The following is a 45658-nucleotide window of genomic DNA, read 5'->3' as shown; positions in this document are numbered from 1 at the left end:
TTTTACTTCGATGCTTTTGCGCACTCTTCTCCCCGCTGTCGTTGCCTCGCTAATCTGTCACACTGCCTTCGCCGATTCGGCCATCGAGCCGCTGGTCGGATTCGAGATGGGGCCGAACCCAAATGGCGCGACAGCGCCCGTGAGGCCCGCCTTGTATTTGCATTCAAATGGGAATTTCTATGGCACGACTCCGGGCGGTGGTGCTTTCGGCTTTGGCACGTTGTTTCAAATGTCCAAAAGCGGCGTGTTCGGTCACCTGTCCTTCACAGATCTGAACGCAGGGTCCGTGCCTCTGGGCCGCCAGCCCGGCAGCGTTCCGACAAGCACGCCGGTGCTCAGTTCAGATGGCTGGCTCTGGGGTACCACCTCTGCCGGTGGCGTCAACGGCACCTACGGCACCATCTTCCGCATCCGCCCGGAAACAGGGGAGTTTCAGACGATGCACAATTTTGCCAGTGGCTTTGAGGGCAATTCACCGGTCTGCGGGCTGGTGTCGGATGGTCAGGGCTATCTGTGGGGTGTCACTCGTTATACAAACAATGGAACATTGACGAATGGCATCCTTTACCGAATCCACGAGCTGACGGGTGTCTTCGAGCGAAAGCTGACGTTTGGCGACACGGTCGCTCCCAACAAAGGGCGTGTGCCGCTGGGTGCTCTTTATTATGATGGGGCGGGCAATTTGTGGGGCAGCACGAGCGCGGGCAGCAGCAATGGCCATGGCAATCTTTTCAAATACACCATCGCCACGAGCACCTTCACCATCGTCACCGAGTTCAGTGATCGGGGGGTTGCAGCTGGGGCCATCAAGGGTAGTGGTGCTGCTTCAGCCTTGGTGCCTGATGGCAATGGCTTTCTCTGGGGGGTGACTCCCTATGGCGGCGACAGCGTGGGCAACGGCACCGTCTTTAAAGTGGACATGAACACCGGCGCGGCCACCAGCGTGATCGAATTCAGTAACAATGGCACCAGCAACAAAGGTTCGACTCCGGTCGGCCCTCTCGTGAATGATGGAGCGGGCAATCTCTGGGGTGTGACCAGTGCCGGAGCTACCTCTGGTGAGGGCGCGGTCTTCAAGATCGCTGCCAGCACGGGTGTACTGACCACGGTGCTTCAGTTCAGCACACTGACCGGAGCCAATGCGACGGTGAGCAATCCCCAGAATGGCCTGACCAACGACGGCCAGGGCTATCTCTGGGGCATCGCCAGCGTCGGCGGCGGTGCCTCTACCTGGACTGTTTACAAGATCAAGATAAGTGACGGCAGCTTCACGAAGGTGGTGGATCAGGCTCCAGGTGGAGTCTCCTACCTCGGTCGCACTCCGCTGGCCGGCCTCTCAGGCAATGCTACCAGCCCCTGGCTCTGGGGCACCACCTCCGCCGGTGGCGCGAACAATCTAGGCACGCTCTACCGCTATGATCCGAGCACGGGCCAGACTGAGGTGGTGAAGAGCTTCACCGGCACTACCGGCACGGCTTTGGGCTCAAAACCCAATGGCAAAGTGCATGTCGATGCCGATGACGTGGTCTGGGGCACAACCGAAGAGGGCGGCACCTCCAACTTTGGAACGATCTTCAAGTATGATCCGGCAACGAGCACCTTCACGACGGTGCAGTCATTCAGCTCAGGTGGTGGCTACCGCCCCAAAGGTGCGCTGGTCGCCATGAGTGACGGCTTCATCTGGGGCACCACCAGCAGCGGCTCCAGCGCCAGCTACGGCAGCGTTTTTAAAATCAATCCAGCCACGAATGCGGTGTCTGTTGTGCACACCTTTGCTTCAAGCACACCGGCCAATGGTTATCAGCTCGCCTGTGGTCTGGTGGAGGACAGCAATGGCTTCGTCTGGGGCACCACTCAGCTCGGGGGCGCAAACTCCAGCGGCACCTTGTTCAAAATCGCCATCGCCAACGGCACTCTGACCGTTGCGCACTCTTTTGCCAATGGGTCTAGCAATCACGCAGGTGATCTGGTGATAGATGCCGCCGACAACATCTACGGGACGAACCCACTCAGGGTCTTCAAATTCAATCCCAACACCTCTGTCCTGACTGCGGTCTTCACGAATGAAGAGATCACACCTCCGCTCAAAAGCGTGACGGTCGGCACCCTTTATAAAACAGCGGCGGGAGACATCCGCTTTCTGGGGACGGAGGGCACCAAGGACCTGACAGGCATGTCGCCACCCTACAACAACTACGCCAGCTATCGGGCAGTGATCTACGAGATCAACACGACCACCAATGCCGTCACCAAAATACACAGCCTGATGGAGAGCGTCGTCGGGACCTCCGTGCCAGCGGCACTGACACCTGCGGGCAGCCTTTATGAACACACCGACGGAAGCGTTTACGGCGTCACTCAAAACGGCGGCACCAATGAAGATCTCGAACCCGCAGGTGGTGGCATGATCTACCGCGTCGGCACGGGGCCAGCCGCCATCGCGCAGCCTTACAGCACGCTGGTATCACAGACCTACTCCCAGTATTCATCGGTCACGGGCAATACCACGCTGCGTGGTTTTGTGAACCCGAATGGCAACTCGATCCTCTGTGAGTTCGAGTGGGGACCGACCACCAATTTGGGAAATACCATCACCGCCTCCGCCACGCCCGGCACCGGCCTTACCGGCAATCTTTGTGAAGTGGTGCTGCCCGGTTTGCCGGCCAAAACGACCTACTTTTTCCGTCTCCGTGCCAACACGAACGGCGGCCCCACCGAGCCATCCTTTGGCCCGATCCAATCCATCGTGACTGGCACGCCTGCGGGACCCACGAATGCGGAAATCTCAGTGGAGTCACCGATTGGTCAGCCACTGACCGATAATGTCGGCACGCTGGATCTCGGTTCGCTGCTCGTGGGGCAAACCAACAAGCACGCCGTCGCCGTGCGCAACATCAGCCTTTCAAACTCCCTCACCGGAGTGAGTGCCAGCATCAGTGGTGCAGATGCCAGCGACTTCGTCATCACCACACCGCTCACTCTTACCAGTTTCGGACCTGGTAGCAGCGATGGCCTGCTCATCACCTTCACCCCCAGCGACAGCGGTGCCCGTGTGGCAACGCTCACCATCGTGAGCAACGATAGCGATGAAGCCAGCTTTGAAGTCCAGCTCACGGGCGAAGGCCTGATCCAGCCGGAGATCGAGGTGGACACCTCCGTCGCAACCAATGTCCAAAGCCACGAAACCACCTACGACTTTGGCACTGGCTCCGTCGGCGCAGGCATCGCCCGCACCTTCACGATCCGTAATGTCGGCAACGCCACACTCGGCGCCTTGGATGTCACGATCGACGGAGCCAACAGTAGCGAGTTCGTCGTCACCACGCAGCCAGACCCCAGCATTGCCCAGGGCGGAAGCGACACCTTTGTCGTCACTTTCACACCCTCCGCAGGTGGCACACGAACTGCCCGACTCCAGATCGTCAGCGATGATTCGGATGAGAATCCTTTTAACATCAACCTGAGCGGCAGCGGCATCATCGCGCCGGAGATCGAGGTGCTGGATGACAGCGTCGAGCTGACGGACAACGTATCGACGATCGCCTTTGGCAGCCTGAACACGGGCGGACTTTCCACCCGAGTCATCACCATCCGCAACGCGGGCAGCGCAGCTCTCACCGGCATCAGCCTTTCCTTCTTCAGCGGTGATACCGCACACTTCCAATTCAACACCCTGGCCTCCAGCGTGGCTGCCGGGCAGCAGATCACGTTTAACCTCAGCTTCTTCCCCCAGAGTGCCGGGGCCAAATCGACGATCCTCCGCATCGCCAGCAATGACAGCAATGAAAACCCCTTCGACATCATCCTCACCGGCACAGGCACCTCGGCTTCTGAGATCGGCGTCGAGTCACCGCTGAACACGCCTTTGACCGATGGCATCTCATCGCTGGACTTTGGCAGTGTGAATACCGGAACAACCGGATCGAAGCCCATCATCATACGCAACACTGGCACCTCCGATCTGACCGGGCTTTCCGTGAGTTTCGTGGGCACCCACGCGAGCGACTTCAGCGCCACAGCTCCAGGTTCCACCACCGTCGTTCCAAATGATGCGACAGGCTTCACGCTCAGCTTCAATCCCACCGGAAGCGGCACACGCACCGCGACCATGCGCATCGCCAGCAACGATGGCGATGAAAACCCCTTCGACATCTCACTCACCGGCACAGGCCATGTGCCGCAGGGGCCTGTCTTCACCGTCCAGCCGCAGAGCCAGCTCGTGCTTCTCGGACAGCCGGTAAATTTCACGCCAACTGTCACTGGCGATCCCGTCATCACCTACAAATGGAAGAAGGGCACAGCCTTCATCGCCAATGCCGTCTCCAGCAGTTACGGCATCGCCATCACGAAGGCGGCGGATGCAGGTGCTTACAGTGTGATCGCCGACAATCCCGTCGGTGCCGAAGTGCCATCACAGACGGCTTACCTCGGACTCGTGACGCCGAATCAGGGCACGCAGATCCTGAAAGTCGGCAGCACACTCAGCCTGAAAAGTACCGTCGCTAAACCGACCTCTCCGCGCGTCAGCATCAGCTACACCTGGAGCCGCGTGGGTGATTCCATGCCCGTCTCCGGTGGCACCACAGTCGTCAGCAACAGCTCCACCACCGGGAATCTGAGCATCACCAAAATCCGCACCGGGGACACTGGCACCTACACCTGCCTCGTCACTCTCGATGACCTCGACACCCCCGGCATTGACGCCACCCTCAGCCATGGCGACACCGTCGTCAGCGTCGTCGATGCCGTGCCGGATGTGGATGCCATCCCGGCAGAGTCCGTTTCCGTCAGCGAGCCCATCGACATCACCATCACCGCCACGAACTTCCCCACCAGCTTCTCCGCCACCACCCTGCCTGCGGGGTTGAAATTCGATACTAAGACCGGCCGCCTCACGGGCAAACCCACCACGCCGAGCAAGAACATCCTCGGGGACAAGATCAGCTTCAAAGCCACCAACGCCTTTGGCACCAGCGTGGCAGAGGATTTCTATCTCACCATCGAGCCGCTCGTGCCCGGTGTCGTCGGTACATTCAATGGCATCGTCGAGCGCTCTGGTCACACGAACTTTGGCATGGGCGGTCATGTGAAGATCACCGTCGCCAGCACTGGTGTCGTCTCGGGTGATGTCACCCTCGCCGGGCAAAAGCACAGCGTCGTCGGCTCGATCGATGTCTCTCTCGGCAACAACCCAACCTTTGACCTCATCGTCAAACGCGCCCCTGCAACCCTCGGCGATCTCCGGCTCACCGGCGGCATATCTCCGGACGATGACCTCCTCTCGGGCGACATCAGCGATCCGCGCTTTGAGATGCTAACAGGCACGCAGGATCTCGGAGATCCCGCTGAGCCCGGCCTCGTCGATGGCACGATGGAGGAGGCGCGCTTCAACCACCCCAGCGGCCTCGCTCTTCTCGCCAATGGTTCCGGTTACATCTCCGACAGCGGTGATCACGTCATCCGCTTTGTCGATGGCGATGGAGGCACCGTGTCCACCTTCGCAGGCAATACCAATTCAGGCTCGAACGACGGCACCGGCACAGCTGCCAGTTTCGCCGGGCCTGAAGGTCTGGCGCTCGACATCGCGGGCAATCTCTTCGTCGCCGACACCCTCAACTCGACCATCCGCAAAATCACCCCGGCGGGAGTCGTCACCACCTTTGCAGGCACGGCGGGCCAGGTCGGCAACGTGAACGGCACCGGAGCTGCCGCACGCTTCAACCTGCCATGTGCGCTCTGCTTTGATCCAGCAGGCAATCTTTATGTCGCCGATCGTGGCAATCACACCATCCGCAAAATCACCCCCGCTGGTGTCGTCACCACACTCGCAGGCAAAGCAGACCAGTCCGGGCACAAGGACGGCAGTGGCACAGGTGCCCTCTTCAACACTCCACGCGGCATTGTCTATGAGCCCGTGCTCAAAGCGCTCTTCGTCACCGACTCCGCCAACGTCGTCATCCGCAAAGTTACGCTCGCCGGAGCCACCACGACCTATGCCGGATCACCCGGTGCGGGCGGCATCGCGGATGGTCTCTTTGCCAATGCGCGCTTGATCGATCCACGCGGCATCACCACGCTGGGAGACGGCACACTCATCGTGACCGACACCCTGCTCGTGCAACTCAACCCCAATGGCACACTCGGCACCGTCAGTGATTTCTTGGATACCGTCGGCAAACTCGATCACCCCGTCGCCGTGGCCTACAACCCAACGGATGAAAGCCTCGTCACCGTGGACCCGGTTTTCCATGGAGCCATCAGCTACGAGCCCAGCGGCGTGAATCAGGAGGCCCACTTCGCCGCACAACGCAACCCATGGACGACCACGAACCTCGTCCCGTTAGCCGAACAAGGTCTCTACAACGCCGCCATCGAAACCACCGTCCTGCCCACAAACGCCAGCTTCCCGCATGGCGATGGCTATGCTCAGGTCGCCATCAGCAAGAGCGGCGTCGCTGCATGGACCGGCAAAGCGGCGGACGGCAGCAGCTTCACCTTCAGCACCTTCATCGCCGATGATCGCAGCATCCCGCTGCACGCCATGCTGTACAAAAACACCGGCAGCCTTCAGGGCGAGACCTTCATCAACCCAGCCGCCACGCCCAACAAATACGACCTCATCGGTGACAACACACCTGCCCTCGATTGGTATAAACTCAACCAGCCACTCGCCAGCACCGACCGCAGCTACAAAGATGGATTCCCCGTGCATGACCTCACCCTCACCGGCGGCAAATATGTACCCAACGACCTCCACCTTTACCTTGGCTTCGCCCCATCCACCACGCCTGCGAACCTGCAACTCAGCTTCACCGAGTCACTGATCGATTCCTTCACCCAAGCCTTCACTCTCACTAAACCCAACACCGTTTCAGTGGCAGCACCTGTGAAATCAACCACCCTGAAGATCGACTCGAAGACCGGCATCTTCACCGGCAGCTTCAAGGAAGGCACCCCAGCCGCGACTGTGCCCTTCGCCGGCATCCTCATCGACTACGATGCGGGATCTGACCGCAGCGGCCACGGCCACTACCTCATCCCCGAATCCGCCAGCGCCACCTCCCTGATCCACTCTGCTCGCGTGACTCTGGAGGCAGACTGAGTCACGAACGATCTTGCTTGCCTCTGCTTCGAGCTTCTGGCCTATGATCGGCCATGCTCGAAGCACGCAACATCGGACTGGAAATTGATGCCCCGCCGGGATCGGAACAGGAAAGCCTGCACCTCCTCCGTGAGGTGGCCTTCAGCGTGCCGCAGGGTCATCTCATGGCCATCGTGGGACCATCAGGCTGTGGCAAAACCACGCTGCTGAAAGTCATCGCCGGAATCACCGAGCAGACCGATGGCGAGCTGAAGTGGGAAGGGCGTGATCTCAAAGAAGAAGAGGACCTACATCCTGGCGAACTCGGCTATGTGCCGCAGTTCAGTGTGGCGCATGATCTGCTGACCGTGGAAGAATGCATCGCCAACAGCATGGCGCTGCGCACGCAGCTCCCTGGCACCGATGACTTCGAGCCGAAGCTGGACAAGATCCTCGAACTCACCGGCCTCACCGACTTGGCGGATCGCCGCATCAAAGTGCTCTCCGGCGGTCAAAAGCGCCGCCTCGGTTTGGCGCTGGAGCTTGTCACGAATCCCTGCCTGCTGCTCTGCGATGAAGTCACCAGCGGGCTCGATCCAAAATCCGAGGGTGAAATCACCGAGCTGCTGCGCGTGCTCTCCCGCGAGAATCCGCGCCGCCTCGTCGTCAACGTCACCCACAGTCTCGCCAGCTTGGAGGCCTTCGACAGCGTGCTCGTCATGTATCAGGGCCGCCTCGTTTATCACGGCCCGCCGAAGATGCTCACGCACTACTTCACCGTCGAGCATCCTGAAGAGGTCTATCTCCGACTTACTCAGCGTGAGGCCCAAGGCTGGCATGAATCCTGGCAGAAGAAGCGCGAGCATTATGAAAAGATGCTGATCGAAAACGCACCGCCGCAGCCAAAGGAAGACGATCACGAGCACGAAGTCGTGGCTCCCGAAGAGCTTCCCAGCCTGATGAGCCAAGTCTTCACCCTGCTGCAACGCCGATGGACCATCTTCCGCCGTGATTCCGGCCAGGTCTGGCTGCATCTCGCCATGCTTTTCGGCTTCCCGCTGCTCGTCGTCATCTTTGCTCTCGATGGCATCAAGCCACTCAAGCAGCTCAGTCAGCGCCAGGACAGCGACATGCTTTTCGAGATTCAGCAAAAGTCCGAGCATCTCGTGGATCAGCTCAATGCTGGTGGACTCGTCAGCGGCCTCATCATGCTGCAGGTCGTGCTCGTCACCCTCATGGCCAGCAACAATGCCGCGCGTGAAATCGCCGGTGAGCGGCTCATCCTGGAGCGCGAGAAACTCGGTGGCCTCAGCACGATGGCTTATGTCATTAGCAAGGTGCTTTTCCTCGGCGTTTTCGTTTTAGCGCAGAGCATCTGGATGGGCATCTTTGTGGACATGATCACTGGCGGTCTGCCCGGAGATTTGATCACTCAACTCGGCCTTCTCGTGCTCGTCTCCGCCGCCATGACCAGCGTCTGTCTCGGTATCAGCGCCATGTGCCGCACACCGGAAAAGGCCACGATCCTGAGCATCTACCTCGTCGGCTTCCAGCTCCCGCTTTCCGGTGCTGTACTTAGCCTGCCAGACTGGATCGAAGGCGCGGTGAATCCCTTCATCGCAGCGTTCTGGTCATGGTCAGGTAGTCTCCGCAGCATGAGCGATACCGCCTTTTACGATGCCGTGAAAAAGGTCACCGAGACCAGCCTCGTCACGCCCGAACTCGCAGGCTTTGTCCTGCTCGCTCACGTGATCATCGGCCTCAGCATGGCCTATGTGGGCAGCAAAGGCAGCCAGTGGGAGTAAAGACTGCGCAAGCAGCGCTCGATGATCACGTTTGATTTCGATCATGCGACTCCTCCTCACCTGCCTTTTCATCTGTGGCTCGCTTCAGGCTCAAAATCTCCGCCCCTGGAATGACTACCGCGTCATCCTCTGGATGGGTGAGAAAGGCCAGAAGTCACTCGCGAACCCGAAGCTGCCGGAGCGCTTCCGCGAACTCGGCATCAACAGCGGCATGATCGGTGTGGGTGGCGATGCTTCCTTCTACAAACAGCAAGGCTTCGGGCACTACGTCGAAAACATCGTCAATGAAGGACTCTGCCTGAAGTTCCGATCAAAGGTCACGAACTGGGATCAGTTCATCAAAGGCTGGATGGATCCGCGTGATCCGCAGGCGCTCGTGCGCGACTACGCGCTCGAAGATCCCGCGTGGCTTCATCGCATGAGTGATCGCGTGACCAAAACCGCCCGCGATGCCTCGCCACTCGCGCCTTTGCTCTACGATCTGCGTGACGAGCTCTCGACGACCATCTCGGCGAATCCGTTCGACTATGACTTCTCCGCCACCTCTCTCGCGGCGTTCCGCGAATGGCTGAAAACTCGTTACGCCAGTCTCGAAACCTTGAATCAACAGTGGGAGACCAGCTTCCCGAGCTGGGAGGCGGTGATGCCCTTCACCACAGATCAGATCAAGCAGCGCATGGCCTCTGGAAAAGCTGGCCCTGAAGCCAAAGTGGACTGGGCCGAAGTGCGTGCCGTGAAGCTCGATCTCACCAAGGCGAAGAACGAGCGCACACGCTGGAACTTCGCCCCATGGGCCGATCATCGGAGCTACATGGATCATGCGTTGTCACAGGCGCTGGCACACTTCCGCAAGGCATCTCATGCCGCCGATCCTGCCACGCCCGTCGGCATCGAAGGCACGCAGATGCCGAGCACGTTTGGTGGTTACGATCTCTGGCGCATGAGCCAGGTGCTTGATTGGGTGGAGCCTTACGACATCTGCAACTCACGCGAGATCTTCGGTTCCTTCATGCCGGGCAAGCCGATGCTCGCCACCGTCTTCGAAAAGGAAACCAACCCCGCCATGCGCCGCCTCTGGCATCTGCTGCTGGAGGGTGACAAAGGCTGCATCATCTGGTGGAGCGAGGACTGCGTCGATTGGTCGAAGCCCGACCTGCCGCTCACGGCGAAGGGCCAGGCTCTCGCGCCCGTACTTAAGTCACTGCAAAGCCAGCTCGCGAAGCTCTTCATGCTCGCCGAGCGCGAGCGTGATCCCATCCTCATTCATTACTCGCAGCCGAGCATCCAGGCAGCCTGGCTCATGGAATCCACCGCCGATGGCAAAACATGGGTGCGCCGCTTCAGCAGCTTCGAGTCCGATCACAACCGCCACGCCGTCGTCCGCAATGCCTGGCTAAAAGCGCTGCAAGACCTCGGCTTCAGCCCCACCTTCACCGCCAGCGAGCAGCTCGAAAAAGGTCTGCCCACCACACCTCGCCTGCTCATCCTCCCGCAGAGCTGGGCCATGAGCGATGCCGAACTCGCCGCCGCGCGTGCCTTTTCCAAACGCGAGCAGCGCCTCGTCATCGCCGATGGTCCCCATGGCATCTTCGATGAGCACGGAACTCTGCGAGCGAACCCCGAATGGCCCACGAGCGACAAACCCGAGTCCATACGTCTCACTTTCGGCACCAATACTGACGAGCAACCCTTCTCCGAAACCAGCACCTCACTGAGCGACTACCCCGTGCACCGCCTCAAAGCCGACTTTGATGCGTCTTCCATCGACAGCCTGCGCACGCTCCTCGCTGATCGTGGCATGCGTGCCCCTGTCTCCGTGCCTGCAGAATCTCGCGTGCGCGTGCATCGCTTTAAAGTCGGTGACACAGCCCGCCTGATCGCCTTTGAGCGAAACGTGGAATACAAGATCCGCGAGGAGCTGGCCCAGGTCGGCGGCAATGAGCAGCTCGAAAAGCCCGTGACCTTCAAAGCCAAACTCCAGCAGCCCGGCCATGTCGTGAACCTCCGCACCGGCGAGCATCTGGGCGAGGTGAGCGAGTTCAGCGTCACCCTCGATCCCTGGCAGCCCGCGCTGTTTGCGCTGATGTCTGCCAAGCCCACGGGTGATGCGGTGGAGGCACTGTTGGGGCAGATGCCGTCGCCCTGAGCTTGTGCCGCATCGCTTGCCACATCGCCCCAGCGGCCTAGTTTGAAGTAAGATGCTACTGCCACGCCCCATCATTCATGCCTTCATGCTGCTCGCCAGCGCCGTCTCTACGGTGCAAGCGGTCGATCTGGAGGAGATGCCGGAATACCGCGCCGTGCGTCAGGCTCTGCTCGATGGACTGCCCGCCGTGGCAGCCCTGAAGGCCACTCGTCTCATGGAGGCTGCTGCGCCACGCTCCACCGAGCGGCAGACCCTGGCCTCCCTGGCTGTGGAAGCCTGGGTGCGTGCCAGCGATGGCCGGGCTGCACTGAAAATCCTCCAAAGCGAAAAGGTGCCGAATGCCGATTTCTGGATCGCCCAAGCACGGGTGCAGGCAGGTGAGCTTGATACCGCTGAGAAGCTGCTGATCGGTCGTGTGCGTGAAAATAGCGCGACAAGCCAGGAGCGATTTCTCCTGGCACAGGTGAGTCTGGCGACAGGGAATCTCGCCCAGGCCCGCGAGATCTTGGAGCCGTTGCGAGAGAGCCCTGACAAGATCATCTCGATGCGCGCGAGCCGCATGTGGGATGAAGTGGAGCTGCGAGCCGGACGTGTGGAGCAGGCGCTGGCAGATCTCACCCACCCCGCCCAGCCATTGGATGACAAAGCACGTCTGCTTCTTGCACAAGGCCTCGTTGAGGCAGGCAGGCAGACAGAGGCACAGACGCAGCTCCGCGAACTCGTGAGCGGCACTCAGGGCGGAGAGCGGGTGCATCACGCCGCCTCTATTCTGCTCGCAGATTCCTTCCTTCGTGAAAACAATCGCGCCCAGGCTGTCGAGGTGCTGGTGCAGTTCCTCGACAACACGGCGGAGAGTGAACTGTGGACCAGTGCCTTTGATCTCCTGGCCCGGTGTTTGAGTGAAAAGGCCACGCTGCTCCCGCCCGATGCCACGCTGCGCTGGCTGGCCGAGGGTAATGCCGCTCAACGTGCCGCCCTGACCGCGCCTGCCACGACTTCCTTGTTTCAAGGTCATGCCATGCTGCTGCTGGCTCGCTGGCTGGCCGCACAGGAGCGGAACTTCGAAGCTCTCGGGCTGCTCGAAGCGCAGCTCCAGATCCATGTCGGTCATCCACAGAATGAAGATGCCATGCAGCTGGCTCTGGAGACTTACAGCGCTGGAAAAGCAGACGCTCGAGTGGCTGCACTGACAGAGATGTGGCGTCGCCGATTCGGTGCCAATGGCTCGTCCATGATTGAATTCGTCACCGCAGGCACAGCTTACACACGCGGCGACTACCCACGTGCGGCAGAGCTTTTTCAAACCGCCGCCAATCTGGCCACCACCCTGGCTGAGCGCCGGTCCGCTCTCTACAATGCGGGTGTTTCCGCGCTGCGTGCTGGTGAGATCGCGCTGTATCAATCTCTCCTCGCCCAGCTCCAGGTCGTGAGCGGCGATGCATCTGCGGATCTGGAGCTCGACCGCGCCCTCGAACTTGCGGCCAAGGCAACAAACGAGGCCGAGACAGAGCTGCGCGGGTTTATCCAAAGACACGCGCAGCACGCTCGACTTTTCGACGCCCATCTGGCCCTCGCTGAAGTACTTCTGATGCGCGTGCCCACGGACTTCGCAGAGGTGGATCGCGCGCTGAAAGCTGCTGAGAACCTGCCCAAGATCACTGACAGGCAACGCGAGCGTGCTCTACTCACAAAACTATGGCGGCTGGATCGTCAGGGGCGGCTAAAGGAACTCACCGAAGCAGGCACCGCTTTTCTCAAAGCCTGGCCTGAGACCAGTCAAGCAGCGCTCGTGCGCATGAAAGTGGCTGATGCCTACTTCCGCCTGGAGAACTTCGCCGCAGCGGGCACCGAATTTGAACTGGTGGCGAAGGAGACCGCCGCATCCCCCTATGCAGATACCGCACTCTACTTTGCCGGCATGTCGGCGCTCTCCATGATGAGTGACGAGGGGCGCGAAACAGCGATCAGCCTCTGGCAGGAACTCGCCGAACGCGGCGGCCCGCTGAGCATCCCTGCACGCCAGCAGCAGGCCATGGCCAAACGACGTGCCGGCCAGGAAGCTGAGGCGCTGACGCTGCTCGACTCCCTGCTCACGGAGAAAAACCTTTCGAAAGAACTGCGGCGCTCTCTCACCTGCGAAAAAGTCGAAATCCTCATGGTGCTCGGCAAAGGAGATGTCGGCTCACTCACCAGTGCCATCACGGTGTTGCAGGCCTTTTTGCGTGAGGATGATCTGACGTTCCAATGGCGCGCGCGTGGCGGCTACACGCTCGCCGTGGCACTGCACTCTGCCGGACGGGATGCTGAAGCACTGGAAGCCAGCTACGATGTCGTCCAGGCCACCGGCTTCACCGGCCCATCCGACCCAGCGGAGTTCCGCTGGTACTACCGCGCCGGATTCTTCGGCATCGACCTCCTCGAAGGTGGCAAACAGTGGGAAGCCGCCGCCCGCCTCGCCGAAAAACTCGCCACCACTTCTGGAGATCGAGCGCTTGAGGCCAAGGAGCGCGCCACGAAGATCCGACTGGAACACTTCCTCTGGGATGGGAAATAAACCCCCGCTCAGGAATCCTTCAGCATCGAGATAGAAGCATTGACATCACCGGGGCTGTTTTTACACTCAGCAGGTCTAATTTAGCATACCAACAGCAAACGGAACCGTGGAGGTCATCAGAGAATGAGGAACGACGACTTTGAAGAACAACCCAGGCGCGGCAGCCCGCCGCTCCATTCTGAAAAGATCATGACAGATCGGAAGATCTTCTTTTTAGATCTGAAGGAGAACGAGCGCGGACGCGTGATCAAAATCACCGAAGACGTGCGCGGACGCCGGGACACCATCATGCTGCCAGTAGAGGCGGCGGACGAATTCCTCGATGCCCTCCAGCGCATCCTCGAACTCGAACGCGATCTCCCAGAGCTTGCTCAGGCGGAGTAATTCTCTCACGCGAGGATGCCCTTCACCACCTCGCCCGCGAGGTCGGTGAGGCGGTAATCACGTCCTTGGAAGCGATAGGTGAGCTTCAAATGATCCACGCCGAAGAGGCGGAGGATGGTGGCATTCAGATCATGCACATGCACCGGATCACGGGTGACGCTGTAGCTGTAGTCGTCGGTTTCACCGTGAGTGATGCCGGGCTTCACGCCACCACCGGCCATCCACATGCTGAAGCATCGGCCATGATGATCGCGGCCAAAGTTCGTGCCTGTGAGCCGACCCTGGCTGTAAGTCGTGCGGCCAAACTCGCCACCCCAAACGACAAGCGTGTCCTCCAGCAGCCCGCGTTGCTTCAGATCAGCGACGAGCGCGGCTCCCGCCTGATCCACGTCATGCGCCTGAAGTGCGAGGTTCGTCGGCAGATTGTAATGCTGGTCCCAGCCGCGATGGTAGAGCTGGATGAAACGACAACCGCGCTCCGCGAGACGACGGGCGAGCAGGCAGTTCGCGGCAAATGTGCCCGGACGTCGCGCGTCCTCGCCGTAGCGCTTAAAAGTATCGTCCGGCTCGCCGCTGAGATCGGTCAAATCGGGCACGCTGGTCTGCATGCGAAACGCCATTTCATATTGAGCGATGCGCGTGTTGATCTCGGGATCGAGCGTCTCCGCGTGCTGCATGGCATTAAGTTTGCCCAGCGTGGTCAACATGCGTCGACGGCCCTCGCGGCTCACGCCTTCGGGGTTCGACAGATAGAGCACAGGATCACCGCTGGAGCGGAAACTCACGCCCTGATGGCTCGACGGCAAAAAGCCGGAGCCCCAAAGCCGCGCATAAAGTGGGTCCGCAGGCGACACGGCGCTGCCACGTGAAATGAGCACGACAAAGGAAGGCAAATCCTTGTTCTCGGTGCCGAGTCCATAACTCAGCCAACTGCCAAAACTCGGCCTGCCGGGCTGTTGGTGCCCGGTTTGCAAAAAGGTGATCGCTGGATCGTGATTGATCGCCTCCGAGTTCATCGAGCGGATGATGCACAGCTCATCCGCCATCTTCGCTGTGTGCGGCAGCAGTTCGCTGATCCACGCGCCGCTCTGCCCATGCTGCGCAAACTGGAACGGCGAAGGTGCCACCGGCAGCGAAGCTTGCTTCGAGGTCATCGTGGTGAGCCGCTGGCCTTTGCGGATTGATTCCGGCAGTTTCTCACTGTGTCGCTTTGCCAATCCCGGCTTCGGATCAAAGAGATCGAGCTGCGACGGGCCGCCCTGCATGAAGAGATAAATGATGCGCTTTGCCTTCGGGGCGAAATGCAGAGGCGTCTCCCCATTGAGCATCGACGACAACGCGAGCGATCCAATGCCCGACGCTGTGCGCCCGAAGAACTGGCGGCGTGTGCTGAGCGAATGAAGGTCGTGAGGATGATTCATGGCATCAGTGCTGGGTTTGAACTTCATCCAGATTCAGCAACAGGCTCGCGAGCATCGTCCAGGCAGTGAGTTCGGAGCTGTGAGCTAGTTGGGCGTCGAGGAAAGCTTTCAGTTCGGCCAGCTCGGTAGGTTTCGGAGCACGTCCAGTCGCCATGCGGAAGGCTTTGGCGAGGCGGTCGGTCTTTTCGGCCAGCACACGCTTCGCTAAGGCCTGGGCGGCTTCCTGGTAATTGGCGTCGTTGAGCAGCAGCAGGGCTTGCAGCGGTGTGTTGGTGCGTGGACGCCGAATCTTGCACACTTCACGCGTGGGGCCATCCAGCGTGAGCATGTCTGGCGGTGGCGACTGACGTTTCCAGAAGGTGTAGAGGCCACGACGATGCGTGGCTTCGCCGCTGTCGGCCTGATAGACGGCCTCGCCATTGTAGCTGACGGCTTCCCAGAGGCCGGGTGGCTGTGGTGGCTTCACACTCGGTCCACCGATCTTCGGCACGAGCAGATCGCTGATGGCGAGCGCTTGATCGCGGATGATTTCCGCTGGCAGGCGAAAACGCGGGCCACGGGCGAGCAGGCGATTGTCCGGGTCCCGTGCGAGAAGCTCCGGCGTGAAGCTCGATGATTGCCGGAAGGTCTCGCTCATGACGATGAGTTTGAGCAAGGCTTTGATGTCCCAGGGTTTAGTCGTGGCATCGCCATCGCGGAAGTGCACGGCGAGGAAGTCGAGCAGCTCGGGATTCGTCGGTGCTTCGCCTTGCAGGCCGAAGTCATTCGGCGTGCGCACCAGGCCGTCGCCGAAGCACTGCGCCCAGAGGCGGTTCACCGCCACACGAGCCGTAAGCGGATTGTCTGTGCTCACCAGCCACTGTGCGAGGCCGAGACGATTCGGCGGCGACTTCGCGGGCAGTTCGCCGAGCGAGGAGGGCACGTCGAAGCTCACTTTTTCGCCGGGCTGATCGTATTGGCCGCGTGTGAGGATGTGCGTGTCGCGTGGCTTTGCCATCTCCTGCATCACGGCGATGGAGAGGATCTGCTTCTTCGTCTCGGCTTCCGCGCTGCGTGTTGCCATGAGTTGCTGGGAGAGCTTCACCAGCTCCGGCGTGCCGTGGTGCTCGATGTAATAGGCCTCCAGCTTGTCACTCGTACTGCGGATGCGTTTGTCGCGGGCGGTGGCCAGCGTGCCTTCCAAAAACTCGCGCCAATGCAGCGCAGCCACCTCATCGCCGCTGATTGCCCGGTCAAACAGCCGAAACTCATCCACGCTGCCCTCAAAGCCGATGCCGGTGCCTTTCCAACCGATGCGCCAGGGTTCCTTGGAAGCGATTGAGCCGCTCAGCGAGTCACGCCGCACATCCACCGAGCTCAGCTTGCCATCGACATAAACTTTGAGTCCTGCGGCCTTTGACGAGCCGTCATAGGTGATCACCAGGTGCCGCCACTGACCTCCCCCGAACTTGTCCTTCGCCACCACCTCAATGCCGTCATTACCGTAACGATGCGCGAGGTTGATGCGCGGCTGCGATTTATACCAGAGGATCTCAAAGCCACGCGCATTCGCATCGGAGTCCTGCTTCGAGGCCACGCAGCCCTGCGGCGAGCTGCCGGGGTTGATCCACACCGATAACGTGAATGCTTGATCCCGCTCCATCGGCTGTGGGTCGGCGAAGTCGATGTATTGCGTGGCATCCAGCACGGTGGCTCCACCTTTCACGCCAGGGCCACTGACGAGTTTGCCGGTCGTTTTCGACTTCACGCGCCTCGGGCCGTGGTCGAGTGCATCGGCATCGAAATCAAAGTGAACGAGGCTGCCCTTCGTCGAAGCGGCAGGCAATGCTTGCAGCGCTGTTTTCTCCCAAAGTTCGATCTCGTGGCTCAGCGCAGGTTTTTTGGCGGCGTAAGCGGCATTGAGCCGCTTCAGCTCGGTGCTGAGTTTTGCCAAATGCTGTTCTTGTTCCTTCGTCGGCAGCGCAATCGTTGGCTCGGCCTGATCTTTGATGATGCCTTTCTCGTCGATGTTGTTGAAGGCGGCGAAGAGGCTGTAGTAGTCGCGCTGCGTCAGCGGATCGAATTTATGGTCGTGGCACTTCGCGCAGCCCATCGTCAGGCCCAGCCACGTCGCCGTCGTGGTCTCCACGCGGTCGCTGACGTAGCCCAGGCGGTATTCGTCCTCGATGACGCCGGTTTCATTCGTGACCGTGTGGTTGCGGTTGAAGGCGGTGGCGATCTTTTGATCAAGTGTGGCATTCGGCAGCAGATCACCCGCGATTTGTTCGATGGTGAACTGATCAAACGGCATGTTCGCATTGAAAGCGCGGATCACCCAGTCCCGCCACGGCCAGGCCTGTCGCTCCGCGTCCGTGTAATAGCCGTGCGTATCCGCGTAGCGTGCCGCATCCAGCCAGTCGAGTGCGAGACGTTCGCCGAAGTGTGGCGAGGCGAGGAGAGAATCGACGAGCTGCTCATAGGACTGATGGGAGTCATGCGATGTATGGGGCAGGCCGGTGAGTGCGAGCGAGACGCGTCTTCGCAAAGTGGCCTCATCTGCTTTTGGCGAAGGTTTGAGTCCCTGCTTTGTGAGCGATGCTTTCACGATCTCGTCGATGGAGCTAGTCGCGGATGCTTTCGGAGATACAAAGGCCCAATGCGCCTGATACTCGGCTCCTTCGGCGATCCATTGCTTCAAGATCGTGATCTCGGCGGCTTTGAGCGGTTCATGATCCTTGGATGGCGGCATGATTTCCTCCGAATCCGTTGTGGTGATGCGTTCGATGAACTCACCGGACTCGATGACCTTCCGGGCCTCCTCCGCCACATCCAGCCGCAGTTTGGCTTTCCGGGTCGCTGCATCGAATCCATGACACTTGAAGCACTTGTCCGAGAGGATCGGGCGCACCTCCCGATTAAACTCAGCCGCCGCGTGTGCTGCCGGGGTGAGCAGGACAAGCGCCGGGAGCAGGGCAATGAGCACAAGTTTCATTCGGAAGTCAGGTTATTACGGGCCGATGGATGCTGCCTCTTGCGTCCGACGCTCCTTCCGCTAAACCCTCGGAACCATGTCCCTCGAATCCGACCGCGCCGAACTCGCCCAGATCCTCCGTTCCAAGTCCGTGAAGACGGGCAAATTTACTTTGGCCTCCGGCAAGGAGAGTGATCTCTACGTCGATTGCCGCGTGACGACGCTGGACGCACGCGGTGCGGTGCTCGTCGGACGCGTGCTGCATGATCTCTTCCGCAAAGAAGAGCTGGCTCGTGGGCTCAAGATCGGCTCGCTCGGCGGACTGACGATGGGAGCGGACCCGATCACGCTCGCCGTGGCGATGACCTCTAGCATGGCAGGCGATGCAAAGCCGGTTCAGGCATTCGTGGTGCGCAAGGAGGCAAAGGACCACGGTCGCGGCAAACGCATCGAGGGGAACTTCACACCGGATGAGCCTGTGGTCGTCGTGGATGACGTGATCACCACGGGTGACTCCACGTTGAAAGCCATCCAGGCCATCGAAGCCGAAGGCGGAAAGGTCGCCTTCGCCCTCATCCTCGTGGATCGTGAAGAAGGCGGGCGGCAAAACATCGAGAGCAAAGGCTTCCCCGTCGTGGCCGCCTTTACCCGCAAGGAACTCGTCGGCTGATCACAGCCGCTTTTCCATGCGGTAGTCATCCATGACAAAGCCGCTGCCGATGTCCGTGCAGATCTCTTCGAGAAAGACAAAACCTGCACGCTGATAGGCGCGGATGGCCTGCGTGTTGGCCCGGTTCACGCGCAGTTGCAGCTTCGTGCAACCAAGCTCGCGGGCACGCTCACTGGCCCAGGTCAGCGCTGCTGCACCGAGCCCGCGCCCATGCATTTCCGGCAGGAGGTAGAGCTTGTTGATGAAGCAGACGTCCGTGCCAGCGTAGTTTTCAAAGGAAACATAGCCCACCGGCCCGTGCCCTGCGGCCTCGATCAGGGCAAACCAGGTGCCGCGCAGTTCCATCTCCCGCGCCATGGCGCTGGGCTGATACCAGATCGAGAGCATGTAGTCGATCTGCGCATCGGTGATGATACCGGGATAAATCGCAGGCCAGATGCGATGCGCGAGCTTCTGCACCACAGGCAGCTCCTCCACACCGATACGGCGCACTCGCATCACCAGAGGTGCATGAGCTGCTTTGCCAAGCTCGGCCCGCGTCCAGGCAAGGGCAACCTCCCAGCGCGTGAGATCATCCGCAGGAGAGAGCATTTGGAGCTTCTCAGCGATCATCGCATGTGTCGGCTCACTCACGCCTTCCTCGATGATCTGCTTCAGATCCGGCGGAAACTGTAACTCGGGCAGGATCTCCTTCGCCAGATACCAGCAGGCCCAGGCGCGCCAGGAGCGCAGCTCTTTATTCGGCTCGACCATGCGCGTGGCCAGGTGCTGCCAGTGTCGTTTTGGATTGCCCATGAACTGCTCCTCGCCAGGACGATGAATCATGAGCCAGGCCAGCGCCTGATAAGGCAGAGGCAGGCGCGCCATCACGGGGTCATCCGCTGACAGCACGCAGCTCAGCGCACGATTCAGCGCCAGAATACACTTCGCCGGAAAGCCCTGCTGCCAGAGCGTCTGCGCATAGAGATGACAGGTTTCGTAAAACACAGCACCGCGATCTTTGCCGAGCGCATTCACCTCCGCCGCGCCATGCTCGCGATCAATCGCGGGCAGCAGTGGATGCGGCGCATTGACAGCAATCATGGCATCAGGCCTCGTCGTCCTCGGTCCACTCTTCCATCAGGCGAGACAACTTGCGCTTCAGCGTCACCTTGGCCGTGGCTGACATGCGGTCGATGAAAAGCACGCCGTTGAGGTGATCGGTCTCGTGCTGGAAGGCACGGGAGAGCAATCCGTCGGTCTCCCAGGTCTGCGTTTCGCCATCGAGCGTCTGGAAGGTTACCTTCACATCGAGACTGCGGCGGATATCGCCACGCAAGCGGGGGAAGCTGAGGCAGCCTTCTTCGTCGATGTCCTTCTCTTTGCCGAGTTCCAGCACCGGGTTCAAAAAGATGACGGGCATGTGCTTCACCATGTCCACCGGTTCGCCATTGATGCGCAGGTAACTGATGCACTTTGGATTGTGGGACACGTCGATTACCGCGAGCTGTAGATCCTTTGCCACCTGCGGTGCCGCCAGCCCCACGCCATTGGCTGCGCGCATGGTTTCGATCATGTTCGCCGCGAGTTCACGGATCTCCGGCGTCGCTTGAGCGATCGTTCGGCATTTGGCACGGAGGACAGGTTCGGGGTAGCGGACGATGGGCAGGACCATGGGAGAGCCTTTGCGAATACACAGCTTTCCAGTCCCCGCCAGCCGAAATCAGGGATCGGAGACATCCCCTTCCCTGCCCACCGACTTCGCCATGGGCAGGCTTGATCGCTCTCGAATACTCAGCCAAGGAACGTGATGCCCTCCCCCCAAGCCTACATCTTCGACCTCGACGGAACCCTCATCGACTCGCTCGCGGACATCGCGGAGTCGATCAACCGGATGCTCGATGATCGTGGGTATCCGCGCTGCAAGCCCGGGGACTTCAAGCAGATGGTCGGCGATGGCATGGAGAAGCTCGTCGAGCGCGCCCTGCCGGAGTCGGTGCGTGAGGAGAAGCTCATCCTCACCTGCGTGGAGGAGTATCGAGCCCACTACGACACGCTCTGGAATGCACAGACGCGACCTTATGAAGGCATCGACGAAATGTTGGCCGCGCTAAAGGCACGCGGCGTTAAGCTTGGCGTGATCTCGAACAAGGCGCATCGCTTCACCGTGCCGATGACGGAGCATTTCTTCGGCAGGGAGATCTTTGATCACATTCTCGGCCAACGCGCCGAAGTGCCGCGCAAACCCGACGCCGCTGGCGCACACGAGATGGCTGCTGTGCTCGGCGTGGATGTCACCGCCTGCGCTTATGTCGGCGACTCGGGCATCGACATGGCCTTTGCGCAAAACGCCGGGATGCTCGGCATCGGCGTGAGCTGGGGTTTTCGTTCCGTCGATGAGCTGCGTGAAAACGGCGCGCAGAGGATCGTGGATGATCCTCGCGAGTTGCTGACGCTGGAATGAGCGGGAGATGATTTGGGTCGTCGGTGAGTATTTGCGCAAGTTTTGCCGGGGTCACGCATCCGTCGTGGAACCCAAATGACACCGGTGAATTTCCCGCAGACCGAATGGATCCTCCTTGCCAAGGCCACACTGAATGGAGATGACGATGGCTACGAAGCTGTGGCGAAGATGTGCGAGATCTATCGCCAGCCGGTGGCGATCTTCATCGCCGCGCGGGGCTATCTCGATCAGGAGCGGGAGGACTTGGTGCAGGAGTTTTTCCTGAGCTGGCTGCGCTCACAGTCCTGGAAGCGGGCACAGCAGAGCCGGGGGAGATTCCGCAATTTCCTGCTGGGCAGTGTGTGCCACATGCTGGCGCATCATCAGGCGCGACAAAACACCCTCAAGCGCGGCAGCGGTGATGCACCTGAGAGCCTGGAGGCGGCGTTGGAACGCGGCTTTGAGCCGACGGATGAGACTCCGCTGGACAGCCCGGATTTTGATCGAGAATGGGCGGTCACGCTGGTAATGAATGCTCTCCAAACTCTCTCGCAAGAGTATGCGACACGCGGCAGTGCAGCCGACTTCGATATCCTTCAGCGTTTCCTGCCCGCAGGCGGGGAAACGATGACGCTGGAGGCAGCTGCTGAGCGGCTGGACACGAATGTCGGCGCAGTGAAATCAGCCGTGCATCGGTTGCGGATGAAATTTCGCGAGACACTGCGCTCCGCAGTGGCCTGCACGGTGTGCGCGCCGCACGAGGTGGACGAGGAACTGCGGTATCTGCACGCTCTTCTGCTCCGCACACGGGGAAACATTATAGCCTGCGGAGAAGGCGGGGGCTGTCACTAGGCGAGGTAACAAAAGCGGGCCGATTTTAAAATAATCCATTATCCGCGAAACTTTGGGCCACAAAAGTGGAATAGCCCTAGTGATGAAATCTGTCTTCCACCTTTTGCGCACAGGCCGCAGCGCCTCGCGGGCCACTCTTTTCGCCTTTCGTCGCAAGTTCGTCCGTGGGCTGCATCTGCTCTGCAGGGGGCTTCATGCCCAGTTCATCCCTCTTCATGCCATGAAAACTCTCCTCCTCTTCCTCCTGCTCAGCACCACGGCGGGCGCACAGACGATCAATCCCAGCGCCATCACGGTGACACCGCCGACGGGTACGCCATCGAGTCCACACTTCGTGATCGACCAGGACTCAGGCACGGCCCCGGAGACGCGGAACAAGCTGCCTGTCACCGTGCGTGTCACCTTTCCCCTCGGCGCGGCGGTGAAGCAGAGCTTCCGTGTCAGCGCGCTGCTCCTGGACAGTGCCGCAGGCAATGCGCCGGTGGCGCTCGTGGCTGCCAGCGCGCTGTCATCGGCGCAGAGCATCAATTTCGCGGGCTCGGGCACGACATTCCGTGACTTCACGCTGAATCTGGACCCGAATGCCGATCTCGGTGCCGGGCGGAGTTACGTCGTGCGGGCGCAAATCCAGGTGCAGGGCTCGGGCAGCACCTTCTCGAACGTCGGCAGCCCACGAGATAGCACGAGCTTCACGGTGGTGCATTTCACTCAGACGGGTGCGGCGAATTCGAAGCTGAATGTCGAAGCCCACCTCACTGCCCCGGCGACGCTGAGCAAATCCTTCGCCCTCGTCACGAACACGACTCAGCGGAGCTTCACCGTGAGCCTGCCTATGCTGATCTGCCGCTATGACCTGGGGGATGTGGCGCGCGATGTCCGCCTCCGTACCACGACCACCCTGACAGATGATTTGGGGAATGTGATCCCTCTGAGCACTGACAGCACCGCTGATAACACGATCCCTTCGACCGTGCTCGGCGCCTTCATCAGCGGCACACCGAACAGCCCCAGCACGCGGGCGCAGACTCTGACGGCCAGCATCCGCCCGCTCGCGCAGCTCGACTCCGTAAACCGCACCTACCGTGTGCAGGTAAGGGTGGAGGTGCAGGATGACGTGAACCCAGCACTGGCACTGCGTACGCTCGGTAATCTGGCGGACCTGACCAGCCAGCGGCTCATGCACTTCAGCGGCACGCTGCGCTTCACGGGTGGTGCGCAGACGAGCATGGACTCCATCAAAAACACGCCCGTGCCCGGCACGCTGGCGCTGAATGCAGCCAAGCCCACTGATAGCACGCTCGCCACCGTGCTGAGCATCGGCGGTGGCAACATCATCGGACAGACTGGCCTGAACTTCACGACCATCAACAATCTGTCTGTCCGCCTGCTGCCCAGCGGCGTGGCGGAGGTCGTCAGCCTGCAGCCGACCAATGTCACCGTGGCAGCGAACAGCCCGCCGCTGGAGAGAACCACGGGCAATGTGCGCATCAGCTACACCAACCTGCGCCTCAGAAACAACGGCGTGCTGGCAGATGCAAAAGTGAATCTGCCACAGGGGCTGGGCTTCACAGTCGCGCGAGCCACATCGGGAGGGAAGTTCAAGGCCAGCCTCACCGTGCTGGACGTTGTGCTTCAGTCGAATCTGTCTCACGCGGGGCTGCTCAGCATCAGCAGTCTTGGCGCTGATGCTTGGGTCTTCGATGAAGCCCGCCCCGTGCTATACCAGGTCACCAGATTCAGCCTGAGCACGGAGGGGAAATTCATCTTCGATGCAGAAAACGCCGAATGGGTGCATAAAGCCGCCTTTACTCAACTGGCCGATCAACAGAGGGATGGACAGCATGAAACCTCGGACATGCAGACACGTCTGAGCAATGATGGCTATCTCCGCTTCGCCAGAGCCGGCAGCAAAAGTCTAGTCTTTATCCAGGCAGAAGATGGCAGTGCTCGCACCGAGGAGGCGTCCATCGAACTGAGCCCGGGTGATTTCCGCACCCACATGCCGCTTGATACGCTCGTCAGCAGTTCTGGCAGTGAGAACCGGGTGGAGATCCGTGATGGGGCCGTCGATCCAGATTTGAGCAGGCTGCAAGTCACCGGCAGTGTGGGAGTGACGTATCTGACGGAATGCACGCAGGGCGACTGCCCAAAGTCGGGTGCCAGCAAGAGCGCCTCATTCACTCCCGCAGGCGGCGTGCTGGGCTTCACGCCAGACGGCGGCTTGTTTGCGGTTGGCACGGTCACGTCGCACGCTCTGCAGTGGGATCGACGGGATGATGGTTTCTTCTCCCACGAGACGGGAGCCTTCACGGCGGCATCACTCTTCATCCCTGGACATCAGCTCTATGCAGGCGCGTCACCGGAGGCAGAGTTACGCGCGCCAGGAGCAGTGCTGTATGCCGGGTTTGACCCACAGGTGCCCGGCATGGTCTATCCTAACACGGACGAGTACCTGCTGGGGGCAGGAGCTTATGCAGGGTTGAACTTCACTGTCGCCAACACAACCAATCAGGATGGTAAGGTACGCATCGCTGACATGGATACCAGCCTGGACCTCGGACTCAGGCCGGGCGTGTCCAAATACTATGTCCGCCGCAGCGGTGTCTCCGGGCGGCATGTGGCGGTGACCTTTCCCCCTGAGCTGCGGCTCTATGATTACGACTTCGACTTCACGAAGTGGGAGATGGCCTTCCTCTCCAATGGCAGCGAGCCCGTGGCCGAGCCCTCCCGGATCAATGGGCAGGTCAGTGTGCCCAAGGTGAAAAACATCGCCGAAACGGAGTTCACCCAGCGCTTCAAAGCGCTCCAGATCGGCTGCAAGGGGGCGCTGGGAGATGGCGAGATCGACTCCAGCGAGGCAGGTGTGAAGCCGTTGAGCTACTGGGATGGCAGCTTCAAGCCGCTGGACATCCGCTTTGTCGGAGCTGGCGGTGACTGTGCTGGCGGCAGGCGTGATCTGACGATGATGGTGGAAAGCGGAGCCGCCAATATCTCCACACCGCTTTATGGCTCGCTCATCTTCCTGCCGAACGGAAACCTCGGCACGCTGGCCAGAGAACTGCCCGGCGTGGATGGCCGCCTGGGGCTGCCTGCTGTGGTGGAAATGAAGGGGCCGGGCACGGGAGATGACCAGGAGATCTACAAGATGAACCCCGTCTCCAAGCTCTACTTCAACAATCCCGAGGCACCGGGGGCTCCGAGCACGGGTTTTGTCGGCTTCGGCGCGCGCTGCCCCGTGCCCTACTTCCTGGACCTGGAGGTGCATGTGATGACCAGCGCGAACAGAAACCTCGCCGGGGCGCTCGTCTCCCTCACCTCAGGCTGGGCGGAGGGCGGAGTCGCCACGGACACGTTCTTTAAAAATGTGCTTTTTGACCGCGATCACCGTGGCTTTCCGGACAGCAGCCACAGCATCACCGCAGACGCCTACCGCTTCCCTCTCCAGCCAGACGCCTTCACGGTAAAGGCACGTCAGTCCATCTTTGGACTCGTGCCGCTGGAGTATCCTCTGAAGTGGAACCGCAGCACTCGGGACTTCGTCGGCGAGGCACCGCAAAAAGTGGACATCGTCATCATGAACTTCAAACATCAGGTCGATTACCTCAGTGCGGAGAACCTGGAGATCACCTTCGGCGGCCAGTTTGCAGACCTGAAGCGGCTGAACCTCTCCAATGCCGTCTCTCAGGGGCTGGACAGACTGCACGATGCCGCCCACACGCAGGTCAATCGTGGTGCCGCCTCCCTGATCAATGGAGTGAACCAACTGGATGATCTGGTCAGCGATAACATCGACAAACTCATCAATAAGGTGACGGAGGACCTCACCGCCCAGGTGTTCGACACCTTCTACACCAATCTCGAAAACTCATACAACCAGCATGTCCTCAACGGTGGCCCGCTGGACAACCGCGAGTGGATGGACGATGCCGAGAAGGGGTTGTTGAAACAGATCCATGACTATGTGGGAAGTGAGCAGGCTGGAACATCAATCTTGAGGCAAAAGATCGGCGAGATCGTCTCCGGCGTGAACACCACCGCGAGCATCGTGAATCAGGTGGCTGAGTCCCTGGATCAGAGCATCCTCGCTATCGACATCGTCTGCGGCGACTTCAAGGTGGACGTCAACAATATCCCCGTCGCGACGATCTATGAAAAAGTGAACGGGCTCCTCACACCCTTCGCCGGTGAGATTCCCGCCGAGCTACTTCGCCGGGGCATCATCCGCGAAGTGCCGATCTCCAACATTCCCGGCAGTCCCACCGAGCGCCAGATCGTGCAAAGCCTGGTCAATGGGCTGGTACGTGCCTCCGTCCCGGAAAACGTGGCCCCCGTTTTGGAGGCTCTGTTGGCGGGCAACGCCAATTACATCAACGACGAGCTGAACGGCATGATTGGGGACTTTGACCCGACGCTCGACCGCCTCACTGAGGCACTCCAGGAGCTCAAGGGCGTGCTGGCGGAGGTGCGCGCCAAAGTGAAGTCCGTCCAGAATGACATCGGCTCGGCTCAAAGCATCGCCGGCGAGCTGCAAAGGGTGGTGGATGAGAAGGCAGATGAACTCGACAAGCTCGTCAAGGACGCTGCGAAAGACCTGAAGAAATTCGTCGAGGACGCGGCCACCGCCGCCTCGGCGGACACACCGCTCGCCGTCGCCAACGACGGGCTGAACCTGCTCCAGGAGTTCACGCGGGATGAGATGCGCGCTTTCCTGCGCGCTTATTTGCGGGACAAGCTGATGGAGTCCGGCCTCATCCAAAACATCCAGCATGTGCTGCGCCAGCATATCGCGGAGGTGCGCATGGCGGTTCACTCTGCCATCGACACCGTGTATGCCCAGCTCAATGAGATGTGCCTGAGGGTGATCAAGGAAGTGCTGGCTCCGCTGGATGAAGAGATCAACAAAGCCATCGGCCCCATCGCCGATGTGCTTGGCGCGGGGAAGGTGGACGGCTACGCCCACATCGAGGGAGACACGCTGCGGCGGCTGCGCATCGATGCTCAGGTGGAGCTGAGTCTGCCGGAGAAGATGAACCTCAAAGCCTACTTTGAGATGATGTGCTTTGACTCATCCACGGAGAACAAAGGCTGCGGTCCAGCCGAACCTGGACAGCAAACCGTGGAGATCCGCATCGGCGCACTGGACGTGCCGCTGGACTGGAGCCCCGCCCCCGCGCCACCTGCGGAGGAGGTCGTCGAGGCCGTTCCAGGTGTCGAGCCGCCGGACACCCAGCGCCGGGCAGACATCGGCGTACTCTTCACCATCGGGCGCGCAAATGCTGACTCACCCTACCTGCCCACCGGCATCGGCGGCTCCTTCCAGATGACCAATGGCGAGTTCGACTTCGAGGGTGTGACCGTCTCCGAACTCTCCGCCGCCGTCGGCATCGGGGCAAAGCCGGACTTCTCCGGCCTCAACTTCGCCTACATCGCCGCCACGGCGCGCGTCGTCGTGACCTCGTATGAAGGCGCGGGCGGCATCTTCTTTGGCAAGACCTGCTCCCTCGACCCGCTCATGATCGTGGACCCGGACACCGCCAGCGTGCTGGGTCAGCCCCCCTTCACCGGAGCTTATGTCTATGGGGAAGTCTGGCTGCCGCTCACCGAGGTACTGCTCGGCGTTCCCGCCACCTGCATGTTTAAAATCTCCGCCGGGGTGGGAGCGGGTGCCTTTTACTTCGTCGAAGGCCCGACCTTTGGCGGACGCATCACGCTCGGCCTCTCGGGTGAGGCACTCTGCGCGGTCAGTGTACGCGGCACGGTGAAGCTGCTCGGCGTCGTCACGGATGGGGACCTCATTTTCAAAGGCAAGGGCAACATCGTCGGCACCGCCGGCTCCTGCCCACTCTGCCTCGAATTCGACCAGACCCTGGGCGTCACCTACCGGCAGGGAGCCTGGAGCGTGGACGAATGATGAACCTCTGAACCCTCTTCCTGAACTCACGTCATGAACTTTCCCCGCACCCTCATCACCGCCCTGCTGCTCGGGCTTAGCGCCAGCCTCTGCGCGCAGGATCTGCTCACCACCATCGGCACCACCGTCACCGTCGCCGGGCAGCCGCAGGCCTACCTGATCTGGCAGCCACAGAGCACCACCGCCACACTCGTCCGCCGCATCGGCATCTATTCCAAACCCGGCGCGGCAGACAGCAACGGCGTCTTCGTCCGTGAAGGCATCCAGACTCTGCAATCCAGCCCGCGCACCATCCGCGCCATGCTGGACCTGGGGTCAAAGCTGGACCGCGATCCCCGAGGTGCTGCCACGCGCATCGACGGCATGTATCGTGACATCACCCTGCGCCAGGGGCAGGCTCCGGCGAACCCAGCGGACCCGAACTTCGATGCGGCGGAGAAGCTCGCCTTCATCATCCAGTCTGCTGCCACAGAGCCGAAACTGCTCGCCCGCCTCTTTTTCCTCGGTCGTGCCCATGCCGGTGTCATGCTCGCCCTCGGTCATGCTTTCACAAAGCCGCTCATCGGCCTGCGCACCTATGAAGTGCGTGAGCTGAGTGATGCCGATGCCGACCTGCGCGTGCTCGGTCGTGTGACGCTGGACCCCGCCGCACCGCTCGTGCTGCCGCCGCCCGGCCCGCCCGTGGCTGTGCCAAATCCCGTAAAGCAGGCTACCACGACTCCGCCGCCGGGAACGCCTCAAAGGCGTTCGCAGTTCCCTGTCAGCTCCATGGATCACCTCAATGTCCGGCTGCGCTGGTCCATGGATGCTGCTTTGAAGCAGCGGCTGGCGCATACCTTCGGGTTCGATGTCTTCCGCGTGAAGAAGGCCGTGGCGGAGACCCTCGGCTGGCATCTCACCCCGCCTCCAGCTTTGGACATGCTAAACCTCCTGGCAGCAGTGAACCCCGCTGACACCAACCCAGACCTCGCCCTGGCGAACGAATTGCCCATCATCAGCACTCAAGAACTCACGCCAGACCAAGCCGCGCCAAACACCGCCACTGCCGCCGACTTGAACATCGTTTTCATCGCCGATGACGGTGTGCGCCACACCGTAGCCGATGGCAGCCGCGCCCTGCGGCCCTACACGGACGGGGAGGCTTTCTACTACTTCGTCGCCGCGCGCAGCATCGCCGGGCAGCCGGGGCAGCTTTCACGCGGCACACTCGTCACCATCTGCGACCGCCTGCCGCCGAATCCTCCCACCATCGAGTCCGTGCTCAGCACCTTCGTCGCCCCGAAGGACAAGGCTGAGATCGTGAATCAGGGAGGCAGCCAGTTCCTCCGCCTGAAGTTCCGCCAACTGCCCGACACCGCCGAAGAAGGAGCCACCAAGTACTTCATCTATCGCTGGAGCAATCCGCAGGAGTACCTGGAGCATCTCGGTGATCCCGGCTTCAACAGGATTGGCGAGGTGAAGCAGATCGGACCGCAAAAGACCGATGAGGGCGTTCTGGTTGATGCGCCCAAATTCGCTTTTTTTGACGACAACGGTCCGGGTGCCCCCACGACTGCGACCCACCTCGACAAGAGCGTCTGGTACACCATGCGCGCTGTGGGCCGCACCGCCTGCGGAGATGACAAGACCCTTAGCGGCCACAGCTCCCCCGTGCCTGGAGTCCTGCGTGACTTCAAAGCTCCAGATGCGCCCAACGGCTTCTTTACCGTCACCCGCCACATACCCACCGTGAGCTTCACGGGTGCTGAGCGCCCGAAGCTGGCCGCAGATATTAAAGTGCTGCGCGCTCAAAACGGCGTCTCCAGCAACTTCAAAGGCATCACCATCAAAGCTGTCCGCACCAGCACAAACGTCAGCGCTGCCCACATCGAGCTGGCGCAGCGGCAGGCGGACGGCAGCTTCCTCACGCTCTACGGCAAGCAGCACCTCTACAAAACGGGTGACACCCTGCTGGTCTCTCTGCCCTATGAAGAGCCCACGGATGCCGCGAAGAGCCTGCGCATTCGTGTCAGCGCTATCTCCGCCAACGGACTCATCAGCGTCCCCGCCAGCCGTGAGACGAGTGATGTCTCGAACATCGACTACGTCGTCTTTACCTTCAGCCTAAAGACCACCAAGCAGACCACCGTGGCGCAGGAGGATGCCCAGCCTGTGCATGAATCCTTCAACGCTGACGGCAGCGTGAACATCATCAGCGGCGAGCTTTTTTACGCTCCCCAGGAAAACATCCGCGAATGGCGTGTGTACCGCCGTGTTGGCACCGACGGAGAACTTTCCCTCATCGCCAAAGGAGAGGGCGACCCCACAGAGAAAGGCGGGAAGTTCAAGATCAGCGAAGCCAAGTGGGAAGACACGGCTATGCCCGCCGCCGTGGGCACCCGCCTCTGCTACTACGGCCAGATCCTGGATCAAAATGCCAATGCCAGCCCGCTGAACCTGCTCGGCTGCACGCAACTCGTGAGCCCCCATCTGCCCACGCCCATGCTCACCCAGCCAAAGACCGTGGCGAAGAAAGGTGGCAAGCCTCAACTGCAACTCGAATGGTTCTGCGATCCCGTGGGCGTGGAGCGCTTCGAGGTGCTCATCGCCCAAGATGGCGGCGACATCGCGGATGTCACGGGGCTCACGCGGGTGATTTTGGTGAACACGAACTTCGAAGGTGACCCCACCACGATGCAGTTGCCTGACGCTCCCGGCCTTTCATTCCCAGCTTTCCAAACCTCACGCGTGGGAGCTTCCGGCATCGGCAACGGCCCACGTTTCACCGTGACGATCGGGGTGAATCAGACCGAGCCAAAGCCGCTCCACATCGCCGTGCGTGCAGTCGGCCCAGGCACCTTCCCGCGCGCTGCCGGCTCCGCCAGCAATGTCGTCATCACCGCTCTGCAAACGACCCTGGAACCAGGCACCGATCCCGCAGGTAACTTCATCCCCTGGCCCGCCCGCCCGCTGCCGCCGGTCTATGTGAATGACCTCGACAATAACGCTTACGCTATCGGCGAAGGACCCTTCAATGCCGTCCCCACCAGCGCCTTTGGTGGCACCTCGGCCATCCTCATCGGCCTGACACGCCAGTCCATCGTCAGCAACTCAGCAGGCACCGAAGCCGCATTGGACGAGTCCGTCACTGACCCCACCCAGCTTTTGTTTAAGCTGCGCACCGTCAAGGATGATCCCAGCACAGCGGAAGACCTCATGCCGTTCATGATCTACCGGCATCAGCTCCCGAGTGCCGAGTTCCCGAATGCCCGGCCGAACCTCGTGCAGTGCTCTCCTCTGCTAGACCGCATTTCTTCGGTCGAGGAGCCGCTGAATGGCAAACAAGTCCGCTTTGTCCGTGACCCGTACTTCTCCTTCATCGCAAAACCGACGGGAGGTTTTCTTGCCGTCTTCCCATCACAGCAGACGACGACCGCGCCTTCTGGCGGGCAGCAATCCGCCACCACCACCGAGCCGCCGGTGCCGCCTTACCTCGAGGGAGCCACAGGGATCATCGTCGCCAAAGACCTCCTGCCTGTGATCGAAGGCGCGAAGTATCAGCACCTCATTGTCCGCTTCGATGATCGTGGGGAGATTAAGCAAGTTATCCCGCTTCAGCCCATCCAGCACTGACCGATTCATTCCACTGCCATGAAAGCTGCACGCCTCCTCCTTTTCGCCGCGCTGGCCTGTGCCACTGCGCGCGCTGCCTCGACCTCCCGGCTGGCGGTCGAGTGGTATGTCCCGCTCGATTCCAATGCGGGCAAATTTGCCCTCGTGGATACCGCAGGCGGCACCGTCCGCATCGGCACCATGACGGCGGATGGCATCGTCACCTTCCCCCAAGTCGTGCCCACCGGCATCACCGATGTCTCCGATGCCGCCTCTGGCATCACCGGCGCGAATGGTGAGGAAGTCTTCCTCACCTCGCCACTGAACAACCGCATCATCCGACTCTCAGCAGACAGCGCCGCGCCCTTTGCCTCCCTCTTCAGTCCCATCACCGGCATCGGCCCCTCCGGCATCGGCGAATTTGGTGCCACCACAGCCCATGACCTCATCATCGGCTCCATTTTGAATCCCAGCGCTGCGCCGGGTGTCCTGGAGATTCGCAGCCAGAGCGGCGTACTGGCTGTGTCCGAGGCCAATGCCACGCTGAACCAGCGCCTCGAACCCATGACCGATCCCACCAGTGGCAACCGCATCGGCATTGGCATTTCAGTAGATAGCAGCAACACCAATCTGTTTACCGTCGAGCCAAAGAAAACGGGTAAAGGAGTCAAGCTCACCAACGGCAACTTTGGCATCATCACCGACGTGCGCGGCAGCGCTGGAGCACTCCACATCATCGGCTTCCGCTCACAGACGAACGTGGCGCGGATCATCACCGTGAGCCAGCCAGTCAGCATCACCTCCAATCTCATCCAGGAAAGCACCACCTTTCCCTTCACCGTCGGCGCTCTCATCCCCGTGCCCGCCGCAGGCACCAGCCCGCTGACAGACGGCTTCATGGCTTTGGCCGCAGATGGCACCCAGGCCGTCTGGCTGCGGATCAATGCCGCAGGCACCGCCTTCATCACCACGCCTCACACTTTCACCGCCGACCCAGGCAGCGCCCTCACTGGGCTCTTGCCGCTGGCTGGCGGCGTGGTGCAACTCTCCGGCACTGAGGCTGGCAGCAGTTCCTCTTCCTTCAAAGGGATGCAATTTGACGGCACGAACTGGAACGTCACCAGCAGCGGCAACCTGCCCGGCCTGCCCACTCCAGCCCAGGCCGCCGCCACTGTGCTGTTCTTTGATCAAGACCCCAGTTCCAGCACCACCGCGCGCCTGATAGGTGTGCAAACCGCGCCTGACTGGACACGCCGCACCGATCTGACGAATCCCCTGCCCACAACCGTCGCTCGCGAGGCCTTCATCTCCGCCACCAGCGGCCTGCGCTTCTCCACTACACAGACACTGGCCTTACCACCCGGCACTGGCTTCGTGATGACAAACCAAGCCGATCCCGCGCTCAGCATCGCCACCCTCGGAGACGCCACCACACAGTTCTCCCCGCCACTGGAGATCAAGCCAGCCTCCGGTGTCTATGATCACAGCTTCCAAGTCACGGCGTCCTTTGATGCCCAGCGCTACGTTTTGAAATTTCGCCGCGATGCCACAGGCGCTTGGCTGGACTTCCCGGGCGCACTGCCCGTCGCCTACACCACGCAGATTCAGTTCAGCCTGCAAACGCGTGGCAGCAGCACACTCGGCCCCATCCAGAGCCGCTCTTATCAGATCAGCACCAGCTCACTCAAAGGCCAGGACAGCGATGGCGATGAAGTCCCCGACTTTGTCGAGTTGTTCAAAGGTCTAGATCCCTTCAGCGGCGCCGACAGCAACAATGACGGCATCTCTGATCTCGATGAAATCCTTGGACGAAACAAAAGCAACGCCGTCCCTCGTGGAGCAGGCTTCCGTATCGCCGCCACCGCCTTTGATCATGCCAACCGTGAGCTGGATGCCGACATCGACGGCCCATCAGAACTGGACCCGATCACCAAGCTGGACAAAAACCCCGACACTGGCGAACAGCTCAGCGCCCACTCGCTCGACGGGCAGCTCCTCACCCGGGCTGAGTCACAAAAACTGACTCAAAAGCTGCCGGACAACACCGCCCAAGCTGCTTTGCTCGAAAGCCAGAACCCCATCCCGCCGAACGAACTGCTCGGCCTCTACTCGCCGCGCCAGTTCCTCACCCCAGCCATCAAGCAAACGGGTGCCGAACCACTCAACGGACGCGAAACCATCCGCTTCATCAGCGCCGACCCACCGCCGAAACTCACCGTCAACGTCAATCCCCTCGGCGTTAGCCTTTCCGCCGATGCCACTGCCTGGATCAATGCCGCGAAAGTCGCCGCCGCCAGCATCCCCTTCGCTGCCACCCGCACGCGGCTCGACCCCGTGGACAATGCCGTCTCTGTGCTGCTGGAGCATCTCGTTTACCTTGCTTTGTATCCCCCCGACCGCCCCCAAGCTCTAGCCTTGGACAAATTCAGCCTCTTTACCGCACGCGAGAGTGACACCACCCTCGTGGGCCTCACCACTGCGGAAAAGAACCGACTCCTCACAGCAGGCTATGACTTCCGCATGGCGCTGAAGATCGCCCAAAGTTCACTGTTGCCCACCGACAAAAGTCAAACCGCCACCGAAGTGCGCAACGCCACGACCGCCGTCGCCGTCGGCGTGTATCAGGCTCATGTCACAGAAGATGCTTCCCAGACCGGTTTCAACCTTCCCATTGACGCTCTCCGCATCATTCTGCGCGGAGGTGCCCCACCCTCAGGCTACAATAACGCTGCCATCACCGCACAGTTGGGCATCGCTCGCAGCGCCTACAATACTGCCGTCTCCCAGGCCGCCACCGCCTTCCGCAGGCAGGAAACATGGACCCTCGAGATCCCAGCCGAGCCCTTGGGTGAAGCGGTGTATCTGCGTGTCTTTCCTGCTGCCGATGCCGAGCCTGTCGTGCTCCGCCGCAATGGCGCGCGTTTCCTTTTGGAGCAGGGACTCGGCCTCCAGCCCGGCACCCGCTTCAATGTCACTGGCTTCACCGATCTTCCTGACGATGCCGGATTGGCCGTGTTGGATGTTATCAGCGCCAGCTTCCTCTCTTCCCCCGTCATCAATGACCGCGACTCAGACAGCAATGGACTCGACGACGAATGGGAGCGCTTCTTCTTCGGAGCCATCGGTCAAAATCCCAGCTTCATTCCAGCGGGCAAGACCCAGACACTTGCGCAAATCTTCGCCAATGGCGGCGACCCACGCGGTGACTCGACAGCACCTGAGATCGTCATCGAGCAGCCAGCGGGCACGAACCTCGCCGATGCCGGAGCGCGTGACTTCGGCATTACCGGCGTCGGCTCAGCCGTGAACCGTGTCTTCACGATCAAGAACACCGGCAACGCCGATCTCACCGGCCTCGGCATCACCTTCGATGGAGCGGATGCCGCCTCCTTCAGCATCACGGGAGATCCCACCGCCCCAGTCACACCTGGCGGCAGCACCACCTTCACCGTGCGTTTTCTCCCCACCTCCGCTGGAGCCAAGACCGCCGCCCTCCACCTGACCAGCAACGACGAGGATGAAGCCTCCTTTGACATCACCCTAACCGGCACTGCCGTCACCGTCGGGAACGTGCATCCCACCTTCAATCCCAATGTCATCACGGCTAACGTCGTCACCCTGGCCTTGCAGCCTGATGGCAAAATATTGATCGGAGGTGGCTTCAATACCGTGGGCGGCCAGACTGTCGGGAATCTGGCGCGTGTGAATGCGGATGGCAGCCTCGACACGAGTTTCGCCATCGGCACCGGGGCGAACAACTCGGTGGTCTGTCTCGCCGTTCAGACGGATGGGAAGATCCTCGTTGGCGGAAACTTCACCAGCTTCAATGGCCAGACCGTAGGCCGCATCGTGCGCCTGAACCCGGATGGCAGCTTCGATACCGGCTTCAATCCCGGCTCAGGTTTCACTGGCGGCATCGGCACCGTGGCAGGCATGGCCCTCCAGCCGGATGGAAAAATCGTCGTTGTCGGGCAGTTCAGCACCGCCGCCAGTCAGGCACGAAACCGCCTCGCACGGCTCAATGCAGACGGCACGTTAGATGCCTCCTTCACCCCTGGCACTGGCGCTGACAACAACGTGCGCGTCGCCGCCGTACAGCCAGACGGGCAGATCCTCATTGCCGGTGACTTCACCACCATCAATGGCCAGACTCGCAACCGCATCGCGCGACTCAACCCGGATGGTAGTCTAGAAAGCACCGCCACCTTCAACGTGGGCGTCGGAGCCAACTCCATCGTCCGCAGCCTGATGCTCCTGCCCGATGGGAAAATCGCGGTCGGCGGTGACTTCTCCAGCATCCTCGGCGTCAGCCGCCCTGGCTTCGCCCGTCTGAACTCCAATGGCAGCCTCGACAACTTTTCCATCGCTGCCTTCTCCGGCAGCGTCGCCTCCATGGCCCGGCAGACGGATGGAAAGTTCTTTATCGTCGGCAGCTTCGCCACCATCGGCGGCCAGTCACGCAACCGCATCGCACGACTGAATGCGGACGGCACGGTGGACACGAGTTTTGCCGTCGGCACAGGCATCCCGACCCAGGTGAACTGTCTCGCCCAGACCTCCAATGGCAGCGTGCTGGTCGGCGGCCTGTTCAGCGCCGTGAACGGTGTCTCCCGCAGCGGCATCGCCATGCTGGTGAACAGCGCCCCCTCCGTCAGCATCACCGCCCCGGACCGCACGCAGATCCAGTGGGCACGCACTGGCACCGCGCCCACCATCACCGCCGCCACCTTCGATCTCTCCACGGATGCGGGCGTGACCTGGACACCTCTCGGCTTCAGCACTTTCGTCACCGGTGGCTGGAGCATGACGGAGCTGAACCTGCCCGACAGCGGCCTCATCCGCACCCGTGGCCGCATCAGCAGCGGCCAGTCGAATGCCAGCTCCGGCATCGTCGAAGCCGTGGCTGCTTTCAATATCAGCAACGTCAGCGTCCCCACCATCAGCGACATCGCGAACGTCACCACGGATGAGGACACCGCCACCGCCACCATCCCCTTCACCGTGGCGGATGCTGGCACAGCGCTGAACTCACTCATTGTCAGCGCCACCTCATCAGACACCACTCTCCTGCCACTCAGCGGCATCGGCTTGGCCGGTGCCGATGGCAGCCGCAGCATCACTTTGACGCCAGCTCCGAACCGCAACGGCACCGTCACCGTGACCGTGAGTGTCAGTGATGGCTTCAGCACCTCCAGCGACTCCTTCACCCTCACCGTGAATGCTGTGAATGACGCGCCGAGCATCACTGACATCACCTCCCAGAGTATCCTGGCGAACACCGCCACCCCTTTGCTATCCTTTGGCGTCAGCGACCCTGACACCGCCGCCGCTTCACTCGGTCTGACAGCCGCTTCATCCAATCCGGCCTTGGTCGCCATATCAGGCATCAGCCTCGCTGGCACCGGCTCCGCACGAACGATCCGAGTCACACCCATCCTTAACCGCACAGGCACGACCACCATCACCATCACTGTGAGTGATGGAACTGCCACTGCGGCAGACACCTTCGATGTCACGGTGACGAACACCGCCCCAACCATCTCCGCCATCGCCGATGTCACCGTGGCTGAAGACTCGCCAGCTAGGACCATTTCCTTCACCGTGGGTGATGCCGAGACACCCAGCGCGCTCACCGTCACTCCCATCTCTGCAAATACCACCCTGCTGCCGCTGGCAAACATCACACTCAGCGGCACCGGCAGCGCTCGCTCGCTCTCCTTCACTCCAGCCCCCAACCAAAGCGGCACTGGCAGCATCCTTCTAACCGTCAGCGATGGTATCTCCACACAAACTGAGACCTTCACTGTGACCGTCACCCCGGTGAATGATGTGCCGACCATATCCGCCATCGCCGATGTGACAGTGCTGGAAGACACGGCCTCACCGCCGATCCCCTTTACTGTGTTCGATGTGGAGGGTGATCCCCTGACGATCAGCCACTTCGCCCTCAGCGGCGGCGTCCAAGGTTTGGTGCCCAATGTGGTCTTCACAGAAACCCCACGCACCCTGACCATCATCCCAAATGCCAATGCCCACGGCCAGTTGGCGTTCAGCGTCCGAGTCAGCGATCCTTCGGGCCAGACAGGCTCTCCTTTGATCCTCGGCAACAGCAGCAACTTCAACTTCACTGTCACGCCTGTGAATGATGCCCCGAGCTTCACGAAAGGGCAGAACTTCACGCATCCCTTCGGCTTCGACGAGGCGCAAAGCATCGCTGGCTGGGCCACAGACATCAGCGCAGGTCCGGCGAACGAGTCCGATCAGGCACTGACCTTCCGCGTCACTGCGAACAGCAACCCAGGGCTGTTCCTCACGCCACCCTCCGTCAATGCACAAGGTCTGCTGACCTATCGAACGAAGGGCGAAGCCGGAACCGCCACTGTCACCCTCGCGCTCGAGGACGACGGCGGCACGGCCAATGGTGGAGTCAATGCGAGCATTGCGCAGACTTTCACCATCAGCGTCGGCGCGGCACTGCCCCGGATGATCGTGACCCAGGATGATGCTGAGGAACTGGCAGATGGCACGGGCGTGCTGGATTTCGGCAGTCCTTCGGTGGGTGGGCGCACTCAAAGAACCGTGATTGTGCGCAATGAAGGTCCGGCACCGCTGAACCTCACCGGATTCAGTCTCGAAGGAGCCGATGCGGGCGTCTTTGCCATCCGTCCGATTCTCCCTTCGAATGCGCCGCTCCTGCAGGGCAATACCCGGCGGTTCGAACTGACTTTCTCACCTGTCCAAGTTCGTGCGCACTCGGCCCTCCTGCGATTCCAGAGCAACGACCCGGCACTCGGAGACGGGACCTATGAAATCACGCTCGCCGGTCGTGGCTCGCAGCAGCCGACGGTGAGGTTAAATCCTCCCGCCGAGGTGACCCGCAGCAGTGCGCTTCTCACCGCCTTTGTAAATGCCGGCCAGGGGGATGCGACGGTCACTTTGGAGGCAGGCACGACTTTGGACTTCGGCCTCACCTTCCCCGTCACCCCCGAGGTGGTGAGCGGCGGCACGACGACGCTGGTCAGCTCCCGCGTCACCGGACTCCGGCCCAATACCATCTACCATTACCGGATCACCGCGAAGAACAGCGCGGGCACAGCTTCGGAGAGCGGCATCTTTGCCACCGCCAACCTTGTGCCGGGCTCGCTGGACCTCTTCTTCGGGGTTCCCTCCGTCATCAGTGGTCAGGTGTTCGCTCTGGCGATGCTTCCCGATGGCAAAATCATGGTCGGCGGAGATTTCGTGACCTTACCGCCCTCCCCGCCTCGGGCCGATCTGGTTCGCCTGAATCCGAATGGAACTCTGGACACGGCCTTTGATGCGGGGCTCGATGCTGCCGCCAACCGTGAAGTCCGCGCCATCGCGGTCCAGCGGGATGGCACCGTCATCATCGGAGGCAATTTTGAAACCGTCGGTGGGGTCAGCCAACGGCTCATCGCCCGCTTGCAGGGTGATGGCGCACTCGATACCTCCTTCACACCTGCCGTTAGCGGACAGGCAGTGCGGCGTCTGGTACTGCAGCCGGACGATCGCGTGATCCTGGGCGGCCTTTTCACCTCCGTGAATGGCAGCGCCCGCACGTCTCTGGCGCGCCTGGAGTCTGATGGCAGCCTGGATGCTGAAATGGCGCCTTCCCTGGCTGGCGGGAGCGTGGAGGTGACCTCACTCGCGCTCCAGTCTGACGGCAGTCTGATCATCGGCGGTGACTTCACCACCATCGGTGGGCAGCCACAAGCTAGGCTGGCTCGTTTGACGGGATCGGGGCTTCTAGATGCTGCGTTCTCACCTTCCGTCAATGGAAGCATCAGAAGTGTGCTGGTTCAGCCTGATGGCAGCATCGTCGTCGCGGGCGCGGCCCTCACCGTCAATGGAGGCCAGGCGAGCATGGTCACGAGACTTCTGCCGGATGGGAGCAAGGATGAAAGCTTCACCCTCGGTGAGATCCCCTTCTTTTTCCAGAGCACGGTGCCGCTCGTTCAGGACCTCGCCCTCCAGGTGGACGGAAGCCTGCTCATCGCTGGGGATTTCCTCTTCCCGAGCATTGGTTCGGGGTTGGCCAGGCTGCGTCCGGATGGTTCGCTGGACCGCGATTTCATTTTCCGGGCTGATCAAAGGGTGGAGTGCATGGCGATGCAGGCCGATGGCAAAATAGTCATCGGCGGTGGCTTCAGGCAGGTGGGTAACACCGTCATTCCGAGTATCGCCAGACTCATCAACGATCCTGCGGAAGAGCAGTTGATTCAATCAGGTGAGAACCAGATCGACTGGCTGCGTGGTAGCGGTGCTCCTGAGGCGCAGGAAGTTTTCTTTGCTCTATCCACGGATGGCGGCACGACCTTTGCCGACCTCGGAGCCGGGGTCCGTATCCCAGGTGGATGGTCGCTGCTAAGCTCCGAGCTGGCAGGGCTGGACCGTTATCATCTCCAGGTCAGCGCACGAACCATCAGTGGTGGCGGCACGGGCAGTTCAGGCATCGTCAGTTCGCTTTTGATCCATAACCAGCCGGACATCGAAGTCGCAGCGCTCACAGGGAACCGGGTGCTCACGGATGCTTCGAGCACCTTGGACGCGGGTCGCGTGACTTTAGGAGAGACCCGTTTGGCGGAGCGTGTGGTGATCCGCAACACAGGCCCGCTTCCGCTGACGCTTGGTCAGGTCACTTTGGATGGAACTCATTCCGCAGACTTCCGAGTGGACACCATCGGCATGACGCCGGTGCTGTTGAAAGGGCAGACCACGTCGGTTCAACTCCACTTCACTCCTGGTGCCGCAGGTGTCCGCACGGCTGCCCTGCAAATCGCCAGTGATGACCCGGACGCGGAGAACCCCTTCGACATCGCCCTCACCGGCACAGGCGTAGCGCTGACCCCGCAGGAGATCGCCATCTTCTCACCCAGCCGCGCCGAACTCGCCGACAACACCGGCACGGTGAATCTGGGAGACATCGAGGTGACTGAAAGTCGTAACTTCATCTTCCTGATCAAAAACACCGGAGCCACTCCGCTGACGGGACTGAGCATCACGAAGACAGGCTCCGCCGACTTCACCATCAGCCAGCCTGCGGCAGGCACGCTGCGTCTGGACGAGGTGACGCCCTTCACGGTGAGCGTCAAACCAGGTGCTGTTGGGCCGCGCACAGCCCAGTTGAAGGTCGCGAGCAATGACTCGGATGAGAGTTCCTTTGAAATTAATCTCAGCGCCACCGGAGCCAAACGTGACATCGACGTCGCGATAGCTCCAGGCGGCGTCTTGCAGGATGCCCGTGGAGTGGTCGATTTCGGGCTCTCCCTACCGCTGAACATTCCGGTACAGCGCACGCTCACGCTTCGGAACATCGGCGCAGGCATCCTGACTCTCGGCAATGTGAGCGTCACGGGGGAGAATTTCAGCATCACCCAGCCCGGCAAGACCGAGCTCGCAGGAGGAGGCGCTGACACCACCACCTTCATCGTCACCTTCCTTCCAGCGTCCGGTGCGATCCAGAATGGCAGGATCGCGATCGAGAGCAACGACCTGGATGAACGGGTCTTCGACGTCATCATGAGGGCTGGCGGAGCAGGGCCGGAGATCTCGGTGGAGCTTCTGGCGGACGGTCAGAGGCAAAACCTCACCGACGCGGCGGACACGGTCGCCTTCCTCCCTGCCACGACCACCCTGAGAACGACAAGAACGCTGAGCATCCTGAATCCAAGCTCCCAGCCATTGACCATCAGTTCGATGAATTTCACGGGTGCCAACCCTGCAGGGGCCTCAGCTTTCACCACTCCCTTTACCAGCCCGGTAACTCTGGCTCCAGGCAGGGGACAGACTTTCGCCTTCGACTTCCGTCCCAACGCCCTCGGAACCTTTGCCGCCACTCTGAACATCGTCAGCAATGACCCTGGCGAGAGCCCCTTTGAGGTGCGCTTCACCGGCGAATGCCTGCCAGCAGTGCTGCCAGTCATCACCGCTCAGCCTCAGCCCCAGATCGTAGCTCTCGGGCAGCCGGTGACCTTCACCGCCCAGGCCACATCACCGCTGGCGATGAACTTCCAGTGGAGGCGCGGAGCCACCACACAGGCCAACTTCGGCCCAGTGACAGACACACCAGTGCTAAGCCTCCCGGCGGCGGTTCTCGCGGATGCGGTGAACTATTCCGTCACGGCCATCAATCAACTGGGCAGCACCAGTAGCCTCAGCGCCGGACTCACCGTCGTGGATGCCCCGGCAGGACGCCAAAGTCTCGAAATCCGCAAGCAGGCCATTTTCAGCATCAAGGCCGCAGGCCCGGGCACCCGCCTCTTCCAGTGGCTAAAAAATGGGGTGCCAGTCGCCAACAACCAGCGCATTCAAGGAGCCAACACGGACAAACTCACCATCACGGGCCTGACGCTTGCGGACAGTGGTGCCTACACCTGCGAAGTCTCCGCCCCCGGAGGCAGCCTGATCGGCGGCATTCAGACTCTGGAGGTCTTCGACATCGCGCCCCGCATCGCAGGCAATCCGCTGGACCTTCCACGCAGCCAGGTCGCACGGCCCTACAGCTTCCAGGTTCCGCTCGATCCCACGGGTGGTCTTGCCAGCAGCTGGACAACCAAGGATCTGCCTGCGGGTCTGGTAATCGACAAGAACACCGGCGTCATCAGTGGCAAACCCCTGGTTTCATCCGTCTCCGCCTTCCCCTTCCAGATCACGGCCACGAACACCAAAGGCTCCTCGGTCGTCACGGCGCGCATCTTCATTGATCCCCTTCCCGCCAATCTGGCGGGAAGCTACACTGGCGTCGTCGAGCGCGGTTTCGTCAACAGCTTGCTGGGTGGGCGTTTTGACCTCACGATCGCCACCACCGGGGCTTACTCGGGCACGATCACCCTTGGAGCCACGACACTGACCATTCCGCCAGGAGGCATTACTTTGCCCGAAGAAGGGCGGCTCGTTCCGGTGAGGTTCAATCTTTCCCAGGGCAGCGGTGGAAGCGCTGTGACTCGCAGGGTGACCTTTACGCTAAACCCGATCACCCAGCTCATCAGTGACGGTGAGATCGTCAATGTGCTGCCACTGCAGCTTCCACTGCCAGTCAGATTCAGAGCCTGGCGCACTCCCTGGTCCACGGCGGCACAGGCCACGGCCTTTGCCGGTTATCATACCTTCGGGCTGGAGATACCCGCCGGAGCTTTGGGAAGTGAAACCCTGCCTCAAGGCATCGGCCTGGGTTCCTTCACCACGGTGGTGGATGGTGCGCCGACAGCCGTGGCCGGCAAGCTGGCCGACGGCACCACCTTCACCTCAAGCAGCCGTCTGGGGCCGAACGGGGAGATGGTTATCTTCCAGAACAATGCCAAGGGCTCGCTGGTGGGCGCCACCAGCATTCAGACAGGCACCACGCTGATCTTTGGCGGCAGCACGATCGTGCCGGACAACACCCTTTCTGGCAGCGTGAGCTGGGCGCGGCCAGCGACCACGGATCGCACTTATGCAGCAGGCTTCAGCCCGCTCACGCTCAGCGTGGTCGGTGGCACCTACCTCAGACCCGAGGCCGGGAAGAACATGCTCGGCATGACCCTCGTGGGCAGCGGTCCAAATGACAATTTGCAGAACGTGGCCATCACCTTCGCTGGCGGCGGTATCGGCGCCCTTCCGTCGCGTGCGGACACGCTCATCAACCTCAGGCATCGCACCATCAGTTTTGAGCGGTTTATTCCGCCGCTAATCGCCATGACATTTAATGACAGCCTCGGAACATTTGGCGGAACCTTCACCCTGACTGATTCCACGCCTTTGGTTCAGCCTTCTGGTCGTCTCGTCCGCGCCGTGCCTTTTGAAGGCCTTGTGGTGAAGGACGATGGAGGTCTTGTCGGCGCAGGCTTCTTCCTCATGCCGCAGATGCCCTTCATCAACAGCAGCGGACGCATCGTGCCCGCCAACCAGACACCCATCCTCTCGGGTTCGGTGCTGATGGAACCGGCGGTGGATTGAGGCTGGAAAAAGAATTTCGTGTTTTTGCGCAAGTTCCCGGACGGCGCGCATCAGGGCAGTGAGAACAACAACCTCACTACAGACATGAAAACATCCATTCAATCCATCTACAGCAACCTCCTCAATCACTTCGCCCGCATCGCCTGCACTGGCGCTCTCCTTCTGAGTTCCAGTCTTTTCGGCCAGATTCAAAGGTTAGAGCCCGCGAACCCTGTCGTCGTCAATCCTGTCGTCCCCGCGCCGCTGTTTCCCTCCGGCCCACGCCCGACGCTGGTCGTCTTGGTTCATGGACGCACCGCCCGCCCAGCAGATGAACAGACGCCGGTCGATCCCGTGGCACGTCCAGGCACGCTGGGTTACTCCCGCTTCTACTTCGACTTTCCTTTCGTTTCCGCTGTGCTCGGGAACTCGAACGCCGATCTCTTCACCAAAGGCGGCCTCCCCTTGCAAAACCTGAGCTGGAAGGCTGGTGCCGTCTCCGACTCGAACTTGGACAACTGCTTCGCTTTTGCTGACCGCCCACCTGCTCGCGGCGTCTTCCGAGGCACAGCCGTGGGTCTGGTCCGCCATGATGGCTCCGTGGGAGTCGGCCTCCAGGCAAGAGCCGTGCTGGCCAAAATCAATGACCTGTATCAGAGCTTCCGCGACTACTGCGGCGCTGATCCTCAGATCATCATCATCGCTCACAGCAAGGGCGGCCTTGTCTCTCGCTACCTGCTCAGCGTGCCTAGCGGCTTTGTTGCCGGAGTGGACCTGACCTCCACGGAGGAAACCACAGCACGCCACCTGCGTGACCGGACCAAATTCCTCATCACCCTCGGCACACCGCACAATGGCAGCCCCATCGCTCACAACGTCACGGCCATCCGCGAAGGTGTGGAGACCATCCAGGGACCCATCGACACCATCTGGGGCATCATCCGCACAGCAGCGAGCGTCGGCGGCATCAGTCTCCCACAGTCTTCGCCCCTTCAGATCAGCACCGTGCTCCGCGACCTCGCAGGCTCACCCGACGACCTCGGTCACCTCACCTCCAGCTTCTGCCGTGACATGAATGTCGGCCCCCTGCACCCATCCCGCATGGCCCGCAGTGATGCCACACTCATCCCCGTCTATACTTACGGAGGCCGCAGCCCTGCCGATGTTTTCTACGCCACGCCAAACCATAGCGGCACCAGCGGCTTCACCAACAGCACGCCCGAGATCGTCAAAAACACCGTCCACGGCCTCGTCGCACTCGACTACGCCCTCCACAATGCCATCCAGAGCGACTGGGGCACCCTGACAAGCGTCGGCGCTGGCAAATCCCTCGACCTCACCCGCCGCACCTTCTCCGTGCTCGAAGTGCGCGGCACCGGCCCCTTCGGCCTCGTTCCCACCCTGGTGAAAACCTTCTCCGCCCCCGGCGCAGCCTATCAGGTCCCCTTCACAGACATCGGCCTCGAAGGCCTGCCCATCTTCTACCAGCGCAATCAGGGCGACGGCGAAACCGACAGTGACGGCATGGTGGCCATCTCCTCCGCCCTCGGCATCAACCTCGGCACCGGCACCCGCGAGTTCTTCGACCACACGCAAAACATCGCCCCTGCCGGTCAGGCCCGCCGCCCCGGTTCCTGGTATCGCATGTATTCGGGAGCCTGGAATTTCCTGAACCACTCCACGGAAACCAAAAGCGCCACCATGGGCGTGGAACTTCGCCGGGTCATCGTCAGTGCTGGTCCAAAGCCTTCTTTCACCGGTGTTCTCAGTGTGCAGTAAGTTCCTTTGCTTCAAGCTCACATCCGCCCCCGATGACCGTAAGCGTCACCGTAACGCCCATAGGAACGCGGTTGGAACGGGGCGCGTGGGGAGTCAGGGATGTCCCACGTTATGGACAACCAAATCACGATTTTGAAACGGGACGCACGCGGTCGTGTGCG

At 61.0% G+C, this 45658-nt stretch carries 16 protein-coding genes; 12 read left to right on the top strand and 4 right to left on the bottom strand.

Features of this window, described 5'->3' with window-relative positions; genetic code table 11:
• The first annotated feature begins 16 nt into the window (after nt 1-16).
• The 5 genes from AC6FTP_RS09930 (at nt 17) to AC6FTP_RS09910 (ending at nt 13970) form a co-directional block, all read left to right on the top strand.
• On the top strand, nt 17-7102 hold the full coding sequence (locus tag AC6FTP_RS09930; RefSeq protein WP_497206755.1) for a choice-of-anchor tandem repeat GloVer-containing protein: 7086 nt from the start codon (nt 17-19) through the stop codon (nt 7100-7102).
• Nucleotides 7103-7155: 53 nt separating this feature from the next.
• Nucleotides 7156-8886, top strand: a complete 1731-nt coding sequence (locus AC6FTP_RS09925; protein WP_497206754.1) for an ATP-binding cassette domain-containing protein — start codon at nt 7156-7158, stop codon at nt 8884-8886.
• A 43-nt stretch (nt 8887-8929) separates the two neighbouring features.
• Complete coding sequence (locus tag AC6FTP_RS09920; protein WP_497206753.1) at nt 8930-11032, top strand: beta-galactosidase; 2103 nt, start codon at nt 8930-8932, stop codon at nt 11030-11032.
• 52 nt (nt 11033-11084) lie between these two features.
• Nucleotides 11085-13586: a hypothetical protein gene (locus tag AC6FTP_RS09915; RefSeq protein ID WP_497206752.1), complete on the top strand. Its 2502-nt coding sequence runs from the start codon at nt 11085-11087 to the stop codon at nt 13584-13586.
• A gap of 123 nt (nt 13587-13709) precedes the next feature.
• Nucleotides 13710-13970 (top strand): DNA-binding protein, encoded by a 261-nt coding sequence (locus AC6FTP_RS09910; RefSeq protein WP_497206751.1) that lies wholly within the window; start codon nt 13710-13712, stop codon nt 13968-13970.
• Between the two features lie 5 nt (nt 13971-13975).
• Here AC6FTP_RS09910 and AC6FTP_RS09905 read toward each other — a convergent pair whose 3' ends face one another.
• Complete coding sequence (locus AC6FTP_RS09905) at nt 13976-15391, bottom strand: DUF1501 domain-containing protein (RefSeq protein ID WP_497206750.1); 1416 nt, start codon at nt 15389-15391, stop codon at nt 13976-13978.
• A 4-nt stretch (nt 15392-15395) separates the two neighbouring features.
• On the bottom strand, nt 15396-18362 hold the full coding sequence (locus tag AC6FTP_RS09900; protein ID WP_497206749.1) for a DUF1553 domain-containing protein: 2967 nt from the start codon (nt 18360-18362) through the stop codon (nt 15396-15398).
• Between the two features lie 76 nt (nt 18363-18438).
• On the opposite strand from AC6FTP_RS09900, the gene pyrE reads away from it, so the two are divergent.
• On the top strand, nt 18439-19011 hold the full coding sequence (gene pyrE / locus AC6FTP_RS09895) for an orotate phosphoribosyltransferase (RefSeq protein ID WP_497206748.1): 573 nt from the start codon (nt 18439-18441) through the stop codon (nt 19009-19011).
• On the opposite strand, the gene AC6FTP_RS09890 is transcribed toward pyrE, so the two are convergent.
• On the bottom strand, nt 19012-20094 hold the full coding sequence (locus AC6FTP_RS09890) for a GNAT family N-acetyltransferase (protein ID WP_497206747.1): 1083 nt from the start codon (nt 20092-20094) through the stop codon (nt 19012-19014).
• 4 nt (nt 20095-20098) lie between these two features.
• On the bottom strand, nt 20099-20665 hold the full coding sequence (gene def / locus AC6FTP_RS09885; RefSeq protein ID WP_497206746.1) for a peptide deformylase: 567 nt from the start codon (nt 20663-20665) through the stop codon (nt 20099-20101).
• Between the two features lie 135 nt (nt 20666-20800).
• Between def and AC6FTP_RS09880 the strand changes: the two genes are divergently transcribed.
• The 6 genes from AC6FTP_RS09880 (at nt 20801) to AC6FTP_RS09855 (ending at nt 45497) form a co-directional block, all read left to right on the top strand.
• The gene (locus AC6FTP_RS09880; RefSeq protein WP_497206745.1) at nt 20801-21454 is read left to right on the top strand and encodes an HAD family hydrolase; all 654 of its coding nucleotides are present in this window, start codon (nt 20801-20803) and stop codon (nt 21452-21454) included.
• A 75-nt stretch (nt 21455-21529) separates the two neighbouring features.
• On the top strand, nt 21530-22285 hold the full coding sequence (locus AC6FTP_RS09875) for an RNA polymerase sigma factor (protein ID WP_497206744.1): 756 nt from the start codon (nt 21530-21532) through the stop codon (nt 22283-22285).
• Nucleotides 22286-22505: 220 nt separating this feature from the next.
• Nucleotides 22506-28196 carry a hypothetical protein gene (locus AC6FTP_RS09870; protein WP_497206743.1) on the top strand — a complete coding sequence of 1897 codons (5691 nt, stop codon included), beginning with the start codon at nt 22506-22508 and terminating at the stop codon, nt 28194-28196.
• A gap of 33 nt (nt 28197-28229) precedes the next feature.
• Complete coding sequence (locus AC6FTP_RS09865) at nt 28230-31808, top strand: hypothetical protein (RefSeq protein WP_497206742.1); 3579 nt, start codon at nt 28230-28232, stop codon at nt 31806-31808.
• Nucleotides 31809-31826: 18 nt separating this feature from the next.
• Nucleotides 31827-43739 (top strand): choice-of-anchor D domain-containing protein, encoded by an 11913-nt coding sequence (locus AC6FTP_RS09860; protein WP_497206741.1) that lies wholly within the window; start codon nt 31827-31829, stop codon nt 43737-43739.
• A gap of 84 nt (nt 43740-43823) precedes the next feature.
• On the top strand, nt 43824-45497 hold the full coding sequence (locus tag AC6FTP_RS09855) for an esterase/lipase family protein (protein WP_497206740.1): 1674 nt from the start codon (nt 43824-43826) through the stop codon (nt 45495-45497).
• Nucleotides 45498-45658: the final 161 nt, after the last annotated feature.

Source organism: Prosthecobacter sp., from assembly GCF_044378005.1.
Taxonomy (GTDB): Bacteria; Verrucomicrobiota; Verrucomicrobiia; order Verrucomicrobiales; family Verrucomicrobiaceae; genus Prosthecobacter.
Note: the sequence above shows the minus strand (reverse complement) of the source record. Positions and strands in the feature narration are given on the sequence as shown.

What these genes read in the sequence shown, in the direction of transcription:
- AC6FTP_RS09890 (WP_497206747.1), bottom strand. Translation starts at nt 20,094, where the DNA reads ATGATTGCTGTCAATGCGCCGCATCCACTGCTGCCCGCGATTGATCGC.
- AC6FTP_RS09920 (WP_497206753.1), top strand. Translation starts at nt 8,930, where the DNA reads ATGCGACTCCTCCTCACCTGCCTTTTCATCTGTGGCTCGCTTCAGGCT.
- AC6FTP_RS09900 (WP_497206749.1), bottom strand. Translation starts at nt 18,362, where the DNA reads ATGAAACTTGTGCTCATTGCCCTGCTCCCGGCGCTTGTCCTGCTCACC.
- AC6FTP_RS09910 (WP_497206751.1), top strand. Translation starts at nt 13,710, where the DNA reads ATGAGGAACGACGACTTTGAAGAACAACCCAGGCGCGGCAGCCCGCCG.
- pyrE (WP_497206748.1), top strand. Translation starts at nt 18,439, where the DNA reads ATGTCCCTCGAATCCGACCGCGCCGAACTCGCCCAGATCCTCCGTTCC.
- AC6FTP_RS09870 (WP_497206743.1), top strand. Translation starts at nt 22,506, where the DNA reads ATGAAAACTCTCCTCCTCTTCCTCCTGCTCAGCACCACGGCGGGCGCA.
- AC6FTP_RS09875 (WP_497206744.1), top strand. Translation starts at nt 21,530, where the DNA reads ATGACACCGGTGAATTTCCCGCAGACCGAATGGATCCTCCTTGCCAAG.
- AC6FTP_RS09855 (WP_497206740.1), top strand. Translation starts at nt 43,824, where the DNA reads ATGAAAACATCCATTCAATCCATCTACAGCAACCTCCTCAATCACTTC.
- AC6FTP_RS09905 (WP_497206750.1), bottom strand. Translation starts at nt 15,391, where the DNA reads ATGAATCATCCTCACGACCTTCATTCGCTCAGCACACGCCGCCAGTTC.
- AC6FTP_RS09925 (WP_497206754.1), top strand. Translation starts at nt 7,156, where the DNA reads ATGCTCGAAGCACGCAACATCGGACTGGAAATTGATGCCCCGCCGGGA.
- AC6FTP_RS09865 (WP_497206742.1), top strand. Translation starts at nt 28,230, where the DNA reads ATGAACTTTCCCCGCACCCTCATCACCGCCCTGCTGCTCGGGCTTAGC.
- def (WP_497206746.1), bottom strand. Translation starts at nt 20,665, where the DNA reads ATGGTCCTGCCCATCGTCCGCTACCCCGAACCTGTCCTCCGTGCCAAA.
- AC6FTP_RS09915 (WP_497206752.1), top strand. Translation starts at nt 11,085, where the DNA reads ATGCTACTGCCACGCCCCATCATTCATGCCTTCATGCTGCTCGCCAGC.
- AC6FTP_RS09880 (WP_497206745.1), top strand. Translation starts at nt 20,801, where the DNA reads ATGCCCTCCCCCCAAGCCTACATCTTCGACCTCGACGGAACCCTCATC.
- AC6FTP_RS09860 (WP_497206741.1), top strand. Translation starts at nt 31,827, where the DNA reads ATGAAAGCTGCACGCCTCCTCCTTTTCGCCGCGCTGGCCTGTGCCACT.